46 protein-coding genes and 1 pseudogene (1 of these 47 only partly in view) are annotated in these 57,671 nt (G+C 39.4%); 22 read left to right on the top strand and 25 right to left on the bottom strand.

The annotated features are described in order from the left end of the window. Positions 1–112: 112 nt before the first annotated feature. Positions 113–199 (top strand): hypothetical protein, encoded by an 87-nt coding sequence (locus ACSZOX_RS00250; protein WP_437918291.1) that lies wholly within the window; start codon positions 113–115, stop codon positions 197–199. Positions 200–218: 19 nt separating this feature from the next. On the opposite strand, the pseudogene ACSZOX_RS00255 reads toward ACSZOX_RS00250, so the two are convergent. The 5 genes and pseudogenes from ACSZOX_RS00255 to ACSZOX_RS00275 all read right to left on the bottom strand — a co-directional run. After that, a pseudogene (locus ACSZOX_RS00255) lies at positions 219–320 on the bottom strand (DUF6922 domain-containing protein); the annotation flags it as partial. Between the two features lie 64 nt (positions 321–384). After that, positions 385–2,106 carry a hypothetical protein gene (locus ACSZOX_RS00260; protein WP_437917691.1) on the bottom strand — a complete coding sequence of 574 codons (1,722 nt, stop codon included), beginning with the start codon at positions 2,104–2,106 and terminating at the stop codon, positions 385–387. A 3-nt stretch (positions 2,107–2,109) separates the two neighbouring features. Further along, positions 2,110–3,378, bottom strand: a complete 1,269-nt coding sequence (locus tag ACSZOX_RS00265) for a hypothetical protein (protein ID WP_437917692.1) — start codon at positions 3,376–3,378, stop codon at positions 2,110–2,112. A gap of 4 nt (positions 3,379–3,382) precedes the next feature. Next, positions 3,383–4,018 carry a GIN domain-containing protein gene (locus tag ACSZOX_RS00270; RefSeq protein WP_437917693.1) on the bottom strand — a complete coding sequence of 212 codons (636 nt, stop codon included), beginning with the start codon at positions 4,016–4,018 and terminating at the stop codon, positions 3,383–3,385. A gap of 10 nt (positions 4,019–4,028) precedes the next feature. Further along, on the bottom strand, positions 4,029–4,499 hold the full coding sequence (locus tag ACSZOX_RS00275; RefSeq protein ID WP_437917694.1) for a hypothetical protein: 471 nt from the start codon (positions 4,497–4,499) through the stop codon (positions 4,029–4,031). 167 nt (positions 4,500–4,666) lie between these two features. Between ACSZOX_RS00275 and ACSZOX_RS00280 the strand changes: the two genes are divergently transcribed. Further along, positions 4,667–5,080 (top strand): helix-turn-helix domain-containing protein, encoded by a 414-nt coding sequence (locus ACSZOX_RS00280; protein ID WP_437917695.1) that lies wholly within the window; start codon positions 4,667–4,669, stop codon positions 5,078–5,080. Between the two features lie 25 nt (positions 5,081–5,105). After that, positions 5,106–7,058: an ATP-binding protein gene (locus tag ACSZOX_RS00285; RefSeq protein ID WP_437917696.1), complete on the top strand. Its 1,953-nt coding sequence runs from the start codon at positions 5,106–5,108 to the stop codon at positions 7,056–7,058. On the opposite strand, the gene ACSZOX_RS00290 is transcribed toward ACSZOX_RS00285, so the two are convergent. The 7 genes from ACSZOX_RS00290 to ACSZOX_RS00320 form a co-directional block, all read right to left on the bottom strand. Then, on the bottom strand, positions 7,055–7,705 hold the full coding sequence (locus ACSZOX_RS00290; RefSeq protein ID WP_437917697.1) for a DUF4391 domain-containing protein: 651 nt from the start codon (positions 7,703–7,705) through the stop codon (positions 7,055–7,057). The genes ACSZOX_RS00285 and ACSZOX_RS00290 overlap by 4 nt on opposite strands. After that, a complete protein-coding gene (locus ACSZOX_RS00295) occupies positions 7,698–10,940 on the bottom strand; it encodes a helicase-related protein (RefSeq protein WP_437917698.1) in 3,243 nt (1,080 codons plus the stop codon). Before ACSZOX_RS00295 ends, ACSZOX_RS00290 begins: the two co-directional genes overlap by 8 nt. Positions 10,941–10,943: 3 nt before the next feature. After that, positions 10,944–14,105, bottom strand: a complete 3,162-nt coding sequence (locus ACSZOX_RS00300) for a type III restriction-modification system endonuclease (protein ID WP_437917699.1) — start codon at positions 14,103–14,105, stop codon at positions 10,944–10,946. Further along, complete coding sequence (locus ACSZOX_RS00305) at positions 14,105–15,001, bottom strand: Abi family protein (RefSeq protein ID WP_437917700.1); 897 nt, start codon at positions 14,999–15,001, stop codon at positions 14,105–14,107. Before ACSZOX_RS00305 ends, ACSZOX_RS00300 begins: the two co-directional genes overlap by 1 nt. 167 nt (positions 15,002–15,168) lie before the next feature. Beyond that, the gene (locus ACSZOX_RS00310; RefSeq protein WP_437917701.1) at positions 15,169–17,130 is read right to left on the bottom strand and encodes an ATP-binding protein; all 1,962 of its coding nucleotides are present in this window, start codon (positions 17,128–17,130) and stop codon (positions 15,169–15,171) included. Beyond that, positions 17,130–19,124: a site-specific DNA-methyltransferase gene (locus ACSZOX_RS00315; protein WP_437917702.1), complete on the bottom strand. Its 1,995-nt coding sequence runs from the start codon at positions 19,122–19,124 to the stop codon at positions 17,130–17,132. The genes ACSZOX_RS00310 and ACSZOX_RS00315 overlap by 1 nt, the downstream gene beginning before the upstream one ends. 18 nt (positions 19,125–19,142) lie before the next feature. Beyond that, positions 19,143–19,418 carry a helix-turn-helix domain-containing protein gene (locus tag ACSZOX_RS00320; protein WP_437917703.1) on the bottom strand — a complete coding sequence of 92 codons (276 nt, stop codon included), beginning with the start codon at positions 19,416–19,418 and terminating at the stop codon, positions 19,143–19,145. 104 nt (positions 19,419–19,522) lie between these two features. On the opposite strand from ACSZOX_RS00320, the gene ACSZOX_RS00325 reads away from it, so the two are divergent. Both ACSZOX_RS00325 and ACSZOX_RS00330 read left to right on the top strand, forming a co-directional pair. Then, positions 19,523–19,882, top strand: coding sequence for a hypothetical protein (locus ACSZOX_RS00325; RefSeq protein WP_437917704.1), 360 nt, complete (start codon positions 19,523–19,525; stop codon positions 19,880–19,882). Continuing rightward, a complete protein-coding gene (locus tag ACSZOX_RS00330) occupies positions 19,882–21,354 on the top strand; it encodes a caspase family protein (RefSeq protein WP_437917705.1) in 1,473 nt (490 codons plus the stop codon). Before ACSZOX_RS00325 ends, ACSZOX_RS00330 begins: the two co-directional genes overlap by 1 nt. Before the next feature lie 858 nt (positions 21,355–22,212). Here ACSZOX_RS00330 and ACSZOX_RS00335 read toward each other — a convergent pair. Next, on the bottom strand, positions 22,213–22,821 hold the full coding sequence (locus tag ACSZOX_RS00335) for a hypothetical protein (RefSeq protein ID WP_437917706.1): 609 nt from the start codon (positions 22,819–22,821) through the stop codon (positions 22,213–22,215). 264 nt (positions 22,822–23,085) lie between these two features. After that, complete coding sequence (locus ACSZOX_RS00340) at positions 23,086–23,328, bottom strand: hypothetical protein (protein WP_437917707.1); 243 nt, start codon at positions 23,326–23,328, stop codon at positions 23,086–23,088. A 200-nt stretch (positions 23,329–23,528) separates the two neighbouring features. Between ACSZOX_RS00340 and ACSZOX_RS00345 the strand changes: the two genes are divergently transcribed. From ACSZOX_RS00345 to ACSZOX_RS00375, 7 genes are all read left to right on the top strand, one after another. Further along, a complete protein-coding gene (locus ACSZOX_RS00345; protein ID WP_437917708.1) occupies positions 23,529–23,711 on the top strand; it encodes a hypothetical protein in 183 nt (60 codons plus the stop codon). 360 nt (positions 23,712–24,071) lie between these two features. Continuing rightward, positions 24,072–24,689: an RNA polymerase sigma-70 factor gene (locus tag ACSZOX_RS00350; RefSeq protein ID WP_437917709.1), complete on the top strand. Its 618-nt coding sequence runs from the start codon at positions 24,072–24,074 to the stop codon at positions 24,687–24,689. Positions 24,690–24,800: 111 nt separating this feature from the next. Next, on the top strand, positions 24,801–25,802 hold the full coding sequence (locus ACSZOX_RS00355) for a FecR family protein (RefSeq protein WP_437917710.1): 1,002 nt from the start codon (positions 24,801–24,803) through the stop codon (positions 25,800–25,802). Positions 25,803–25,944: 142 nt separating this feature from the next. Next, positions 25,945–29,481, top strand: a complete 3,537-nt coding sequence (locus tag ACSZOX_RS00360) for a TonB-dependent receptor (RefSeq protein WP_437917711.1) — start codon at positions 25,945–25,947, stop codon at positions 29,479–29,481. Positions 29,482–29,497: 16 nt separating this feature from the next. Continuing rightward, positions 29,498–30,988, top strand: coding sequence for a RagB/SusD family nutrient uptake outer membrane protein (locus ACSZOX_RS00365; RefSeq protein ID WP_437917712.1), 1,491 nt, complete (start codon positions 29,498–29,500; stop codon positions 30,986–30,988). Positions 30,989–31,006: 18 nt separating this feature from the next. Then, a complete protein-coding gene (locus ACSZOX_RS00370) occupies positions 31,007–32,404 on the top strand; it encodes a sulfatase-like hydrolase/transferase (RefSeq protein WP_437917713.1) in 1,398 nt (465 codons plus the stop codon). A gap of 118 nt (positions 32,405–32,522) precedes the next feature. Next, a complete protein-coding gene (locus ACSZOX_RS00375) occupies positions 32,523–33,131 on the top strand; it encodes a hypothetical protein (RefSeq protein ID WP_437917714.1) in 609 nt (202 codons plus the stop codon). A gap of 227 nt (positions 33,132–33,358) precedes the next feature. Here ACSZOX_RS00375 and ACSZOX_RS00380 read toward each other — a convergent pair whose 3' ends face one another. Continuing rightward, positions 33,359–33,781 carry an NUDIX hydrolase gene (locus ACSZOX_RS00380; RefSeq protein ID WP_437917715.1) on the bottom strand — a complete coding sequence of 141 codons (423 nt, stop codon included), beginning with the start codon at positions 33,779–33,781 and terminating at the stop codon, positions 33,359–33,361. 111 nt (positions 33,782–33,892) lie between these two features. Here ACSZOX_RS00380 and ACSZOX_RS00385 point away from each other — a divergent pair, with 111 nt between their 5' ends. Further along, entirely contained in the window at positions 33,893–34,231 is a 339-nt protein-coding gene (locus tag ACSZOX_RS00385; protein WP_437917716.1) for a n-acetylglutamate synthase, read from the top strand. 150 nt (positions 34,232–34,381) lie between these two features. Further along, a complete protein-coding gene (locus ACSZOX_RS00390) occupies positions 34,382–34,618 on the top strand; it encodes a VF530 family DNA-binding protein (RefSeq protein ID WP_437917717.1) in 237 nt (78 codons plus the stop codon). A gap of 46 nt (positions 34,619–34,664) precedes the next feature. Here the strand turns inward: ACSZOX_RS00390 and ACSZOX_RS00395 are convergent, their stop codons facing one another. The 4 genes from ACSZOX_RS00395 to ACSZOX_RS00410 all read right to left on the bottom strand — a co-directional run bounded on the left by ACSZOX_RS00395 (position 34,665) and on the right by ACSZOX_RS00410 (position 39,328). Then, positions 34,665–35,630, bottom strand: coding sequence for a helix-turn-helix transcriptional regulator (locus ACSZOX_RS00395; protein WP_437917718.1), 966 nt, complete (start codon positions 35,628–35,630; stop codon positions 34,665–34,667). A 65-nt stretch (positions 35,631–35,695) separates the two neighbouring features. Then, positions 35,696–37,393, bottom strand: coding sequence for a heme ABC transporter ATP-binding protein (locus ACSZOX_RS00400; RefSeq protein ID WP_437917719.1), 1,698 nt, complete (start codon positions 37,391–37,393; stop codon positions 35,696–35,698). Positions 37,394–37,432: 39 nt separating this feature from the next. Beyond that, complete coding sequence (locus ACSZOX_RS00405) at positions 37,433–38,461, bottom strand: FecCD family ABC transporter permease (RefSeq protein ID WP_437917720.1); 1,029 nt, start codon at positions 38,459–38,461, stop codon at positions 37,433–37,435. A gap of 12 nt (positions 38,462–38,473) precedes the next feature. Continuing rightward, a complete protein-coding gene (locus ACSZOX_RS00410; RefSeq protein ID WP_437917721.1) occupies positions 38,474–39,328 on the bottom strand; it encodes a heme/hemin ABC transporter substrate-binding protein in 855 nt (284 codons plus the stop codon). A 349-nt stretch (positions 39,329–39,677) separates the two neighbouring features. Between ACSZOX_RS00410 and ACSZOX_RS00415 the strand changes: the two genes are divergently transcribed. The 4 genes from ACSZOX_RS00415 to ACSZOX_RS00430 all read left to right on the top strand — a co-directional run bounded on the left by ACSZOX_RS00415 (position 39,678) and on the right by ACSZOX_RS00430 (position 44,462). Then, positions 39,678–42,038: a TonB-dependent receptor gene (locus ACSZOX_RS00415; protein ID WP_437917722.1), complete on the top strand. Its 2,361-nt coding sequence runs from the start codon at positions 39,678–39,680 to the stop codon at positions 42,036–42,038. A 60-nt stretch (positions 42,039–42,098) separates the two neighbouring features. Beyond that, a complete protein-coding gene (locus ACSZOX_RS00420) occupies positions 42,099–42,839 on the top strand; it encodes an HmuY family protein (RefSeq protein ID WP_437917723.1) in 741 nt (246 codons plus the stop codon). 36 nt (positions 42,840–42,875) lie between these two features. Then, a complete protein-coding gene (locus ACSZOX_RS00425) occupies positions 42,876–43,547 on the top strand; it encodes a hypothetical protein (RefSeq protein ID WP_437917724.1) in 672 nt (223 codons plus the stop codon). A gap of 120 nt (positions 43,548–43,667) precedes the next feature. Further along, positions 43,668–44,462, top strand: a complete 795-nt coding sequence (locus ACSZOX_RS00430) for an HmuY family protein (protein ID WP_437917725.1) — start codon at positions 43,668–43,670, stop codon at positions 44,460–44,462. 86 nt (positions 44,463–44,548) lie between these two features. On the opposite strand, the gene ACSZOX_RS00435 is transcribed toward ACSZOX_RS00430, so the two are convergent. Beyond that, on the bottom strand, positions 44,549–44,686 hold the full coding sequence (locus tag ACSZOX_RS00435) for a hypothetical protein (protein WP_437917726.1): 138 nt from the start codon (positions 44,684–44,686) through the stop codon (positions 44,549–44,551). Positions 44,687–44,878: 192 nt separating this feature from the next. Here ACSZOX_RS00435 and ACSZOX_RS00440 point away from each other — a divergent pair, with 192 nt between their 5' ends. From ACSZOX_RS00440 to ACSZOX_RS00450, 3 genes are all read left to right on the top strand, one after another. Beyond that, on the top strand, positions 44,879–45,160 hold the full coding sequence (locus ACSZOX_RS00440) for a hypothetical protein (RefSeq protein WP_437917727.1): 282 nt from the start codon (positions 44,879–44,881) through the stop codon (positions 45,158–45,160). Positions 45,161–45,336: 176 nt separating this feature from the next. After that, complete coding sequence (locus ACSZOX_RS00445; RefSeq protein WP_437917728.1) at positions 45,337–45,903, top strand: biliverdin-producing heme oxygenase; 567 nt, start codon at positions 45,337–45,339, stop codon at positions 45,901–45,903. Between the two features lie 370 nt (positions 45,904–46,273). Then, positions 46,274–48,892, top strand: coding sequence for a DUF3857 domain-containing protein (locus ACSZOX_RS00450; protein ID WP_437917729.1), 2,619 nt, complete (start codon positions 46,274–46,276; stop codon positions 48,890–48,892). Between the two features lie 483 nt (positions 48,893–49,375). On the opposite strand, the gene ACSZOX_RS00455 is transcribed toward ACSZOX_RS00450, so the two are convergent. Further along, positions 49,376–50,218 (bottom strand): aldo/keto reductase, encoded by an 843-nt coding sequence (locus ACSZOX_RS00455; RefSeq protein ID WP_437917730.1) that lies wholly within the window; start codon positions 50,216–50,218, stop codon positions 49,376–49,378. A gap of 214 nt (positions 50,219–50,432) precedes the next feature. On the opposite strand from ACSZOX_RS00455, the gene ACSZOX_RS00460 reads away from it, so the two are divergent. Beyond that, entirely contained in the window at positions 50,433–53,774 is a 3,342-nt protein-coding gene (locus ACSZOX_RS00460) for a DEAD/DEAH box helicase (RefSeq protein ID WP_437917731.1), read from the top strand. Positions 53,775–53,803: 29 nt separating this feature from the next. Here the strand turns inward: ACSZOX_RS00460 and ACSZOX_RS00465 are convergent, their stop codons facing one another. From ACSZOX_RS00465 to ACSZOX_RS00480, 4 genes are all read right to left on the bottom strand, one after another. Then, positions 53,804–54,277: a hypothetical protein gene (locus ACSZOX_RS00465; protein WP_437917732.1), complete on the bottom strand. Its 474-nt coding sequence runs from the start codon at positions 54,275–54,277 to the stop codon at positions 53,804–53,806. 138 nt (positions 54,278–54,415) lie between these two features. Next, the gene (locus ACSZOX_RS00470; protein ID WP_437917733.1) at positions 54,416–54,964 is read right to left on the bottom strand and encodes an AAA family ATPase; all 549 of its coding nucleotides are present in this window, start codon (positions 54,962–54,964) and stop codon (positions 54,416–54,418) included. Between the two features lie 144 nt (positions 54,965–55,108). Further along, complete coding sequence (locus tag ACSZOX_RS00475; RefSeq protein ID WP_437917734.1) at positions 55,109–56,743, bottom strand: ABC-F family ATP-binding cassette domain-containing protein; 1,635 nt, start codon at positions 56,741–56,743, stop codon at positions 55,109–55,111. A 171-nt stretch (positions 56,744–56,914) separates the two neighbouring features. Further along, a protein-coding gene (locus ACSZOX_RS00480) for a M14 family zinc carboxypeptidase (RefSeq protein ID WP_437917735.1) crosses the window boundary here: on the bottom strand, positions 56,915–57,671 show its 3' portion. 740 nt of this gene lie beyond the right edge of the window; only the last 757 of its 1,497 coding nucleotides appear in the window; its start codon lies beyond the right edge, outside the window; its stop codon occupies positions 56,915–56,917.

Genomic DNA, 57,671 nt, shown 5'->3' on the forward strand with positions numbered 1-57,671 from the left:
AATCGACGAACTAAAAACCTTCTTCAAGGATAAGATCTTTACCCCTCTAATATAAATAAGCGAAGATCAGATAGTTTCTGATCCTGTACAGTTTCTAAAAACGCAATTCATAATAGTCGGCCAATGGCCTGAAAAGAAACCTTTAGATAGATGTGCTGCTTATTTACGATTGATGAAGTTTTATGAGGCGGTAAAATAGAAGCAATTAACGCCCTAGGGATAATAAAATCACTATCATCCTGAATATCTAAAATCTTTGGATCCACATCCCAAAATAAGTGCTTGGGAAAGATTTGCGATATATCCTTTATGGTGTTCATTTATACAAATTACCAGCATATTAGAAATAAAATAAATTTGGATATAAAACATCTAAACAAATCTTTATCCGCGAACCAAGTTACTACATTGTTCCAAAAACCGCTCACATCGTTCGTCGTAACGATAAGCTTCATCCCAACCAACCGTAGACCAGCCCTGATACCGGATATCTTTTACAGTTTGTGCAAATTCATCAAACAGCGATTTTTCCTCCTCAGTATTCCGAGGAAAGATATCATTTGGAAATTGCCATAAACCAGCACACAGACTGAATAAATGTTTTAGATTGTATTGGTATGGCGTATAGTCATAAAAATATTCTAGTAGACCCAAACATGCTTGTTCAATAGCTTGATTATAAAGAAGGACTTTAATTTCAAGCTCTTCAGAATGATCGATCGCCTTCCCTCCATTGTAGAAACCCATCGCATTATTTTCTCTTTGGTACCATTTTGTTGTCGCCTCGTTCATTTCATCTTTGGTGCGCTCTCCATTGCATTCATGAAATTCCCAGTTCAATAAATTGCTTCCCACAATATGCAGCGGATCTATATATTGCAACACCCCATGAAAGAATGGACTGTTTTTGTCCAACTGCTTTTGTATTTGGCTTCGAGTGAAAGATAGCAATAGAACGGATACTTCCAACTCCTTGTTTATTGACGCTTGAATATTACCTATTGTCTCCCGAACATCGATCTCGCTGACAATTAACAAATCGAAGCAGTAATCATAAATAGCAGTATTTGACAGTTTATTAATACCATTGGTAACAAATGACCTAGTTCGCTGACCAACGAGATAAATACCCTGTATGTCAACAATATGCTGCAAACGATTAATAATTAATTCCAACTTTTTATTAGCGGCGCTTTTGTTGCCATCGTATGCCGCCTTTATAGAATCATCAGTAGCAATGTCCTGTAGCAACTTAATTTGACTTTCGACACGATCTTCTATGTTCTCTTTAGAACGATCGACCTCAAAGTCGTAATCTCTAAAATCCGTCACGGAACCCTTAAATATTGCGTCGGTAATCTGCATGAAGTTTTCCATCCGTTCTTCCAATTTCAGCAGAAAATCAAGATCGACGTCAAAATCATCTTCATAGCGTGCTGCCCGATACACCTCATCTAAAAATTGAAGCAGAATTTCATCATCTGGTCTGCCCTCTTTAAATATAGTTAATGATGGAGCCATGCCAACCAGATAACGATGATGAGATCGTACGGAGTGCGTTGCGCGCTCCTTCCCCACCACCATAATCTCCATACATCTATACCTCAACTCAAATACCTGCTGTAGCATAAATCCCGCATGCAACAGCGAATTCCGCCCCTTGAAATAATAGTAACCTTCTTTAAACTCATTTACTTTATGATTTTCGCGGTCAAATAATTCGTTAACCGACTTCAATGTACTTTCTCGGGAATATCCTTCAGGGTATAAGTCGAATGTTGACAATGGGTTTTGATAAATAAGTTTTTCCGGATGGCAGTTCATATGTAAATATAAGTTCCCATTAACAAGCTTGCTTTTGACCTGAAACGCTACGAAAGTAACATGATGGAATTGTGGATAGTCCTTCAAGGACATTCTAATCTGTGGATCAAGCTCACCGACAGATTTATGTTCCTTGTTGGATAAAAGGATAACCAACTCATAAAAAGGAACATCAACCGCATCGTAATTATTCAGAAATATCCGATCGATATTGTACTTGTTAGTTAGATTCAGAATGATGTTCTTCAAATCAGTCTGATCATTTTTATTTGTAATTTCCATAACTCATCTATTTTTGGTTTTATTTTCTACTTTTTGGTTATCTACGATCTCTTGGGCAGGGATGCCTTTGGGGTATTTGATTCCATCAGTTCTTGTTCGTCGCTGGCAAAAGTCAATTAAAATCACGGTTACGACATCTAGGATTTTCAGCAGCCGATCGCGAGTCTTCAAGTTTTCAATATCCAAGCAAGCCCTATCCTTTTCGTTCATATAACAGATCAGTCGGTTTTCTACTGCACACAACAGATCATGGACTTCTACATCAAAATACACTTTTGATAAGGTTTTCGCCAATTTTTCACGTTGCTTTACACTTAGGTTCTTAGGCCGCCAGTACTTGATTTCGCTTTCGGGGATTGGGCATATTAACCAATTAAAACGATCAGGCGATAACCAATCCTCCGGGAAATAATTTGTTTGAAGTAATAACCAGCCCGTTTGTATTAGCCAGCGCAGATTAAATCTTAAGTCATTTGGTTTCATTGTAAAACCTTGCTGCGGCTCGTGACATCCCGCATAAAGCTCCAAAATATCCCTTCGAAGTTCATCGTAGCTCACGTCAAAAAAGAGCATACTACACATTTCAATTGGGTTTGCATCACGGTAAGACTCGTAGGTCATGTTAAAAAAAGAAAGGTATAAATGCGCATTTGGCGGAGGATAATCAATATCAGCCCAATGAACGGCAATAATGCAAGCCTCTATCAACTTCAATAACTGCGCATAGGTTTTCAGTGGAGTATCGTCTACCGACCATTCAAATAGGCTTTCATTTTCGAATAGGCATTGTTTGTAGTCGTCAAAAAGATTTAACCACGAGGATAAATCCATTAAAGAAAAAAAGCTCTTAAAGGCTTCGGTGAAATTTTGCACCTCCGCTCGGCTCAACTGCGTAAAGCCATAATCGAAATGTGCCAGATGATGATTGAGTTTTTCATCATCACGATGTCGATATTTTTTTAAACAGCGGTAAGGATTTTTCAGCCATTTGACGTCTATCCATTCTTCCTCATAGTTCAACCGCTTTTTATGGTGCAGAAAGTAATGACATCCCTTCACCATCAGAATAAGCTTATCTAATGTTATTTGCAATTGACGCTGCTCCTCATCCGTTGTTTGAGATCTGGATGTCAGGGCCATAAATAACTTCCAGAGCCTTTCACGAAACGAATCAAAGCTTTCACATTCAAAAGCTTGATAAATCCCCCCTTCTAAAAGATAGCACTGAGGTTCTGATTCGAATTGAGGATTTTTGATATATACGTTTTCCATAGCATTATATTTCTATTTTATCGGCACCAGTGATTTGCTTCATGGCACAGCCTTCATCTAATCGTATTATTTTCATCCTAGGGCTTTCGCGATATTCTATTTTACTACGTCCGAACAGCCCAAGCTCAAGTTCATCTTCGAACCATACAGACGCCTTAGCCTCGTCGTGGACATGCACATTACCTTCCGACGCTTCCAGTTCCGACCCATCATAAACACTTCGCTGATGCGCCAAGACACGTGAGAAAATTGTTCTACCGGACAATTTTGCATAGGCATTTTTTATCACGGTACAGTCGAGAGAAAAAGCGTCTACGGTTATATCTAGATTTCCTTCTCTTACGATTATCCCCATTTTTTGTAGTGTGAGTTTCTCTGAGGATCTAACAAAGCATTTATCCAGCATCTGCAATCCTGTCAAGATTTTATAGGTAATCGTTATCTGCGGATAATAATCGTGTAGCAACAGGTAACCGTAATATTCGGGCTTGGTGTATACGACTAATTGATCGTTGAGGATAGATACATTTACCCAATTTGCTTTTTCTCCATTTTCGTCGATAGAGAAAGATGGTTGGTCGCCATGTGATAGTGTAATCTTACAGCGAGTTTGTACAATTAAGTTGTTAAAATCATTCATGCTTTTTCATTTAGTGTTCTTCCAGTATAGAAATATCCCCCTTATGCCTATTCTTTTCAAACCAACGTTTGAACCAATGCTGCACATACATGTGGTTGCTTTTCCAAAAGAGCTTCATGTCCTCATGATCCATACCATCAATCGTTTTACGTATTTTTCGGTCAGCTTTTAGTTCGTCAAACATCTGCTTGATCTGCTTTTTAGTGTACAGAGGCTGGCCATATTTGCAGGCTAAAAAGAACTTCTTTGCTATTTTTCGTTGTTTAGGTGTAGCTGAATTATGATGGGAGTAGCTTAACATCCACATAAAATCGTTTAACAGTTTTTCGACCTTGATATCTAATATGGCACACAGCATTCTGAGATTTGATGGAATGTCCAGGTTTACCTCTCTAACTTTACTGGAATACATTTCATCGATTTCAGCATACTTGTGATACATATCTACTGTTACGATTTTGGTCTTCTTTTTCTTCTTCATATCAAATTTATTTTGGTTCACACAAATGAACACTACGACATCCAGGTACCGAACCAAAACGGATTGTATAAAACAAATAGCCTTTGTATTGCACAAGCAATATCTTGTTTTGTACCATCTCAAGATATTTCGTATCTTGAACCCTGAATATTTGTTAACTTTGGAATATGAGCACAACCAACACAACCAACCATATAGGAAGAAAAATCAGCCGCATCCGTGAACTGCGCGGCATGAAGCAGGATGCTTTAGCCATTGAATTGGGTGTCAGTCAGCAGACGGTATCCAATATCGAAAAAAGTGCTGCTATCGAAGCGGATCTATTGGCACAGGTAGCCGAAATATTAGGTGTTACGCCAGAAGCTATTGAGAATTTTAGTGAGGAGGCTGTGTTTAACTTCTTTAACAGTTTTCACGACAGCAGTTCTAATAATGGTGCTATTTATGCGACTGGTTGTACTTTCAATCCTCTTGATAAACTTATTGAAGCGCACGAAGAAAACAAAAAGCTTTACGAACGCCTTTTGGAAGCCGAAAAATCTAAGGTAGAGTATTTGGAGAACCTTCTAAGAGAAAGATAGTTTTCTCTCCAGCTTTTGATTACCTATGAGCAAAAATAGCCCAACTTCAATATTTCAAGGCTCTTTATTTGAAGAAGATTACCTTGTTAGAACTCTAGGACCTTTGGTACATTCCTCTGAGATTGCACTTACGGAACTTGTGGCAAACGCGTGGGACGCAGGTGCTACTCTAGTTGATATATTTATTCCTGAAGAATACAATCAAAAATTAATTGTAGAAGATAATGGTACAGGCTTAACCAAAGAGCAGTTCGAACAACGTTGGATGCGATTAGGATATAATCGAATTAAACATCAAGGGAAAAATGTCACCTTTCCGGCAAATGTTGAAGGAAAACGGATGGCTTACGGGCGTAATGGTATCGGGCGTCACGGTCTGCTTTGCTTCAGCAATGAATACACAGTCATCACAAACAGTGAAGGAAAAAAATCTACATTCACAATCACAACTCAAGACGAAACACATCCTTTCGTTATTAAGAATGCAAAATTTGAAGTATCTTCTACCAATGGGACACGACTTGAGGTTATAGTCAATAAGAACCTACCTAATCCTCAAAAAATTCTACAAATAATTTCCGCAAGATTTCTTCACGATCCCAAATTTATTGTTTCAATCAATAGACAAACTGTTCAACTGGAACAGCATTCAGGTTTAGTTGACACAACTATATTGCAGATCGGCGACATCAAATTAATAGCTCATTTTATTGACTCTCAAAAATCGGCCAGATCTACATTATACCAAGGGATAGCTTTTTGGCAAAGTAATCGATTAGTAGGCGAACCTTCATGGATTCTAAACAACGAGGTGGTCATTGATGGAAGAACTAAATTTGCCAGAAGATATACTGTAGTTGTTGAAACGAGTGATTTAGCAGATTATATCGTCGAAGATTGGACTGGCTTTAAGAAAAGCGAAACAATGAACAATGTCTATAAAAAGGTCATTGGATATGTCCACGAAAAGTTTTCTGAAATTGCTAAAGATTCTGTTGAAGAGACAAGATTGCAGATAAAAAATGATTTCCATTCTGAAATATCAAAATTACCTCCTCTAGCCAAATTTGAAGTTAATCAGGCAATAGAAAATATTACGGTCAATTATCCTACAGTAAAAATAGAAAGTATTTCGATAGCGGTCGAGGCGATCATTAATTTAGAAAAGACTCGTTCCGGAAAAGAATTGCTCACAAAACTTGCCAAGCTAAATGATGATGATATTAACGGCTTAAATGCTTTGCTAGATAACTGGTCAGTTAGAGATGCTCTTAGTGTATTAGATGAAATCGATAGTCGAATATCTGTTATCGAAGCCATCCGTAAACTTTCTGGTGATAAAGATGTTGATGAACTACACGTGCTACATCCTTTAGTTACTAGTGCTAGATGGTTATTCGGACCGGAGTTTGAATCTGCTGAGTACTCCTCAAACCGTCAACTTCAAACTGCTGTTGAAACAGTTTTTAAAAAGAAAATTGGAAAAGAAGTTTTTAACAACCATCGGAAGAGACCGGACATCGTTGTTCTAAATAATTCAACGGCTTCTGTGACCGGGATAGAATCTTTTGACAATGATTCCAATTTATCTACATTGAGCAAAATTCTCATTATCGAACTTAAAAGAGGTGGCTTTAATTTAACTAGAGAAGAGAGAAACCAAGCTCAAGGATATGTCGAGGATTTTATGGGATGTGGTAACATTATCGGAAATCCTTATATCGAAGCATTTGTTGTAGGCGAATCCTTCAGTGAAAAGATCCAGCCAATCAGTACCGTTATCAACGAGAATAAAGTGGAAATGGGTAAAATCAGGATTGCTACATTTGGGCAGCTTGTGGATACTGCAGAAAAAAGACTTTTTGGCTTACGTCAAAAGCTAAGTGATCGTTACGATGATATCCCAGGTATGGATTTATTTATCCAACAGAATAAACAGTTAACTGTCGAGTTTATAAAAAATGGAACCGACAATTAAATTAAGCTACTGACTTGTTTCTCTAACTTCTTAAGCTCAAGATTCAAATCCACTCTCTTATTAAACTGCTTGCAGGAAGATATAGCCGACCGTAGTTTGTTGATTTCCTTTCGAAGTTGAAAGAGTTTCGAACTCTTTTCGATAAGTTCAGCCATAGAATCCACTTCTTTCGATGCAAAAGCAGATAGCTGTTTACACAAATCAAAAAATACAGCATCTAGGCTTTCCTTCAAATTCAGCCGAAACGTGTTGTCTGCTGCCACGAACCATTCTGAAGCAAATTCCCAATCTACAACAGAAGTATCAGCGAGTGTTGGATGAGGATGTTTAGCGGAGACGGATAAATAAAATCGGTCACCAAATTGCATGACAAATATAACGCCGTATGGAACACTTTTATTGATAGCAGTGAGCAATTCTGATATTCGCTCCTCCCGTTTTAGTTCAATATGGATGATCTGGATTTCCGTAAAATACTTCCCGGACAGGTTTATTGTTGCCGGCGCCAATTTATGCGTCCAGGTCATTTTACTGATCAACTCCGTAAATAGCCGTTTCTGCTTATTCGATATTAAGCCGTCAAAAGAATTCTTTGGGATAACTTTCCCGTAAGATGTACTTATAGGTAAATTAAAAAGATCAACCATTAGCGCGCACGATTAGAAAAGTGATTAATTGAAAATCTTCTAATCCCTTAATTTTATCGGTTAAAGCGGTGGTGCCACCTGATCGGAACAGACTATGTATTTCTTTTTCCTCTTCTGCTTGGATGATGGAGCTGATACTATCCTTTAATAAACTTGAATAGTCATCCATCTGGTGATATTCATCTGTCTCTTTACTCAATGCTTTACAGAGATCGGTTAGCGGCTCCGTTTTACCTTTGCATAGCTTGCGCATGGCATCGAGTATCTTTTTAGATTCTACGTGTTTCAGGTGAAGAAGTCCATCCGAACTGATATATACCAGATAGTATGGATGTAAACGATTGGTTTTATTGATGTTGACGGACGAGTTTATATTCTTTAGGACAAATATAGTACCTGCAGGTAACATATCATCAGCAGGAACAACAGCATGTAGTCCTTCAGGAATATGATCCAGTGTTCCATACAGTTTAAAATAATTGGAAAGATCGACTCGAAAATCATTTAATCCAAGATCTGTAATGTCCACGCCCTCTCGAAGATCTTCTAGGTCAATTACTTCATCCTTCAGCTTTTGGAGCTGTATCTTTCTGTACTCCAAATCTTGCTCTCTAGCATTCAAGATATTGTCATCTCCCGTACTGGCCATATTCGAAATCAACATACGGCTCTCTACTTTCTGCTTGAGATTGATATAAGCGTCCAGCGTCACATCTGGCCAAAAATTGACGAGCGTTATTGTATCATTTTTGGAGCCAATACGATCGATACGACCAAATCGTTGAATGATACGTACCGGATTCCAGTGAATGTCATAATTGACCAGATAATCACAGTCCTGAAGATTTTGTCCCTCCGAAATACAATCTGTGGCAATCAGAATATCAATCTCCTCATTTATCTGCGGATATAGCTGAGATTTTCCTTTTGACAGCGGAGAAAAACAAGTGAGTAACGGGTTTAGATCCGAAGGTATACTTTTCGCTGAGCTGATTTTTCTGGATCCGGTAATCAGCGCTGTATGAATACCGTACTTATTCTTGAAATGAGTGTGAATATGCTCGTACAGATAATTTGCCGTATCCGCAAAAGCGGTAAAGACAATTGCTTTCTTATTCTGGCTATTAAACGGACGATTGATTTTTCCTTCTAACAGCGCAAGAAGCTGACGAAGTTTATAATCTTCATGTCCGCGAACGTGCTCAATGCTATCCCAAATTCCACGTAGTAATTTTAAATCGTCCTGCAAATCTTCTTGCCATTGGTAAACATCCATGTCGGCGATATGCACTTTGATCTTTTTACCAATAAAGTGTTCCTCATCCCCCCAGTCGGACTCCCAGTCAAAATTTTCGTCTTCAATTCGTGCCTGTATCCCTTCGTAATCTGATTTTACACCATCTCTAATAGTCTGTAGTGTTTTCTCAATTAAACCGATAATACCTTCAAGCGTGATACGGAATGAATCAACGGAACTCTCTAACCGCTTTAAAAGATTAATACGCAAGAGAATACGTAAGCTGTTGTCACGGTCGATTTGAGACAATCTGCCAGCACCGGCTCGCACATCTTTCTCGTAGAGGTCTCGATACAATTCTAGTTTACTGGGTAGAATATAATTTAATGGCGTATAGACCGAAAGATTTAATAAGGTGAGACTTTCTGCTATTTGCACGTAGGTGACACGCCCATCCTCCGTTAACGGACTTTGGATAGCGAGCGGTTCATTCCGCTTCGGGAACTTACCAATAGCACTGGTATCGTAGTACGTGGTGATATGCTTTCTTGATCGTGCGATGGTTAACGAATCTAATATCTCGAAAAAATCAAAGTCAAGCATCTCCAATAAGCGTTCGGTAGTCCGATATCCCGTATCATATTTACTCCAGGTATTGAACGCTTGTTGTGCTTTTCTGAAAACCTGCTCAATGGAGCTTTTAGTGTCCAGCTTTTGATCTATAATGGCCGCTTCACCCTCATAGGCCAATGCTAATTGATTCCGTAAATCCGCAAAGCGATTATTGACTGGCGTTGCAGACAACATCAATACTTTTGTCTCGATACCTTCCTTGATCACTTTACGCAATAGCTTCTGATACCTGTTTTCCCGGTCTGAATATGGATTGTTATTTCTGAAATTATGAGATTCGTCAATGACCACGAGACCATAATTCCCCCAATTGACATTTTCCAAACTTCGACCGTTGCTCATACCCCGGTCGCGACTGAGATCTGTATGAAACAATACATCATACCGAAAGCGGTCCGCTGCCAAAAAATTGTTCTTGTCATTATGACGGTAAGCGTTCCAGTTTGCTTCTAATTTTTTCGGACACAATACCAGAACATCCTTATTCCGCATCTCGTAGTATTTGATCACCCCTAAAGCAGAGAAGGTCTTACCCAAGCCTACACTATCCGCTAAAATGCAGCCGCTATATTTTTCAAGTTTGTTAATGGCACCTATGACGGCGTCTCGTTGAAAGTTGTAGAGTTTGCTCCAGACCAACGTATCTTTAAAACCAATTTGGTCATTAGGCAAAGTATCTAAGGAAAGGTCTTCAAGAAAATCATTAAAAATATTGTATAACGTAATAAAGTAGATAAACTCCGGGCTATTTTCTTTATAAGCGGTCTCGAAATAGCTTTGCACCTGCTCGGTTACTTCCTTGAGGTCTTCTTCATTTTTCCAGACCTGATCAAACCATTCCAGATATGCTTCGCTATCGGGATAGTTGGTTTTTTGAATTAGTGTAGGGAATCCTCTCTTATGTGTAAAGCCTAAATCGGCCGTCGTAAAGCTTCCAATGTGCGCATAATTGACGGAATCATCTGCACTGTTCTTCACATGTATCATTCCATGTAAGGGTTGATGAAAATGCCGATTCGATTTAAAGCGAACCTTGTCTTTTACCCATTTTGAACATTCTCTGGCAATCGCACGTTGATTAAGCTGATTCTTGAGCCGAAGTTCAAATTCTCCGCCGCATAGATCCGCCTCCTTGTACAGGTGGGAGATGAAAAACTTGGGAACTTCTTTCTTTAAGTTTTCTTCTACGAATGTAGGCGAACTGAATATAAAGCGAAGCTCATCGATTTTGCCCAGCTCCTTGCGCAACGCTTCAAAGGCATAAATCGAAAAAGAAGAAGCGGCTATGCTCAACTTGCTTCCTCGTTGAATATGTTGCCTTAGATCATCGCCAAGGCGTTTGTTGATGTTATCGATGAGTTGCATAGCCTACATTACCTGAACAATATCCAACAATTTACCATAGTTACTGACCGTATCGAATTTCACGACACCGCCACTGATCTCCTTGAAGTGTTCCTGAGCGCAATGAATCTTAAGTTTTTCGATTTCGCGCAAATCCATCTCCGAATCAGAACCTTTTGTTTCGGCGACAAAATAGATATGGCGTACTTTGTCTTTGTCAAATACGATAGCCCAGTCCGGACTGTAATTAGCTACTGGCGTCGAGATATAAAAACTCTTAGGCAATTTAGCATACACAACTACTTCTACACTATTCTCCAAAGCTTCTGCAAAATCAGCTTCTATTTTAGAGTCCGAAGTCAAGTAATCATAAATGTGTTTCTTCAAAAGATCCGAATTACGCAAAGCAGATTTATCATTGGTAAATACCGTCTTGGCATCGTGCCTATCTTCCAGCTTGTGGTATACTATATTATTGATAATGAGTTTGGCTTTTGCCTCATTGATCAATTTACTGCATTTCGCAATGAATTCTTCCGGGTTTCGGCGTAGCATCAGAAACTTTTCCTCGTGGATAGATTTTAGGGTATCCACGATGGTCCGCCGCGTTAGATTTGTTTTTTGCTCGATCTCGCCAACAATGTCATACAATGTGTTTGTATAAAGGTCATTGTCCAGCTTCATATATTGCCGCTTTGATTCACGGATTAATGCCCCTTGCTGCATTTGTTCTTTTGTACCATCTTCCAATTCTCCGGTTTTCACTTCATACATCCGGGTACTGATGTGCAGGTTGGCATTGATCAGCGTTTTACTTTCGTAAACTAATTTCTCCGTATCAAAGCGAACTTCATAGACAGTTTTGAGATTAATTTTATCCCAAAGTGCCTGAAACTCTTTCTTCTTGAAATTCGGGTTAGTCTGCAAGACGATAGTCTGTCTTTCGTCTTCAGGTTTGAACGGTTCTCCGGTATAGATAGACTGGAGCAATTGGGTAATCGATGCTCGATAAGGCTCCAGTTGCTCTGGCAACGGTACCTTATTCTGTTCAATCAGTTCCCGTCCTTCAGCTGTAAGCTTATCATCCTCATCAATCACATCGTGCTTATAAAGTAGCTTATTGAGCTTTTTACCGTCATCGTCTGTCAATCGCCGTGATTCACCTTGTTCATTGGAGACCAGTTTGCCAACGAAATATTCTATTTCAGCTTTTTGTGGGCGATCAGCCAGCGTAGCTGCGATCTCCGTTTGCAACCCTTTGGCAAAGGCTTCGTAGCTTTCCGAAGCAATGACGGTCAGCTTGTTGATCTCATGTACCTGCTCACCAATGAGTTCAAAGTCCTGGCGCACCCCACCTTTATCCACACACAAACGCATACCCCGTCCTACTTCTTGTCTACGCCTGGTTTGGCTTCCGGTTTCTGCACTCTTTAGAGCGCATATCTGGAATACATTGGGATTGTCCCAACCTTCCTTTAGGGCAGAGTGGGAAAAAATAAAACGCGTGGGTTCCTCAAAACTCAGTAAACGTTCTTTGTCCTTCATGATCAGGTCGTAGGCTGATATATCGTCAGAATCTTCTTTGCCACGTTTTAGTGAAGGATCTATAGATTTTCCCTTCTTATCTATGGAGAAATAGCCCTCATGTATCTTGCCTGCGTCATCACGCTGTAGATAATCAAAATAGCTGGTGGGCATATAGCCTTTATGTACCTGACTTGGATCGGTATCTTTTAGGTAGTCGTTATAATCCTGCTGAAATAAGTCCAAAAAGTCATTACGTACTTTATTGTACTCTTCTTCGAATAGCTTCGCATACTCACCCAGCGCTTTTTCACCAGATTCATCGTATACACGGTATTTTTCCACCGAGTCGATAAAGAATAAGCTCAATACTTTAATTCCCTTGTCGAATAGTTGCTTTTCTTTCTGTAAGTGAGACAGGATAGTTTCGCGAATCTGCACCCGCCGAAAAGCCAATTCGTCTTTGTCGTTCACGATATCTCCCGGATAAATATCCTCGCCATTGACGACTATTTTATTGAGATAGCCGTTGATCTCAGTAATCGTGTGATTCTTATAGACAGGAAGACTCCCAGATAGTTCGTAAAGATTAGCGCCCTCGGCCAATTTTCTGCGAGTTTTTTTCACTCCATCTCCCGAACGCTCTTCAAACTCGACCACCGCAAATGGAGGTTTCGTTGTACTCAAGCTAATTTGTTCAAGATAAAGATATCCCGTAGTCCCGGTCGATCCTTTGAGGTTAATACCTTTGACCTGAATCTTCTTAACCAATTTTTGGTGATAAGCATCCAGCGCATCCAGACGAAATACCTTATTGTATTCAACCTTGTGTGTAGCCGAATAGCGTAAGGTAAATAGCGGATTGAAATCCTGCATGCTTTTCAGTGTTTTCTCACCATCTACGGATTGAGGTTCGTCGATGATCAGGATTGGATTGGTCTGCGCAAGAATTTCTATGGGCCGCCTAGTGCCGAATTGATCTAACTCTCTATAAATTCTATTACCAACATTTTCTTTTAGATTGCCATGAGCATCGTACTGTGGAGAAGAAAAGGCCTGCGTATTGATGATCATAACCGATATACGATTATTTGATGCAAAACTTTCTATATCTTCAGGTATACCGGATTTATAGATAAACGGATTGATCTTATGTCCGTACAGTTCCTGGAAGTGATCTTTTGTCACTTGGAATGATTTATAAACACCTTCCCGAATGGCAATGCTGGGGACGATGACGATAAATTTACTCCAACCGTAATGTTTATGGAGCTCATACATGGTACGGATATACGTATAAGTTTTACCCGTACCCGTTTCCATTTCTATGGTCAGATTATAGCCCAATTTAACACCTTTTGGACGCTCTATAGTTTGGCTTTCGTTCAGTCCCTGTCCCCGTTGAACTTCCTGTATATTCTCAAGAATCTGACTGTCTACTAGCTGAATGCTACTATTTCTATAACCAATATCTTCCAGGACTTCATGATCAAAGGCCGAGGTTTGTATAGCACCACTGGCAGCCTGCTTTGCTTTTCTGATAAGTTCACGGCTCCGCTCTAACGTGAATCGATTTGTTTTCAGCGGTTGCCCTTGAAAACAATCGACCACCGCTTTGACCGCCTGAATCTGAAAGTCCTGTTCTTTAAATTGTAATTTCATCACTGCCAAAAGTTTTCATTTTTCCAGTCTTCGGGAACTCCCATTTCTTTTTCCTGTGCTAATGGACAGGTAGCCATAAGTGTCTTTAGTCTTTCTTTAAAAGAATTTTTCGGACTTATAATATCCAAAATATACTTCATACAACATAGTGAAGCGTATATTTTATAAGGCAGCACTTTCTTATTATGGATGAATGGATTTAAAGGACGATTCGGTAATTTTATATGTGCCGTTAATCTTCGATTCCATAGCCTTCCATGGTGTGCACAAACATTGCGTATATTACTGAACGAGTGCATCCAGCTCTCTAATAATGCGACGTCAGGTAATCCGTAATATTTCGTGATAGCCTTCTTTTCACTTCCAAATTTTAAGTTTCGAAATATTAAGGACAACAAACCAAAGCTACTCACCTCCAGACTCATCCAACATGGCGGTTCTGGTGGATTTGAATATTTATTTTTATAATGTTCAATAAATGTTTCAACACTACGATCCACTTCGTGTTGCAACCGGGTGAAGTCCTTTGCAAATTGTACAGAGTTTCTAAAAATAGAACCATCCAAATGCCAATGACTCCCGTGGCTTATTGCCCACTGATAAATAATCTGCGTACGCATAGATATTTCGATTTTTTCGATGGCGTCTAAAACAAAAAGTCTAAACTGCCGATCAAAAACGTACAGATTGATAATATCTTCAAAACAAACTTCTTGGATAAAAGGATGGTTCGGATCAGTATTATCTTGAAAGGGGAAAGTGTATGCACGAAGTCTATAATAACTGATATTGGATAAATATGAGGCTGCTTTCGCTTCATCTTTAATGATTAATCCTCTATTTTTCAACGTAGTGATTTGATCCAAGACAGGAACAGCTGGTTTAGTATAGTTCATGAATGGAAAGGATTTAGATAAAAAGAGTGGTTATAAAAAGCGAAAACCTGCCCAGGTGCGCTAATCTTACGGGAAGCGTGGCAGGTATTATTACTTGCAAAGGTAAGATTATTTATAATCTTAACAAATAAATTAAAATAAATTTTATTAAAAATTCTTTCCATGGCTTATCCTTTATCAGTCTTAGCGGTAATATAAGCCTGTTCGGGATGATTGATCATATCCGGATATTTATAGATCAGATCCTTATTGGCTATCATACTGGTTAGATATTTACGTTTGAAATAATCCTCTTGTCTATTAAAAAGTCTGGCAATTTCAGTAGCCTTGAATGGTTGTATTGCACACAGCTCTAAAATTATTTCTCTAACCCTTTCAATGTCGTTAACGCGAGCGCCTAGTCGAGCAATTTGCGAAATAATATCATCTACTTCAGTACTACCTCTCTGAATAGGTGGTGTCTTAAGATCATTAACTGGTGTGTTAATGGTTTGGGGTGGTGTCTTAAGACCATCAACTGGTGTGTTAACGATTTGAGATGGTGTCCTAAGACCTTGAGGTGGTGTCCTAAGATCATCAACTGGTCCACTATCTCCTTGAGGTGGTGCACTAACGCTCACAGGTGGTTTACTATCTTCGGTTGCATCTCCGATAATAAAGTTTTTCCCGACAACATAATAGGTAGCTCTACCTTTACCTTTTTGATTTAGTAATTCCTTCAGTCGCATATCTCTAAGATCACCACTGGCTTTGAGAATATCTACACCATTAAGCTGTCGATACGAAGAATTATCTATAGCACCCACTTCTCGGGTGAAGATCAAAGCACGTTTCTGATCTTCATTCAGATAATAGACTTCAAAGGTGGATAACCATTGTACATCATCAACACCTAAGAAATGATGAAGAAGCAAACGTACGGTAAATTGGTTTCGGCCGTGATCACTTTCAAATGTCGGCGGTAACAGATTAGCTTTTTCCATCAAAGCCCTCATCGTACGTATACCCGAACCTTTGGTCTCTGCCAAGTTAGTTTCATGGAATACAGCTGCAATAAAAGGGTTACGACTCTTCGAACCTGGTTCTCCCAAATGATCTTCCGGTTTCAAGGAAAAGCCCGGGTTCTTAATCTCGATGCGGTTGCCATAACGAATAATCTGAATAGGTTGATTCTCACGGTAAGTTCTATGGATTAACGCATTAACAATAGCCTCACGAAGAACACGAGTAGGTAAGCCGATACTTTCGGCTTGCAGTTCCCCCTCTGGTAACACAAAACCTTTAGGCAGGTCATCCGTAATCTGACTAAACACACGTTGTACCATTTCCAATAAGGAACCCCGCATATCAATTGTCGTAAACCTATTCTCAGGATCTTCCATCCATTCATTACCTGGAACTCGTACATAATCCACACGCACCATAGGCAACAGCCGACGATGTGCTATGCGTTTTCCAAAAAGCAATAAACCTGCGTAGGTCAATTGGATTTCTCCTTTTTCTTTTCGGATACACCCCAATGAATAGAGTAAATCTTCGTCATTGTACTGCAGCTCTTCAGCAAAGGCATTTACCTTGCCACGTAACTGCCGATATAAAGCAAGAGCTTCTTCACTGATATCATCCAGAGAAGAACCGCTTACCAAGGCACTATCAAAACTATCTTCTTTATTAAAGAATACAAACAGATCATCATCTGTACAGCGTTGATCTGAAGAACCTATACGACGGTAAGCTCCCTGCGGCAGATTCTCATTTCGAAAATAAGCAGGTTTTTGTCCATCTGGAAGTTCAGGTACGTACGCAACGATGACGTTTTTTCCATTTACGGATTCGACCTGTATAATGGGACGAATAGGTTGATTGAACATCGATGCACACTGGGTGCCTAAATCCAGCTGTATTTTATCTGACTGCTCGACACCCGAAGCATAGTAAGTAGGGAATAAGGATAACGCCTCCTGTTCTACACCCAGCAAAATATAACCACCTCCCAAACCTGGTTCGTTGGAAAAGGCACATACGCTTTCCAATATCGAACGATCAATAGCACTTCCACGTTTAGCTTCTATCCAATTACACTCATCCGTATAATTGAGCTGTTGAATTAATTCTGCTGCACTCTTCATTAGATCACTTTCATTTCAGTTTCTGGACTCAATTGCTTCAACAATTGCTTGACATTGACCTTCGCTGTGTCATCTTTAAATCCATTATCCCTAAAGACAACACGTAAAGGTTTATCTTTCGCGATTTCTTTGGCAAAGGCTTCGTCAAGGCCTTTATCGAAACACGCGTACAGTGAATTTTCAGCAACACAAAAGACTTCCTTTCCTACAATTTCTAAGCGTTCAATCTTCAAACTCAATGGAAGTCCCCAGTCGAGCATGACCTGTGCTAAAAGGTCATCAGCTGTCCGGTCAGATTTCACATTATCCGCAAACAGATCCAGATTAGCTTGTGCATATTCCTGTGGTTTATAATACACATCCTGCATATTGCTGTCATCCAACCTGTACACTCGAAAACCGTAGTCAATATCTGCTCCGGTTTCTTCTTTGATCTTTTTGGCAGCACGACGGATACGTTCTTTGCCTATTTCACAGATGTTTTCAGGTTTATTTAGCTCTTTTAGTAATTGAATACTACGAACAACAGTTTTTTTTGCTCCTCCGGCACTAAGCTTAATAGTTTCATTTAGATCCTCAGGAATTTGAACTAAAATAAACCTACAGGAATGTCTATTAATAGAATTTAGTTTGAAAACACATTCCCCCGTTGTTCCTGAACCAGAAAAGAAATCTAAAACTATGTCATTTTCTTTTACCCCAACCGAATTCATCAAATTTGTAAGTATATCGACATTTTTAGGGTTAGTAAACACTTCGTCTCCAAACAGACTCCTTAAAACCTTGGATGCAATCCTACCGTCTTTAAATACTACACTTGAAATACTTTTATATTCCGTGTTGTTTAAATAAGTTTTAAGACAAGGTACAGTAGTTTCATCTTTTCCAAAATGAACTAAATTTTTAGATATTAATTCTTCAAGCTTATACTGAGGGCAAAACCATCCTCTAGAAGGAGATTTTACAATTTTATTTGTCACTGGGTGATATACATCATAAACATATTGTCCAAAATTGGGTCCAGAAATATTATCCGGAAAATAGACCCCATTCTCATCCATCCAGCTGTAATGTTTATTTGAAGATATAGGATTAGATTCAGGGAATTGTTTATACCATTTTAATCCTTCTTTATGAATAGCATCCCAATCATTTCCGTGAATTTTTTGAAAACTATCAAATGCTTTATAAATTTCTTCTAAACCTTCCTTTTTCTCTTTCCAATCTCCTTTATTAACATTCTTATTTTTAACATAACATACTATATATTCATGCTGAACCGATATATAATCTTGATCATTTCTACTACTATTCTTCCAAACAATTTCTCCACTAAAATTATTTTCTCCAAAAATTTCATCACACATCTTCCTAAGATTAGTTTGCTCATTCTCATCTATAGAAATAAAAATTACACCGTCCTCTTTCAGAAGATTTCGAGCCAATTTCAGTCTCGGGTACATCATACTTAGCCAGTCAGAATGGTACCGACCCGCTGTTTCCGGATTAACGACCAAGCGCTGATTGTACTCATCCTTCTGACCACTTTCAAGAAGCTCTTCCTGATTATCTTTCGCAAAATTGTCTTTATAGACAAAGTCTTTGCCTGTATTGTATGGAGGATCAATATAGATCATCTTGATCTTTCCTAGGTAACTTTCTTGTAAAAGTTTAAGCACTTCGAGATTATCGCCCTCTATGTAGATGTTTTCCGTATTATCAAAATCCACTGAATCTTCACGAACAGGCCGAAGTGTCTTCGTTGTGGGCAAGTTTGCGGTTACAATGGCTTCTTTCTTGCCTGGCCATTCCAGTCGATAGCGCTCTTTGTTGCCTTCGACTAAGGCATGGCTTAACTCTTGTCTTAGTAAATCAAAGTCTATAGCCTTACCTGCATCACTCTCCGTCACGCAGTTCGGAAATAATCCAGCCAACTTTTCTATATTTTGATTCACCAAATCCGGTGATTGCATATCCAATTTGTCTACACTCATTTCGCTATTCTATTTAGGTTATTTAATCGTCTTCAATGCCAGTTCCAACGCTTCCTTTTGGTGTGATTCAGCTTCCACTGTTTTAAGAACCCGATCCGCCAGCCACAAGGTCAACAGCTCCCGCTCCGAAACCCGGAAAATATTCGCAATTTTTGTGAGGTCCTCTTTCCTAAAAAAGCGGTCGCCACGCTCCATCTTGCTCAATAAAGCTGTATCGATATCCAACTGAGCAGCAAGCTGTCGGATCAAGATATTGTTCGCTTCACGTAGTTCCCGGATCTTTTCTCCAATCATGATCTTATTGTTTGAAATTTGACTTGACAATTATTGGCCAATATAAGGGTTTTTGCCTATATTTAAAACAAATTTGAAGGTGTATATAGATAAGAATCTAAATTATGGAAGCATTAAAATATGAAAACTTGGCGAGGTCACTATTTCAGACCGGAAGAGGAGATGACCCATTAGGAGTTTTAGCAGAGGCATCAGAATGGGACGACTTACTATCGAAAACATTCTCGCCAAGAAATCAAGCTATGGTTTGGTGCTTATTGTGCCGGTTGAGAAATGCTTACTTAGACGGTAATACTGATCAAAGAGGAAATTTTTTAAAGACCTATAAGCAAGAAGAAAAAATATGGAAAGCCAAATCAAATGACGAACTAATCAAAGTTTTGGAATGGGCAAATTCGATTGCTGAAGAATTGCAAATATCAGAATTCCCTTATATCTCTTACCGGCCTACAAATATAAAATAATGAAAGTTTTAGCCATTTGTATTGGTGTCGATAATGCAGGCAACTTCACTAAGTTAGATAATGCAATCAATGATGCTACTTCCATTAATGAAGTTTTCAAATCATTTGACTATGATACCCGTTTGTATCAAGACATTTCAATGAACGAGTGGATAGCCCTATCACAAGAATTAAATACTAATCTTAAAAATTATGATGCTTTCATTTTTTTTTATGCTGGACATGGTATCGAAGTGGCAGGAGAAAACTACTTAACATTTCAAGAGACGTGTCAAGATCAAGAAGGAAAAGCTTATTATGATAGGTATTCAATTAAATTATCAGAAATTCTAGAGTTAGAAAAAACAAATTTAGGAATCACAAAAATCATTATTGTTGATGCATGTAGAGACAATCCTAGGGGTGTTAGAGGAATCCAAGCTCAAGAGTTTGCTCCAATTGCAACACCAAGAGGAACTCTGATTGCATTTTCTACTACAAGTGGAGAGAAGGCTGCGGATGGTGGATTTGAAAAAAACAGCGCTTATACGGGTACTTTGGTTCAACACCTTAAATCTAATACAAGCATACAGGCGGAATCGTTATTTAAGAAGGTCCGTCAGTCTGTATACTCTTTGACTCAAGGAAAAAAAGTAACATGGGAACACACCTCATTAATAAATGAGTTTTTTTTTCAGAAGCCATTGCCCATAGAAGTTGATTTTGGATATCCAAATATGTATATAAATGATAGCTCTTATGATTATTCAGATCAGCAAATTCAAGATGTAATCATTTTATTTAAAACAGCAGACTGGTATAGTCAAAGAGATGCTATAGAAGCTTTTTTATTAATTCAAGCCCAACGTTTACTCCCGAATGAGAAATTTATTATTGGTCGTTGGCTAGTTCGCGCTTATTCAAACGGTACTTTTAAGGCTAAAAATATTCTTGACGAAAATATAGTAACGTTTCTGGTGTCATATAGAGAGGTAGATAACAAGAATCACCTCCTTAATGGCATGTTATTCGAATTGTATTTCAATGAATTTGGTCAATTCAGGTTTGCTAGTGAAAACATTGATGTTTCAAACATTTTAATTGAGCTACGAAACAACAAACTATTTGATCAGAGTTTCCAATATCTTAATGGACTATTGATGTCTTATAGCGATAAACTTCTTTATTATCCGATTACCAGCAACAACAATCTACCTGTCTCCTTAGATGTCCTTGCTGAAGAAGAGGAACATTGGCTAGAAGGTAAACAACAAATAATTTATTCAATTAACAGTCAAGCCAAGGATATTACTGAAGGAGTTATAGCAATCATTGGAAGTTCTATAGGCTCTAAAATTCAATTTGAAAAATTACTGACCACATTTAATATACCCCAAAACTTAATTATGCTTAACAGCAATATTCCATTACACGAAATTGAAATTAGAAGAAAAGTAGAAGGATTGGATATACAAGATAATTGGGATTTTTAGTCGATTATCTTCTAGGAGTTTAAAAACGATGAAAATTATAGAAGTAAAAGACATATTAACCCCTAGTCAACTAGTCGCTGAAATAAATTACAAATTCATATCTCAATTATATATAGCACTTTAGATTTTATTGTTATAATACAGCAACTCTTTCTATTACGTTTGTTTATGACACAACAGTATGAAGGGAAGGAAATAAGGCATTCGTCGTCCTCCTTCAGCAAGTATGTCGCCCAATCCAAATAGACCCTATCCATGAGTACTCAATTCCAAAAGCATTGGGATAGCGTCTATTTGCCCTTCGGGTGCTGCGCAGATTGTCACCATCCTTGCAGTTCAGTTCGTTCTCCTCATAGGCGGCTACTTTGTCTGGCGTGGAGCTGTATTCCATTGCATTCCATGTAGCACCACGCCATCCACCGCCGCCTCGAGTTTGGCTCGCCTGCAGGTCGCTCGGGCTGCGGTGGCCATAGGCAGCCCAACGCACAAGTCGCAGGCGGCTCGCGAAGCTTGGTAGCTGGTCTGCAATCCGCTACGCTCATTGCAGCCAGCTACCAGCCGTTAGCAGAAGAAATAAGCTCTTTGATAAAAAAGCAGCTAATAAATATTAACGGGCCATAAAAATCAAAAAAGCAAAGTAAGATAATGCAGGATGGCTAAACAGCAGGGTCAAGGATAGCTTTTCGGAGAAATCTCCACCCTCCGCTGTCGGATCGTATTCCCCAGAAAAACCTTGCTTTATTAGGCAGCAAGTCATTGAAAGACCACTTTCTTTTTTTCTCTTTTTTCTTTTGAAAACAATTCAAAATCACTCATATTAGTGAGTAAAAAACAAATTATTTAAACAGGTAAAGTTTTCTATTTCATCGATATTGGCTTATAATGATATGTATCAGACACCTCTGAACCAGCGAATGGCATCACTATGAAAAATGCACCATCTACCGAGCGTTGAACTACAATTAAATCGCCTTTTTCACTTATTGATAAAGCACTAATTTGAGATTCAAAGCCATTCACCACACCGTAATTATTCCAAAGCCAGAATTTAGGTTTAATTTTAAAGAATGAACCTACCTTATTATATTTTTTAGTTCTTTCTTGGATAATTTCTCCAGAAGCATTCAGTAATTTGATATTCATTTTGTTTGCTGAAACTATTTCGATCTTCACTTGATAGTCGATCCAATCGACTCCATCTATTTTGAACTTAGGATCAAAATTTATCCACAGCATATCATAACTAAAAGGGGTATTTTGCGTAGAGTCTATAACTCTATTACCAACATAAAATGCTGGGTTGCTAAAAACGTATTCTCTGTTAGACTGTAAAGTCTTGAGAGGTATTTCTTTTTCAGTATTGTTAAGATCGATGTCAGACAGTGAGGCGCATGATCCACAAAACAATATTATCGCTAAAACAAATGAAAAGCCAATAAAATAATTAAAAAATAGTTTATACATCATGCACTTAAAATGCTTGAATTTAAGATATTGACATCTTAACTTGATCAGTTAAAAAAAGCCCGTCAATCGCCGAACTTTCTAATGAATAAAGCGATCACAACTTTATTTTTTCCTTTTCACCAAATCTGTGAGCAATAAAGATACAAAAAACTAACTGCCGCGTCAACAATCGCCAGTATGACGGTGCTAAAAATATCGCGTATGAGCAATCATCGAAAAATCCCCATCAACAGACCTCCGCAAGTTCCCATACCTACTGCTGATCTATTCATCAGGTGCCCCCTTTGAGCATTCCGGCTTATCTTTGTCATCTACCGTAATCTGGCTAATGGCAGACAACACACCATCTATCACAGTCAAATAACCACCGATGGTTACCACGGCAACTGGAGGCACTACAGGAACTTGTACAATAGCATCACCAACGGCAGCCACGATCAAACCGATACTACGCAGCTCCTTGAAAAATTTGGGTGTAGGCGTTTGAGCTCTTTCCAATACATCCATTCTTTCTCCTTTCTTTCAATAATCAAAACCACTTCCTGTCCCTAATCCAAAGCGGGGTAAACAGCCTTTTCAGCTTTTCGAATGCTTCTATGGATCTTATTCCTTTACCATCCACAGGTCAGCTCGCTAACAGGCTCAATACATCACAGAGCTTTTGTAAGAGAACCTTATGTTTTCCAATAAACTCTTCATATTCCATAATGTTATTTGTATTTTGGGATATGAATGATAATCAATTATGTGGCTTTCTCTTTTCTGCCGTTGCTATAACTATTGGCTTCGTGGGAGACAAATTAAATATGGACAAATATTGGCGATATCGATTTATAGCATTTGGTTTATTTATTGCAGCCTTAGTGTTGTATGATTATTTTATCAATTAGACTAACTATTGGAGAAGTAAGTACCGCCAGCTCCCCCCTACATATTTTTTAAAGACTCTAATTCACGAATAGTCTTTAACACAACAGCAGAAATAGCGGGCACTATTGGTATTGTAAAAATTGCCTAACATGGTAACGACGAGCAACAAGTTTACAAACCTTATTACTCATTCTTTCTTCTGTTTTTGCAATCCTTTAACAATTTGCGTTTTGCAATAAAGCTGTTCGAAGGGTTGTATATCTTTAGCAAACGTTTCTGCAATTGCAGCAAGATCAATTATTGAAGAATACCTAAAAATTTCAAAGCCCAATTCCATTCTTTGTAAAAAAGTCTACTTTTCTTATAGACTATATGTATATTTGGCTCAAAGAAGCCCAAACATTACATTGATTCACGAGAAAAACGACATATCAGTTGACATCGCATTGCTAGACCGTATACGCGAAAACGATACCTCGGCATACACTGCCTTGTTTAAGAAATATTGGAGGCCACTCTATCAAGCGGCTTTCCAGGTGCTACGTGATGAACATCGATGTGAAGATATCATCCAAGAAGTATTTATGCAATTGTGGGATAAGCGTCAAGATCTTCATATAGAAAAATCCTTAAATGCCTACTTATATGCTATCGTAAGGCATAAAGTATTTTTTGAAATCACAAAAAATAAATCCCGAAAAGAAGTTTTTGAAAATCTTCCAGAGAGATTATCGTTAGATACACCAGATCGTAACGTAGAGTACAGCGAGACTGTAGAAACTATAAATGGTCTTATTGCGCAACTACCACAACGCTGCAAGGAAGTCTATATATTGAGCAGAGAAAAGGCTATGAGCCATAAGCAGATAGCCGAGAAATTAGGCATATCCACAAAGACAGTGGAGAATCAATTGACAAAAGCCCTGAAGCCCATCCGGTTCTTGATGAAGAATTTTTTGATTATAGTTCCGGCACTCCTTCTCCAAATCTCCTGTTAGTAGTTCAAAAACGGTAAACGATCCATTTTTATTTTTTACAAAAAAAATCTACTAATACCATAGGGGATATCTTCTATTTTATATACTTATAAGATAACAAACAAAAAGACTGTGGATAAACAAGCGTTCATTTCGCTTTTAAAGAAATATTTGAATAGAGATGCCTCTCCCGAAGAAGAGGAAATCCTCAACCGTTATTACGAGAGTTTTCAGACGGAAGCACCAATATATCACCCGGATATGGAAGTGGAAGAACGTTTATTGAAACGTATCGTACCCTATTCCGGGAGACGCGTAAGCAATATTCTTCGATGGAGAATAGCGGGCGTGGCAGCTTTATTCTTGGCGTTGATCGCGGCAACGATTTATCAATCTGATCGAAAAGTAAAGGAAGTACAGAATGATATCAATTGGACCGAGATCTCTACAAAAGCCGGTCAGCGAAAAAATATCATACTCCCAGATGGCACTCAAATTCAGATGAATGCCGAAAGTAAACTTTATTATCCAACAAATTTCAATCAGATGAAACGCATAGTAAAAATTGAAGGAGAAGTTTTCTTAGATGTAGCACATAATAAAACAAAGCCCTTTTCAGTCGTGACGGAACGTATGACAATCCAAGTTGTAGGTACGAAATTTAATGTAAGAGACTACCAAGAAGAAGGATATACACAGACCACACTGATTGAGGGACGCATTGCCGTAGATATACCTGCCGCAAAACAATCATTGTCACTTTTTCCTAGCCAGAAACTTACTGTTGCAGATACACACAGCAACGCCCAAGAGCCCCCACAAACTACATTCCCACAAGATGCTGTCGTAAGCGGAGGACCGCAAGAGATAATCATGGAAAAGACAGATACGTTTGTAGAAACGTCCTGGGTGAGGAACGTACTTTCTTTCGAGAAAACCACGTTTAGCGAACTGGCCAGAGAACTAGAGCGATGGTATGATGTAGATGTTGTTTTTGATGATCCCATGATGCGCTACTGGCATTTTACAGCAACATTAAAAGCAAACGATGGTATTAACAACGTGCTTAAGGCATTAAGCATGAGCAGAAAGTTTCAGTTTAAGAAAGAAGGGAGGGTAATCAGGATTCAATAGTTATAGGCGATATCATATCGCCAAGAGAAGAGAAGAAGGGCGCTCGTTCCGGGCGCCCGATTAATCGTATTTCAACGGAGACCAGTATCAGGTGGAAGCGAGCCTGGTCATCCATCTTACACTTTTAAATCAATTCAAAAGTATGGAAAAAAAGCGAGGGAGAGGTCCTAATCGACCTACTTTCATTAGCAATCATTATTTTATGGTTATCAAATTAACTTGTACACTGCTTGTTGTTAGCTTATTTCAGGTATCAGCAGCTGTTTATTCACAGAACACCGAGATCAATCTTCGTTTTGAAAAAGCTAAGATCACGACTGTAATTAAAGCAATTGAGCGACAGCTTCATTTTAATTACCGTTTCGTGTACAATGCCGATGAATTTCCATCGGAATATCGTGTCTCTATCAATGCGGTCAATATACCCCTATCAGAAGCCTTGAACGAGTTGTTAAAAGGCACAGGATACCAGCACCGTCTTTCAGGAGATGAACTTATCGTGCTCTCCCCTATCGGCAAGGAAACTCCACAAAATCGTGAGGTTACCGGAAAGGTAACCGATAAAAATGGAGCCCCCTTAGCAGGAGTAAGTGTGCTGGTGAAAGGTACAACAAATGGAACAACCACAGACCCAGAAGGCCATTACCGCTTGGAAGCACTTGAGCACACTACGCTTGAATTCTCTTATTTAGGTTACTTAAGTAAGGAAGTAATTGTTGGTAATCAATCAACAATCGATATTTTCTTGGAAGCTAGCGATAATAGTTTGGATGAGGTCGTTATTGTAGGTTACGGTAGTCAACGTCGAAGAGACATCATCGGCGCAGTATCCTCCATCAACACAGAACAGGTTCAAGAAAAACCAGTCCACCGGGTAGAGCAGGCACTTATTGGACAACTACCTGGGGTACAAGTACGCCAACAAACATCCATTCCGGGGCAAGGACTAAGTATCCTGGTACGAGGCTCAGGCTCTATTAATGCTGGTAACGATCCACTATATGTCATCGACGGTTTTCCTTTGGATGTTGTAGGGCAAAGTGCCAATGGAAGTTACGGCGCACATCCATTAAGTAACCTGAATCCCGCGGATATTGAGAGCATACAGGTATTAAAGGATGCAGCAGCTGGTGCAATCTACGGCTCACGGGCAGCGAATGGCGTAGTCATTGTGACCACCAAAAAGGGAAAAACTGGCACAGCAAGTATTAGCTTGAATGCGAATACAGGCGTAAGTCAGGTAGCCCGAAAATTAGACTTACTCAGTGCAGAAGAATGGGTAGAAGTTGCCAGCGAAATGGCCGATATCAATTGGGTAAGATCAGGCACGGGCAGAACAGCTGACCAGACAAATGATCAGAGACGGAGTATATTGGGACTCGCTGAGGGTGAATATAATATTTCCTATATGGCCGATGAACGATGGTCGCAAGAAGGGCATCCGGGACTTCAATATGTCGATTGGCAGGATGCGGTTTACAGGAATGGTTTGTTTCAAAATTATAGCCTATCTGCTAATGGCGCCAGTCAAAATACCAACTATTTTATTTCCGGTAATTACCTAAACCAACAGGGAACGCTCATCAATACAGATTACAAAAATTACGGACTTCGGGCCAATGTGGAAACAAAAGCCAAAGATCGTTTGAAATTAGGAATCAACCTTGCCCCATCATACTCGGAGAGTAATACCCCAACGCAGGAAGGGAAAGACACCCCTATTATGAATATGGCATTGATGGCCCCTGTTGTAGAGGCGGATGCTGGTCTAAATACGGGCGCCGGAGAATTCAGCACATACAAATGGTCAAGTGATCGTCTAGTTAGTCCTTATGCTGTCCTCAACAACACTATCGGATTAACAAAGAATACACGTATTCTGGGTACTGCTTATGCTGAGTATGAGCTATTCCCTGGTGCTTCTGTCCGTACTTCAGTCAATTACGATGATATCAACGAACAGTATAAATACTATGTTTCCGATTATGTCGCAGTCGGTGGAGCAGCAGCAAGAGAGACTAATCCAGGACTTAATGCCTCTGGATCTTACGAGGGCTTCCGCAAACAGAATTTCGTCAATGAAAACACTTTACGTTACAGCGGAACATTTAAAGAAAAACATACCTTTTCGGCCATCGCCGGACTTTCCTATAATTGGGTACACCTTGATAATTTTGGATTAAACACCGCAGGCGGTTTTAACAACAATATTGTGAATACACTGAACAACGCGATGACCAACAGTTCAGGAATTACAGTAGAAGGATCAACAACAGAAAACACCAATACTTTGTTTTCGTACTACGGACGCGTGCAATACGATTACGATAATCGCTACCTCTTGTCTGGAACATTGAGAAGAGACGGATCTTCCAAATTTGGCGCAAATTACAAGTGGGGTACATTCCCATCCCTATCTGTTGGCTGGCGCATTTCCGACGAGAGCTTTTTAAAAAATGTAAAAGCTATTAACGACCTCAAGCTACGTCTCAGCTGGGGAAAATCAGGAAATGACAACATTGGCAACTATAATTTTATCTCGACCCTCTCCTCTTCCACCTACAGTTTTGGAGGTAATTCACCAGTTTCTGCGGCAGGCCAGGTCGCTTCAGGTATCGCAAATCCAAATCTTAAGTGGGAAACTTCCGACACGTATAATTTAGGCTTAGACGTTTATCTGCTGCAGAATAGACTTAGCCTTGTGGTTGATGCCTACACAAAAACGACGAAGGATCTATTATTGAACCTCCCAGTTGTGGGTACAAGTGGTTTTAGTTCTAGCCTACAGAATATCGGGAGTGTCAAAAACAAAGGATTAGAAATAGCTCTTCAATCGGTCAATATAAAAAAAGGCGATTTTGAATGGTCTACTAAAGCCAATATAGCCTTTAACAAAAATGAAGTGATTTCATTAAATGAAGATGCCAGTGCCATCTATATCCCTTCGGCTTACAGCGGTAGCAATGCGCCTTATGTACTCGCACCTGGACTTCCGCTCTATAGTTACTATGTAACTAAGACTCAGGGAATCTTAACACAAGCTGATATAGACGACCCGAATGTAGCGAAAATATCAGGGCAGACCGTGGGCGATACTAAATATCAAGATACCGATGGAAATGGAACAATCACTGCGGATGACAGAGTCATATACGGGCATCCAAATCCTGATTACACTTGGGGAATTACCAATAGTTTCAGATACAAAAACTGGGATTTAAGCGTGCAAGTGTATGGTCAACAAGGTGGAAAAATATTGTCTTATTTCGGTCGTGCTGTAGATTTTTCAGGAAGTACGAGCGCAAATATCTTGGGGCTCTGGAGAGACCGCTGGACAGAAGAGAACCAAAACTATGATGCAAAAAGAGGTAAGTTGGGCGGAAACTATACCGTTCCGAACGTTACTTCAGACTGGATATATTCGAGCGATTTTTGGCGAATCCAAGATATAACCATAGGATATAATTTTGGAAAAAAATCACAGAAATCCTTTTTAAACAATGCCCGTATTTACATATCCCTACAAAATTGGTTTGGACAGGACAAATATGAAGGAGGGGCTAATCCTGAAGCACAGAATTCCAACGTGAGTGGTGATAGCAGTTATTCGATCCCTGGAGACTATGGATCGTTACCGATCAATAAAACGGCCGCTTTCGGACTTAACTTGTCTTTTTAACGAAATAAACAATCAAATGAAAAAGAGGAAATTTTATATTATTTTCTACATAATACTGGTTCTTGGTACAAGCTCATGTAGCGATAAACTGGATCAGCTTCCGATATCAAGTACAACTACAGAAAACTTTTTTAGTAATGCCAATGACTTCACGCAGGCCGTAAATGGCGTTTACAGTAATCTGAAAAACTACCCAAGCCTGCTTATGTGGATGGGCGAGATGCGCAGTGATAATATAAACGCTTTGCACGACGGCAATCGCGACTGGCAGGGGATAAACGATTTTGACGAATCGATAGCTACTACGGGGTATATCGGCACCGCTTGGAGCAATGATTTTAATGGTGTATTCAACGCAAATACGGTATTGGAAGCATTAGAGGCAAAAGGAGACCTTATTAAAAATGATGAACTAAAATTGCGTTATGAAGCTGAAGTCCGTTTCTTAAGAGCTTTTTTCTATTTCCAGCTTATCCGCACATTTGGGAAAGTGCCTTATGTAGATAAGGTATTAACGGCCGATGAGGCAGCAACGATTCCTCGTAGTGCAGTAGTAGACATCTATGATGGCCTTATTATTCCCGACCTAGAATTCGCTGCCGAAAATCTTCCGGAAAGCTATGATGCCGCGGATGTTGGCAGAGCTACTCAATATGCAGCGAAAGGTATCCTCGCATCCGTTTATTTGACCCGATCGGGAGCTACCTACGGTATAGAAGGGCCAGGCCTCGAATCAAATGAATATGAAAAAGCTTTGCCTTTATTAAATGAGGTATTGAACGGCCCATTTTCTTTTGTAGATGACTATGCCTCTATTTTCTCATACAATAACGAAAACAATGAAGAGGTGGTTTTCGATATCCAGTTTGCTTCTGGCATCAATGGAGCTAGCTTTCCGAGCCACCTTACGCCAGTTGCTTTTTGGACGAGTACCTATGGATCCAATCTCTATGGGAATGGACAGGGACAAAGTAATTTTGATGTTACGGCAGATCTGAAAGCATCTTATGATGCTGCCGCAGCTACAGACATTCGAAAGAGCTTTAATATCCAACTGAGCTATTCCCGTCCATTTATCAAGAAATATATTGACTATACCAATCGTGGTACAAGTCGTAGTGACTGGCCGATCAATTTCATTGTACTTCGATACACCGAACTTCTATTTTTGAAAGCTGAGGCCATATTGTTGGGAAATCTGGGGACACAAGCTGAAGTGGACGAAATCGTGAACAAAGTCAGAGCCCGGGCGGGATTAGAAGCTATCTCGAACGTCAGTTTCGATGAGCTCCTAGAAGAAAAAAGAAGGGAGTTCTTAGGTGAAGGTTTAAGGTGGAATGATTTGGTACGTAGTGGAAAAGCGGTCAGCATCATGAACGAATGGCTCGCGAACGATGGCATTACTACGATCAACCCCATTACCGCTAACCACCTGATTTACCCCATTCCTGCAGACGAACTGAGTGCAAAGCCAGGGCTGTATACACAAAATCCCGGCTATCAATAATTTGTAATACACTGTATAATGAGAAACAAGCAAGGTCTATTGACACAGCGGAAAAAACTATTGTTGGCATGTATGGTCGCCTTTTGTAGCCAAGTCAACTATGCGCAAGTAAAACAGCTTCCCCCGAACGTAATTTTTATCGTAGCCGATGATCTTGGCTACGGCGATCTGGGGGTATATGGCAATACCATTATCAAAACACCTCATATAGACCAATTAGCCGCCGATGGCATTAGGTTTACGCAAGCCTACGCGGGAGCCAGTGTATGTTCGCCTTCGCGGGGCACGCTCCTTACCGGACTTCATACCGGACACGCTCGTATTCGAGGAAACATGACCCGTAAAGGAGGAATAAAAGGCCAGAAAGGAAAAATTGCGGTGAGTAGACCCAATCTCCTAGCACAAGATTCGACCATAGCCAATGTTCTCCGTAATAATGGCTATGAAACCTATCTTGTCAACAAGTGGCATCTAGATGGATTTGATACATCCGCACATCCTTTGAATCGAGGATTTCAGGAATTCCATGGTTGGCTCGTTAAAGAAGATAGCAGCCACAATCACTATCCAACGGTAAGATTCCGAAACAATGAAGCCTATACAATTTCGGAGAATCTGCACGGAAAGCGGGGTAAACATGCGACAGATATGGCTACCGATGAAGCAATAGAGATTATCCAACGTAAAAAAGACAAGCCCTTCTTTTTGCTACTGACTTATAATGCACCACACACACCGTTGGACGTAAAGAAACCGCATCTCTATGAAAACACAGATCTCCCGGAAAACGATAAGGCCTATGCTGCCTTGATCACACAAATGGATGCGGGCATTGGCAGGGTTGTAAAAACGGTTGAAGAACTTGGCATTGCGCACAACACATGGATCTTTTTTGTCTCCGACAATGGAGGTTCCCGCGAGGCAGATGTGCAACTTTTAAAGCAAAATGCACCGCTGCGTGGTGCCAAGACGGACTTATATGAAGGAGGTATACGCGTCCCCTTAATAATCAGAACTGCTGATGAGCAAGACGCAGGCAAACAATCCGACTTTCCGAACTACTTTCCCGATTTATTTGCTACCCTAGTCGATATTACAAAGTCACACACATCCTTGCCTATAGACGGAATAAGCCTTCTTCCTGAATTAAAATCGCCTAATAGCCTAGATCCTAAACAACGCTTTTTATACTGGGAACAGTATCCTAACCTGGGAATTGCACAGGCCGTTCGTTGGGATAACTGGAAACTTATTCGGCAGAATATTGATGACGCTTTCGAGCTCTATAATCTGGAAGAAGATATCGGTGAAGTTCACAATATTGCTGACCAAAAACCGCTAATTGTAGATAAACTTACTAATTTCATGCAAGAGGCACATATACCTTCAGTGCTCTGGCCCGTCAAAGCCGATTGATGCTAGACCTACTTTAGGAATAGCCTTAATTTGCGCAATAGACATATTAGAAAATAGGCAGAAAGAGTTTCAAAAATTGCGAGCAGTTTTTGAAACTCTTTCTTAACCGTCTGCTAAGATGAGAAAACACACCTTTATCAATAAATTACACACTTTATGGGATATTGCCACATTTGATACTGCCTACAACACATCAACAGCGCAGAATCAAAACTCCTGTGATTTGCCTAGAATCACAGCAGTGTCTGACAAAACCACTGCAGCGCAGAACAAAACCTCCTGTGATTTAACGAGAATCACAGGAGTGTCTAGCAAAACCACTGCAGCGCAGAATCAAACCTCCTGTGATTTGCCTAGAACCACAGCAGAGTCTGACAAAACCACTGCAGCGCAGAACAAAACCTCCTGTGATTTGACGAGAATCACAGCAGAGTCTAACAAAATCACTGCAGCGCAGAATCAAACCTCCTGTGATTTGCCTAGAACCACAGCAGTGTCTAGCAAAACCACTGCAGCGCAGAATCAAACCTCCTGTGATTTGACGAGAATCACAGCAGAGTCTGACAAAATCACAGCAGCGCGGAACAAAACCTCCTGTGATTTAACGAGAATCACAGCAGAGTCTGACAAAACCACTGCAGCGCAGAACAAAACCTCCTGTGATTTGACGAGAATCACAGGAGGTTTTACCAAAATCACAGGAGTTGCACTTTTACATAAAAACTAAATCCATTAGCCAAAAAAGTGCACTCAAAAAGCCCAAAGCAACTTTTTCCTCATAAAAACATTACTTTACTACCTAAAAAAACAGGAAATCTGTGCCAAAAAAAATTGGGGCTACCCCTTGATTCTGGCACAAATTTCCTGTTTTGCACGAGAGCGGCTTTTGCATTTCGATTCTCCAAATACACCGATTCCGCCCTAATTATAGCACGAAATGATCTAAATAAGCAACTAGCGGATCAATCCGTCCGCTTGCAACTGACGGAACACGTCTATCACACCGACCACCTGAGCAGCTTCCTCCCGGTAGCTATCAAGGTCAAAAAACTTCACCCCTCCTATTTCATTCGCAGGAGTTATATCTTCGACCAATTCGTATAGAAAACAATCCTGCTCCATAATAACATGTGCTTCTTCTCCATAAGCAGGCGCAGTAACATGGCAATAGTATCGTAATGCGCTCTCTTCGACCTTAAGCGTGAGCTCTTCCCAGATTTCGCGTTGTAAAGATTGCAAGGAGGTTTCTCCATCATCTACTTTGCCACCTGGCAAATACCAGGCTTTTTTATTATTGCTATACGCTAACAGCAATTTATTATCCTCAATAACCACCAAACCAGCCGTATGAATGTATTTTTTATTCTCCTTATCCATTCTTATATTTTCGCCAAAAACCTTTCAATTTGGCATAAAGTAACATATAATATTTATTTTTACAACAGGTGCGGTACATACACGACAGGGAAATAAACAGCGATTAACAAAATGATCAATTACAATAACAAGACTTTTGCTCCGGTGCAAAATAGCCACAACGGTGAAACATCATCGCAAACTCGCTTTCATTACAAACAAACGGGTAATATCCTAACTGCTTACTATGAAGGGGGCAAAATTAGTGCTGGTCATTTAATTGGTTTGGTTGGTGAAGAAGGAGAAATTGATATGCGTTATCATCAAGTCAATACTGAAGGGCAGATCATGACCGGTATCTGCCAATCAAAACCTGAAATATTAGAAAATGGCAAAATCAGATTGCATGAGCAGTGGCAATGGACTTCTGGCGATCTCTCTCAAGGCCAATCCATTATTGAAGAACTTTAAAGATAATGCAGCTTGACTGATAGTCAATTGCAACTTGCATATAGGGCAACGTAATACGAATCTTTACCAGTGACTCAACGATTAGTCGTACAGCTCGCTAAAATATTTTTTGTAAAAACTCCCTATATAGTCCTAACTTTGTTAAAATTTATGGAACAATCTAAAGACCCCTTACACGGCAAACGACTAGATACCATTCTAGAAGAATTGATAGCATATTATGAAGGCTTTGAAAGACTTGGAGAAGAAATCAAGATTAAATGCTTTACCGATAATCCCAGCATAAATTCTTCGTTAAAATTCTTGCGTAAAACACCTTGGGCGCGAGCAAAAGTAGAAAGCTTATACCTGTACGTATTGCGGCAAAAAAAGAGGGATGCGCAATAGCTCCATCTGTCTATTTTTCATCCTAAATAGGAAAGGATATGAGGTATTAAAGCTTCAGCTCACCTGGCGAAACACCGTAATATTTCTTAAAAGCACTGCTAAAGTTGTTTTGATGTCCGAATCCCGTCAATAAAGCGACTTCGTAGACCGACATCTTCTCTTCCAACAAATAGGAACGCGCCTTTTCCATTCTCACCCTCGTGAGGTAATCGTGGATGGTGACAGAAAAGTATTCCTTAAAGTCTTTACGTAGCTTACTTTCACTCATCAAAACTTCCATAGCCAACTCCTTTTGCGTAGGGGGATTTGCTAATCGTTGTTCCAATATCTGGCGGGCATGTTCCAAACGCGCAATATCCTCTTCATTAAAAAGCGGAGCATCGTGCTGCTGCATCTTGTCGTTATATTGTTCAAATTGATACATCAGCAGTTCTACCACACGGGATTCCGTATGTAGACGTCGAATTTCACCTGTTTTTTTCGACTCCACCAGTTCGGCAATAGTATGCTGCATTTCATACGTAGCCATGAGGTCTTCTTCTGAAAAGGAAGCATAGATTCCTTTTTCGATATCATCCACAAAATGTTTGTGCAAAAGAGAATCCCGTTTGATGAGATTTAGGTAATAATCTTTGGAAATGACGGCAATAAAATAACTGTACTCTACGCCTTCTTTCACTTCATGTGTTGTTTGTACGGAAGGAATATATCGAATGTTATGCCGACTCATACCATAGGGTAGTTTACTATCCGCTGTTTTGTAAAAGATAAATTGACTCGTTATAGCTTCTCCCTCGATTTCGGTATGGATATGAACCGGCTGATCAAAAGACATTTGTGTATACAAAACGAACAAACCACTGGTAGAAAGCTGAAAGTTGGTCATGTGGACAGGGGCACGTTTGATTACAACGCGATTTTCCACGAGGGGCTTATCAGGAACATAGCTATCGGGAATCTCCTCTATAAAAAGCCACTCATCCAACTCTACTATTTTACTTTTTACCAACATACAGATAAGATATAAGCAATGACGTCCTTAAATATACATATTTTACCCAACTGTTTATATCTATTCTAAATAATTACCTGAGCGGCAAGTAGATCTCTCCATTCTTTTAAGCAAATACCTACCCCTTTTTCGAATTCAAGCACTAGTTTCTCTTGATCATCGAAAAAAGAGATGCTTATTTCTTCATCTTGACCACAATTACGTTCTTCTAACAGCATTTTACTTATCATCGGCAGACGAAGCTCTAATTCAAAGCTTTCTTCTTTGATGATATAACGATTTCCCTGATCGATGAGATTACTGATTTTTCCATGGTAGCACTGTTTAGAAGAATCATTTACGGTCGTAATTTTCAAATCCAAACGATGACTTGCACATCGGGATAACATGCGTTTGACCGTATCCATGTCTAATTCTTTACAAGAGGCCTGCGTTGTCCCGATTTTTCCTTCGTGCAAGCTCGTATCAAATTGAAGCTGATCTTCCTTTGCAGGGGAAAGCTGGTTTGCAACACGTTGAAACACATCTTTATTGCTCACTCCTTCAATGAGTTGTACACCATGCACAAGATTTCCGCTCTTATCAAAAAAGTGAATTCCTTCATTGCCTTCTTCTTCGACCAAAAAGGCCGACCGCCATTCATCTGGTGAAACCACTAAATCCACTTCCGAGACATCATCTGTTTTGTATCGAAAATCGTATTTCTTTGCTTGCTTCTGTAGACAAGTGGAATTTAGGGTAAACACGTTCACTTTGCCCATTTCCGTGATCTGGGAAAAAAGATCTTTATTTTGGAAATCGAATTTCTTTAGATAACGTCCCTTTTCTAATAGGAGTAATGCAGCATCACAGATCCCCATTACTTTTGCTAGCTCCCGACCTTCAAGATAAGGGTCTTTCGATAGAATACGTTCTCTTTTTTGCTTCAACGTCAGTTCCTCTACTTGTTCTCCTGGCAATTTTGAATTTACAGCGTAAGCATCGAGCGACATCTCTTCCAATCGCACATACGGGCGTAAGGTCCTTGGATTGATTTCCACCGCAGCCTCAACAGAGAACACCGTATAAATATTATTGGTATTAAGCACTTCAATAGGCGTTCCATCGAAAAGTTTCCTACCATGCTTTAGCATAATAATGCGATCTGCATATGTTGCAGCAAAATTAACGTCGTGGACAACAAGAACAACGATAAATCCCCGTTTAGCTAATGCCTTAGCAATAGCAAGAACTTTTTGTTGATAATGCATATCAAGAGCCGATATGGGTTCATCAAGAAGAAGAAGACTATTTGGATTATCCCAAACTTGAGCCAATGAACGCGCAAGTTGTACCCGCTGCTGTTCTCCGCCAGACAAACTCATAAAAACACGATCAGCAAAAACATCTACCCCACATAATACCATCACCTCTTGAACAATCTCAATATCAATAGCAGAAGGTCTGGACTTAAAATGCGGGTATCTCCCCATCATGACTATTTCATCAACTTTAAATGCCAAAGAAACTTGTTGCTGTTGGCTTAACATTGCTCTACTACGTGCCAAGTCACGCGTATCGTAACTATCCAGGGCATTTCCATACAAACTGATAATGCCTGTTGTCGGTCGGTGTTCTCCACATAAAAGTTTCAATAGCGTAGATTTACCCGCACCATTAGCTCCTAAAATAGCGAGCACCTCCCCTTTTCTTATCTGAAAAGAAATATCCCGAAGTAATTTTCGTCCCTTGATCTCGTAGTTCAGTTTCTCGACCCTTAACATCTTAGATTCTTGTAAATGCTATAACCTGCTCTAAAAGCATTATTTCTCTTTTATTAAAATATATAAAAAAACGGGCGTTCCAAGCAAGGCTGTAATAACCCCAATTGGTAGCTCAATAGGTGCAACAGCTGTACGTGAAAGCACATCAGCTAACGTAAGCACCAAAGCGCCCATCAATAGTGATCCAGCTAAAACATATCGGTTGTCTGCCCCACCCAATAACCGCACAGTATGTGGCACCAGCAGTCCAACAAATCCGATGATTCCTGAAACCGCAACAGATGCACCTACAGCCATTGTCGACAAAACCACGACCCAAAGTTTCACTTTATCGGTACGCATTCCCAATAGATCTGCTTGCATCTCTCCCAAAGCAAAAGCATTCAATGCCTTTCCGAAACACAATAAAAAACTGATAGAAACTAGAATAAATGGTGCAATAACGGTAATATTATCCCAAGTTGCTCCTCCCAGACTTCCTAACATCCAAAAGGTGATGGTTCGCAATTGTTGTTCTGTCGCCATATAGGTCATAAGTCCTGTAAGGGCTCCTGCAAACCCATTAATGGCGATACCGGCCAATAACATCGTGGTAACTTGCGGACGTCCATCCTTTACCGCAATACGATAAACGATAAACGCAGTTAATCCAGCCCCCAAAAAGGCTCCAAATACCAACAGATAATAACCTAACCACTCGGATAGCTCTACAAAAAGTAAAGCCTCAAAAGCGATAATAAGTACAGCGAATAAGGATGCCCCAGAGGAAATACCGATAAGTCCGGGTTCAGCTAAAGGATTTCTAAAAATCCCTTGAATTGCAGCTCCCGAAACGCCTAATGCGGCGCCCACAAGAAGGCCCAATAAAACCCGTGGCATACGGACGACGAAAAGCACATCGACTTTCAGAGGGTCTGGAGAAACGGAAGACAATCCTAATTTAGCGAGGAGAACTTGCCAAACCTCTCCAGGAAGAATAAAGAATGCCCCCAGTCCGAGCGAAAATAGAAAAGTGAAAATTAAGCAAATAGACAATGCTATTAAAATGATACGTTGCTTTGCTGACACTGATCCTCCCGATTAGTTTTTTGTAATTTCCACCAGTCCTTGATGCAATGCCATAACTCCTTCGGGCAAACGCGTACTAAAATTAACCAGCAACGAAGGATTCATACTTAAAATGCGTTCTTTCTTGCCTGCTTCGGTCAGCTTAACGCCTGGCATTTTTAAGATTGCCTCTTTTCCCCCCAAACTGCTGACACCGAAATCAAACATTAAAATAACATCTGGATTTGCTTTCACCAATGCCTCCGTGGTATAGGGTTTAAATTCGGCAAATTCCTGTACGGCATTTTTTCCTCCAGCCATTTCAATGAGCGCATCTAAGCTACTACCTTTGCCCGAAACACTCATCGTTCCCGCTCCTCTTGCATAAATAAATAAAACACGAGGTTTTTTCTTACCTGCGGTCTCTTGCGCAATCATTTCCATAATTTTACCCATCGTTACCTTCGTTCTATTGACCACTGATTTTCCCGTTGCCGAAACCTGTAAACAGTCTGCAATTTCTTGTATAAACCGGTAAGCCCCTTTTTCGGTAAATTCTTGTTTTAACGTGACAACCTCTATGTTAGATTCGCGCAGATGTTTAAGCACAGCAGAACTGATATCTCCTTCGGGAGCCAATACAATAGTTGGACGAAAAGCCATAATTCCTTCCGCCGATAAGGATCTATTTTTACTTACGCGAGGCAACGCAGCTGCTGCTTTTGGTGATACACTTGTCACATCTGTGGCAACAATAGCATCGCCTAACCCCAGTCCATAAACGGTCTCTGTAATTGCGCTACTTAATGTTATAATACGTCGATCTTTTGCTTGAAGCAGCTGAACCACAAGTAGTGTCACTATTACCGCTATTAATTTCTTCATCATACCAATCTCTATTAAACGACATATACACCTGATATCAACGTGCTTCTTTTCTTATACAACAAAAGATACATCCCATGCTATGCCATCGATTTTATTCCACAAAAAAAATCAATAATCAATCTAAATACAAATAAATTAAAAAGAAAGGTTTATTATACCAGATCGAAAATAATGAAACAAAACACTGTAATTCAACACAATAACAACAACAATACGTATCAAAAAATTTTATGAAAAACGAATTGAAGACAAGATTTGACAGTTTTCATATACAAAAACTCGATTTGATTCCTTTTTTTTGTGACATTATTTAGATTGAATAAAAATAAATTAACGATATAGCTGCAGCATGACTCTAAGACTTCTACTTACTTCACTTGTTTTAATCCCCTTATTTACGCTGGGACAAAACCGAAGTAAACTGACAGGCTATGTTCTTGATTCACTCAAACAACCGATTGAAGACGCTCTCGTAACACTCCTACCTGACAATAATGTTTACCGTACAGATGCAAAAGGTTACTTCAGCTTTCCGCGACTTTATAACGGAATTTACCAATTGGACGTCAATCAAATGGGATTTGAACGTCAACGATTTGATGTCGAGATATTGGATGAAGATCGTTTATTGACGGTAACCATGCAACGAAGTAGTCACAAAATTGATAACGTCCTTGTCAACGGGAAAATCACCGCTACAGATAACCTTATCGAGGCAACACAATCTGCTATGCCTGTAAAAGTCATTACCCGCCGCGAAATCGAACTTATGGGGAGCCGCAGACTGGACGAAGTCATGAAGGAACAAACGGGGATAGCGGTAGTCAATGATATCTCAAGTGGATCGCGCGCTATTGGTGTACAAGTGCAGGGATTCAGCAGCAACTATGTAATGGTACTCATAGATGGTCAGCCCATGTTGGGACGTAATAGCGGCAACTTTGATCTATCTCGAATTTCGGTGACGAATATTGAGCGTATAGAAATTATAAAGGGAGCAACATCATGTCTCTATGGTAGCGATGCACTGGGAGGAGCCATCAATATTATTACAAGACATGGTGCCGTCGTACCACAGGCACAAGCCTCTTTATTATACGGAACGTTGAATACTGTAGATGCCACATTGGAGGCGGAAACGCCTTTCGCGAACCAAAGTGGATCGGTGGTATTATCGGGAAATTATTACAGAACAGACGGTTTCAATACAGATTCCCGTTATTTGAGTAGTGAAAGTACAACGATTCCCCCTTATGAAAACCTTAGTTTTCAGGGAAGAGCTCGTTATCGGCTGAGCAAGGACGGAACATTGGGTATTACCGGGCGCTATGCGTCAAGGAATTCAACGATGCTTAATGCTTGGTCTGAAAGCCTCGCCTTAGAGGATAAGCAAAAAGATCAAGACATCAACTTGGGAGCGAGCTATGATCATCATTTTTCCTCTGGCCTACGCAGTATGACCCGCTATTATTATAGCCGCTTTCATACGGAAATGCAGGCCGAATGGTTACAGCAAAGTGTCTTGGCCAGCTCAGGAGAGTTTGGACAGCAGATGCACCGTCTGGAACAACAATTTGCTTATAGTCCCATCAACACCCTGAAATTTACAGGAGGGATCGGCGGTACTATTGAGGTCATGGATGACCAAGAACTGGATAGTAGAAAAGCGCTGTACACTGGATTCGCTTACCTACAATCTGAATGGAAGCCGAGTGAGAGAATACAAACTAGTCTGGGAATACGATACGATTATACAAATGCCTACAGTGGCAGCATTAGCCCTAGTCTGGGACTACAGTACCATATCAGTCCAACGCTTACTGCAAAAGCCGGTGTAGGTGCGGGCTTCAAAGCTCCTGATTATAAGATGCGCTATCAGGTGTTTTACAATCCGTCCGCCAATTACATGGTCGTAGGAAGCGACCGCATTGCAGAGGTTATCCAAAGTATGGATGCCAGTGGCGAACTAAGTTATAAAAACAGTTACATGCTCAATCTGGTTTCCGGTAACCTAAAAGCAGAAAAAAGCTTATCAAATAATATTGGCCTGCTTTGGAATCCTAACGCAAAATGGCAATCTGATTTCTCGGTATTTTATCATTATATACAAAATCAGATTAATACCGTCAGTGTAGGGAACGGAACGGCCATCGCTCAAATTTATAGTTACCGAAATTTACCCAAAGCAGTCAATAAGGGTTTTGAAATATCAACAAGTTACCAAGCGTTCAGCAATCTTCAACTTGCTATTGGCTACCAATATTTAATTGCAAAAGACTTAGCAGTATTAGACAGTATCCGCGCAGGAAACTATCCTTACAATCAATACAACAATGCATCTACGGGGGAATATAGGGAAAGTAAAACGAGTGATTACTGGGGAATTGAAGAGCGATCGCGCCACATGTTTAATTTTAAGGCTTTGTATAGCTACAGACCTTGGGATCTTAATTTCAATTTTCGCCTAAACGTTCGCGGAAAATATCCATTCCAAGATAAAAATGGCAACCAGTTTATCGATGACGCCGATGCTTTTGTACCATCCCATACCCTGCTGAATCTAACAGTGGAAAAAAGTTTCTTCGCTAGAAAATTGACGGTAAGATTAATTGGAGACAATCTTTTAAATTTTACAAACCGCAATATGCTTGGACAGCCTGGAAGAATTATCATGGGAGGTTTGAGTTACCGCTGGATAAAAGACAACTAAAAATAAGATGGCAGCTTCACTTGCTGACATACAATACAACAACTGAAAACAACGGAACAGATGAAAACAATACAAATAATTATCAACGAATGCCGGAACTTTATTTTTCTAGGCAAGAGCTGTTTACTCCTGTTATTCATGATCACGATTGCGTCTTGCGGAAAAGACGATGATACCCAGCCATCATACGAAGATGGAAAAAGTACAGTCATATATGATCTTGCTGGCGATACCGAGGCTTCGGTTGGCGATGGAGTAGATGGAAAAGAACAACGTTCATTCTACACGTTTCTGTATCGGTTTAGCGACCAAAGACAGATTTGGATCAAAACCAAGGCAGACTCCCTTCAATACTTGAAAACAGACGATTGGGATATTGCTTTTACGGCACAATACAATTCTGAGATTTATGTAAACAATGCCAATAATCAGTTCAACCCAGGCTACCAAGGAGAAGCTACGAATACGGCTGTTGTCCTCATCAAAGACAGCTATGCGAATGTAACCACGGCTCCTAGTGATGAAGAATTTGATAACAGCACTATAGAAAAGATTGGCGTAGCGTCATCCACCAACTCCAACGGTTGGTTTCAGTATGACAGCAACACACATATTATGCTGGCATTACCAAACCGTACGTATGCCATTCGACTTCCCGACGGGAAATATGCAAAGCTACAGATCATCAACGCCTACAAGGGTAACCCTACAACAGTGACAAACTTGAACTGGCCTGCGCCTTATTATACCTTCCGCTATTTTGTACAAGAAGACGGAAGCAAAAACTTGAATACGAATTAATTTAAAAATTATACACTTTATTTTTTACTTACAGATATGAATAAGTTATTTAAAATCGCAGCATTGGCTTGCGCACTAACCGTTGGTTTTACTTCTTGTAGCAAAGATGATGATGTGGAAGACACCACGACTCCAGAGTATGAGGCAAAAGTTATGGTAAAGGATGGTGAAACAGTAGATTTAGCAACGGTATCCACGACAGCAAACACGCAAGGTACCTTAAAAAGAACAGGTGATGTGTATTCGCTGCGTAATTTTAGACAGTTTACAATCGGTGAAGATGGAGCAGCCACAACAACGGCGGCTAGCACGTTCTTCTTCGATTTCAAAGAAAATGATGCAACGGATGATGAAGGCCCTATTGGCTTTGCAAATACGTTAAGCTCTGCGATAGCCGTAAATGTTGAATCTGGATATTCACTTTATTACATAGACAAAGCCTTTGATGAAGTTACTTCAACAGATACTTTTATAGAAGTAGAAGGAGGTTCTTTTGGTTTGAACTACTCTGCACTTGGTTGGTTAAACTACGACCGTTCAACACATGTGATTACACCTGTTGCTGATAGAACACTCGTCGTATTCAAAGATGGTAAAGCCTACTTCAAGTTTCGTGTAAACAGTGTCTATTCTGACGAAACTGCAGCATCGGATTATGCTCCGACCAACTACTTTTATTATTCTATAGACTACCAAGAGTTCAAATAGTCGACAAATTGAGGAGAGCCATTGATTGAAATGTCTCTCCTCTTTTCCTTCTAATGAGATAGGAAGAAATCTCATCACTTAAACGCGTAAATTTGAAAACAAACGTAAAACAAGACACGCATGAAATATTATAATATCAATTTTGGAAAAAGACTCTCCCTATTCTTTATTGGATTTATCCTTCTGGGCAGTATCAGCTCCTGTAGCAAGAGTAATTCAGACGATGATCAACCTACCGAGGAAGTTCCTGAGGAAGAAGCGAGTAATCCGGAGTTATTTAATACATTGGTTCGTGTTAACAATTTACAAGCATCACAAGAGAGTAGTTCTGAAACCGATGCTAGCCCTATATACTTCAGTTTGGAAACAAACAAGGAATTGACCTCGGAACACCGTCAAACGCGCAATTGGGATATCGCTTTCAGTGGTATGTTCACCAGTTTTATGGCGGGAAACAACGGCACAAATAGTGGTAACCTTGGCTATGGCAATAAGGCTACAGGAGGAATACTGGTGCTCGAACAAGCTTTCGATGAGGTAACAAATGTGCCTGCAGATAGCGAATTCAAAACCACAGGTGATGTAGTTGGCACAGATAACTATGGCGATTTTGGTGAAGGTATAGGTTGGTATTTATACGATTTCGACGGCACAATCGTTCGCGACGGCGCTACAGAAAACCAACACATAGCTTATGCTTTGGCCTCCTCTCTAACCTTGCAAAATGGAACTGTCGTAAAACCGCGAACTATCGTCGTACGCACAGCAAAAGGAAACTATGCGAAAATCAAAATGATTTCTTGCTACAAAGATCTTCTTACGGCCGACCTTTGGAAAAAAGACAGCGAGAAAATGTATTTTACATTCGAATATGTACTTGTTCCTGCAGGAAGTACAACTTTTGAAATAAAATAGCAATATAAGATGTGGCGATTTTTAAGTTGAATAAAGGGCAGAATTACATTCCGCCCTTCTTCGATTTATCGTTGGTTATTACTTTTTTAGTATATGCGATATAAACGACCTTCATCAGTGACCGCATATAATGCCCCATCGACACCTTGCGTAATATCCCGAAAACACCATCCCTCTCCGTTCAAAAAAATATAGGATTCCTTCCCCACTTTCAAGAATAACATGAAGTATTCGTCAGTTAATCGTTATCTACAAATTGTCATTTTATACAGAAAAAAAACACATTTCATAGGCGAATCACCAATTTTAATACACTGGCTTTAAGTGTAATAGTCTACTTTTGTAGGTATATAAATAGAATTTAAACAAGACTGTGCTAAACAAGATTTGCAGTTACAGCTATAAAAAATAAGCCTATGAAATCAATAGATGATAAAAAATTGTATCAATGGGTAGACCAACTTAGGGAAAGAGGCCACACCGCAAGCAAACAGCGCATTCTTATCATGCAAGCATTATTTGCACATCCGATTATCGAAGATATAGAGACATTTTGGATTACGCTACGCCAAGAGCATCGTATTTCATGGGCAACATTTTATAGCTTTATACGTTTAGCTGTAAAAGAAAAATGGCTGGCCAAACAAGGGCCGAGCTCTACTTATGCACGTTATCATTTACTGATCGATACACAGTAAATGTATTGTATCTGCCACATGAAAACAGACGTTATTTAAGAAATGTTAAAAAAATCGCTGTTGTTATGGATAAACCAATGAAAATAGCGATTTTCATAGATGATTAAGCAGAAAGAAGCATACAACATAGGAAAGAAATCTGAATATTTGTATGGAATCGTTTTAAATAAAGAACTATGATATTAAGTCAAAATATTAAAGAAAACACTACAGCTTCCCATCAGAAATTAGAAGGAATCGTTGTTCGTCAATTAAAAGCCGTTCGTTCGAATGCGGACTATGCCGATGTTTTGAAGAATTTCTATGCTTATTTCAGTAGTGTGGAAAAAGCTATTGCTCCCTTTATTACAACAGAGGTATTGGCAGATTATGCAGAAAGAAGAGATTCTTCTTACATCAAACAGGACATCGAAGAATTAGGTAGCACAATCGATGATCTACCTGTAGCTACTGCGCCAAAAGTAACCAATACTTTGGAAGCTTTGTCTGCATTGTATGTATTGGAAGGTTCTATTATGGGCGGTCCTTACATTGTACAGATGCTGAATAAATACGGTATCACAAGTGGCACATCCTTTTTCTCTGGATATGGTGAGGATACGGGAAAAATGTGGGCAGCTTTTACAAGTGTGTTGAATAAATATGGGGAAGATCCTGCGACGCATGAGCATGCTGTGGCAATAGCAAATGAAACATTTTCCAAATTTGGCGATGTTTTTGCAGCTTCCTTATTGGAAAAATAAAAAGAGTTGACTCTTTGAAAATAATTATGCCTGAAAAAAAAGGTAACAAATCAAAATTATGGCTTAAACGCGCTGGTCTTGGCGCGTTTATGTTTTTTCTTCTAAAAGGTATCGCTTGGCTTTTTATTTTTGCTTTCGCCGCTAAATCTTGTACATAAGCCCACTTCTTTTCTACTTTCTTTTCATTGACTAATTTGGAGACTTTCGTTATATAAAGCCAAAAGTCACAGCCTCTCTGTTGTAAATTATACGTTCTGTTATCTCTAATCTATAGATTGCATTTATTTACAATCTACAAATCTATCTTTGATGAAATTTAGATAGCTTATTTTTCAACTTATTATTATATTCGGCAAAGATTATTAACTAAATGAGATTAAGAATATATTTTGTGAGTGTACTACTCGTGCTACTCGGACAGTTTTCAGGATATGCAGCCTTACCAAAGTTGACCACTGCCAGCGTTCCGGAGTGGATCAGCGTATCAAAGAAACAGCCTGTAACGCCTAACTTAGAAGATATTAGTGATGGTTATTACTTTGAACGCATTGAATATCAGGTTAATTTAGCGACGCAAACGCGCTTTCATCGAGATATTAAAGTTCTTACTGAAAATGCGGGAGCCGAAAATGCGGGACAAGTAAACATTAGTTTTGAACCACAATACCAAAAGCTTGTTTTACACGAACTGTATGTTCTTCGTAATGGACAGAAGATCGATCAGTTGGATATTCAAAAGTTCGAACTCATGGCCTATGAAAGTGAGCTTTCTAGGTCCATTTACAATGGAACATATTCCGCTTATTTGTTGCTTAACGATTTAAGGAAGGACGATAAGATTGTCTTATCTTATTCTCTGCAAGGATTTAATCCAGTTTTCGGCGGTAAATTTTTTGATTCTTATTCCCTACAAGGATACGAACCCTTTGGCTTACTACATGTAAATTTCGTAGTCCCTAAATCCCGCCAACTGCAGTTTAAGACATTCTTGAATGCACCTAAAGCAAGCCAGCAGGATCTGGGATCGTCCATCTCTTATTATTGGGACATTGCAGGAACTGAACAGGCCCCTGCCTACGAGTCCTATACTCCGTTTTGGCACAGTACAAGGCAAAGGATTGAATGTTCTGAATTCAAAAACTGGTCCGACGTTGCAAAATGGGCAGCAGCTGTCAATCCTATTCCTCATCTATCAAAAACGGGAAAACTAGGACAGTTTACCGAACAGTTGTGGAAGGATGCTAAAGGTGATTCTCTCGCCTATTTTAAGGAAGTCACTGATTTTGTACAAAATCACATCCGGTATATGGGGGTGGAAGTCGGCGAATATTCTCACCGCGCCAACGATCCGGAGAAGGTTTTCGCACAGCGGTATGGCGATTGTAAAGATAAATCTGTGCTCTTGGCAACCATGCTCAAAAGTCGTGGAATAGCAGCAAATCTCGTTCTTGCAAATACTATGGAGGAATATAAGCTGGAAGAATATTTACCTGCTCCTTCGGCCTTTAACCACATGGTTGTTCACGCGACAATTGACGAACGCGGTCAATATATTGATCCCACAATAACCAATCAAGGCGGTGCAATACGCGATCGTTACTTTCCATTTTATGGTAAGGTTTTATGGGCAAATACCGCTGGAGGACTGCTCAGAGACACGGAAAAGAACGTTGTTGGAAACATGCGCATCGAAGAGTCTTTTAAATTACAAAAGGATGGTAAAGCGGATCTCGACGTGTTAACGATTTATCAAGGCGCTAATGCAGACCACATACGCAGTTATTTCAAAGAAACCGCTAAGAATCAAATAGAAAAATCGTACCTCGATTATTACAAACGGTTTTATAAGAAGCTGTCCAAAAAATCGCCATTGGTTTATGAAGACGACATATCCAATAATGTTTTTCGTGTGCATGAGCACTATACGATACCGGAGATTTCAGAAATTGACCCCTCGACAAATAGGCGTATCGTATCCGTTTACACGACGAATTTAAGTAGCCAGCTCCCAGAAATTACGGAAGAAAGATCGACACCTATTTCGTTGGACTATCCAACCTCTTTTGAGCATGATATCTACATCATCAATCCCGATGGTGTCCGTATTCCGTCGATGAAAGAAAGTAAATTTGTCGACCGGGAAAGTTATTATTTCGCAAAAAATATCATGACTGTGGATGATACCTTAAAAATAGCATTTCGTCTCGGTTTTCACGAAACTTACGTTAAAGCAGATAAAGTCCAAGAATATATTTCTGATTTCATAGATAAAGATTCATTCTTCTCGGCAGGTTTGTTTATTGATGATGATGGTTTTGCAACTGGATCAAATACGCAACACCAGATCAACTTTTGGGCTGTTTTCGCGTTTATTGGTTTGTTGGGTTTATTCACCTGGATTACTTTAAAATTTTATCATCAACGAAAGGCTTCAACAATTATTCCATTATACGATGAAGTACAACATAATGAATTAGGAGGATGGTTAATTTTCTTAGGGCTAGCATTAATCACTACTTCTATACGTGTGTTTTACAACGGAATGATAGAATTGTTTTTCACACAACAAACTTGGAATTTATTGCAGTATAATGTAGGTTACTCACCTTCGTTATATCATGGTCTACTCCTATTTGAATTCATTGGCAACACATTTACTATTTTTCTTTCGTCTTATTGTTTTTATTTGATGATTAAACGGCGGGATATATTTCCCCAGACACTACTCGTATTGTTAGTGCACCAGCTGCTCGTTGTTCTCCTTGACACTTATTTTGTATGGACTATAGCCAAAAGTAATGTCTTGATAGAAACTGGCTCGGAAATATTTCGCGCAGTTGTATTTGCTATTATTTGGACACTTTACATTGTGAAGTCTACGCGCGTAAAGGGTACATTTTTAGTCTTGAGTTCTTCACAGGCTGCTCTTTATCCGCCTGAGCCGAATTTACCTCCGCTTCCGCCAGTAGTAGGCCGTGACGATCAGTAAAACTTCAGTTTACAACTCAGAAAGGAGCTCTACGTTAATTTGACTTCATGAACAAAATCTTTAACCTCAGCATTCCATGGCTGAGTTTTTTTTATTACTTCGACAAATCGTAAGTGAACTCGGTTTTACATTTGACGACAAATTCGAATATCTTTTCGGCAAAAGGCAAACATCCAAAATAAAAAGTCCACCAATCTTAGATATGAAATGTCCATGATTGGCAAAACACAAACACGAATGAAAATAACCCCGAAGGGCTCATCGAAGATAACCGAACGAAGTGAGCTCTCCAAAGGAAATCTGGACATTCCATATGGCCATTAAAAAAACAGATAATTTACATATGAAATAATTTTTCAAAAAAATTATTCAAATTTTGGTGAACTCAAAAAAAATATCTAGCTTTAGAGTGCGTCAAATGATCCACTCAAGTGGACGAAATCTAGTAGGAAATTCCCCGTCGTGAGATAGGGAATTTTTTTTTTACACTCTATCTGGCCATTCATTTGGCAATTCACCACTGAAACCCATTTCCGGCAGGCTGTCTATAGCGTGCATATCTTGTTCGGATAAATTGAAATCAAAGATTAATAAGTTTTCTTGGATACGCGCCAATGTAGTAGACTTAGGTATAACAATAGCATCGTGTTGAAGCACCCAGCGCAAACATACTTGGGATACTGTTTTTCCATGCTTCAGCGCAATTGATTCTAACACTGGATTTCCAAAAACCTTACCTCGTGCCAAAGGCGACCATGATTGAATAGCTATACCATGCGAACGGCAAAAGGACACGACTTCCGGTTGCCAATAGCCTGGATGGAATTCAATCTGATTGATAGCTGGAACTACTCGAGTAGTCTGTAATAGTGCTTCTAAATGCTCTGGCCAAAAATTACTTACACCAATTGACTTGATTTTACCTTGCGCCTGTAGGTCTTCCATCACACGCCAAGCGTCTGCATTTGCTTGTTGCCAATTTGCATAGTTCTTTGCATTTGCTGGCCAATGTATCAGATACAAATCAATGTAATCGACAGCCAATTTTTTCAAGGATTTTTCAAAAGCCATTTTTGTTTCCTCATACCCTAAATTTTCTCGCCAAAGCTTTGTTGTGATGATAACTTCTTCGCGAGGAATCCCACTTTTCTGAATGCCTTTCCCTACATGCTCTTCATTTTCGTATTTGGCTGCTGTGTCCAATAACCGATATCCGGCCTGTAATGCTTCCTGAACAGCCACAATGCCTTCTTCTTCCTTTGCTTTATAAGTACCGAATCCTAATACAGGAATTTCGTGCCCGTCATTTAATTTAATATAATGCATAATGAAAAAACTACTTTTGTTCTTATTTTTAGATCCGGAAAAAATTCCAATCTTTTACAAGTTACTAGAAAAAGGTTTTATCTGACTTATCTAAAATGTAAAATTTTATCTCACCATCTGAATATGATGCAATTAAAGATGTTATAAAATTGAATCATGGCAGCAGTTGCAATGGAAGCTGTAGCTTACACAACAAAATAAAAATCATCGTAATATGAGATCATCGTCCGGTATATACGCACTATCTGTTATTGATTTCCATAAATTATCAGAAGTGGATTTATTGGCTCATTATCCTTCAGGAGAAATTCCAAAAAGATCAGACTACGTGCGCCTTCGTATCGTCGAATTGCGCGTCAATAACGTATTGTTTGCTATGAGCGATGTGCTACCTCCCTTGATGATTTCAATACGATATGATAACAATAGTTTATTCTTAACATGTGACTGTCACTTCTCCGGTCATCATCTCTGTTCGCACGAAATGCTAGCCCTAAGTGCGCTGTTACACGTAAACGCGTATAGGCCTTTCTTCGATATCATGGCTCGAAAAGAAGCTTTAGTTAATACCGCTAGAGCTTTTGGTCTAGAGCATGAGCAGGATTTAGATCTTTACTTTGATTTACGGTATAACAACGAAGGAGTTGTAGCTGTCGCCAAAAATGACCAAATATTAGCTATTGACGAGAAAAAAAACGAAATTCCGTTGGTGAATGCCAGTTTAGTTCGCAAGGAAAATCGCGACAAAGAAAATAAATCGCCTCAATTACCCATCTTAGTAATAACGCGTCACCGTTTTTACAATCAACTCCGTTTCGAATTGATAAAAGCGGAACTATCTCGCACAGGAACATTGAAAGGTTCTGTAAACTATTTAAATCCCGCATCGTTACTTTGGAAAGCGAAGGATGCTACGGAAGCCAAATTTTATGCCGCAATAGGAAGTTTCCAACAAAGCTATAACGAGGATGAACAGATCGATTTGGAGGCTTTGTCTGCAATCGTTGAAAACCCATTGGGATTGCCTGTATACTATCACGATCGCCTTATTTCTGAAAAAATCAGCAGCAAATCGATCAAACCAACAACAATAGCATTATTCCAGGCTAAAATAGAGTTATCAGTATTCAAACGTCTCCCATTCTATGAAATAAAAGCATTCTGCATCTGGGATCAGCAAAAGATTGTCCTGAGAAATTTGGATCTGCAGCATCAGAGTTTCGTTAGGAAGGACAACACCTTCTTCTTGATACAGGACAGCAACATATTGAATTTGATTCATTTTTTTAAGAACAAAGCTGAAATTTTGCTCATTCACCATAGCAAATATGACAGTTTTGTAAAAAATACCCTCGGTCCGCTTGAAGAGATTGTCCGGGTGAATTACACCTATATTCGACAAGCTACTGAATTGGAGACAAAATCAATCCGATCAGATCAAGAACGGATAATCTATTTTAGCCAAGAAGGAAGTTATGTCAATATTACACCAGTTGTACGATATGGGCATATTGAAGTGCCTATTTCTTCACAAAAACAAATTCGCGTGCAAGATGAAAACGGGAACTTATTTACATTGGAACGCCAATCGGATTTTGAAGACAAATTTGTTAATTTAATTCTTCTTCAACATCAGGATTTTCGAGAGCAGTTGACAGAACCTGATTACTTTTACCTACATCATCATCAATTTTTAGATGATGATTGGTTTATGAAAGCTTTCGAAGCTTGGCGCAACGAAGGGATTACCTTATTGGGTTTCCAAGAGCTCGGTTTAACAAAGCTAAATCCATACCGTGCAAAAATTGACATTAAAATTGTCAGTGGTACGGATTGGTTTAACACGAAAATCAATGTTTCTTTTGCTGATCAACAGGCATCGATCAAACAAATACACAGGGCAATTCGCTACAAAAGTAAATACATTCAGCTTGATGATGGTACACTAGGCATCTTGCCAGAAGATTGGCTACAAAAAATTACAGCGTTCTTCCAGTTTAGTATTCTAGAAGGTGACCTATTGAAAACACCAAAAATTTGTATTTCAGCTATCGAATCGCTTTTCGAGAAAGAAATTGTTCCTTATGAAATAGAAGAGGAAATTAAAACGATTAGACAAACGTTAGCTAAAATAAAGGTTCTAAAAAATACAGCGGTTCCCAAAGGTCTAACCACGCGTTTACGATCTTATCAAATAGAGGGGCTACAATGGTTAAATCAGTTAGACGATCTGAATTTCGGCGGTTGCCTTGCCGACGACATGGGACTAGGAAAAACGATACAGATGATTGCTTATCTTCTTTCTCAACGTGAAAAAAGAGGGAAATGCATTGATTTGATCGTAGTACCGACATCTTTAGTCTTCAATTGGCAAAATGAAATCAAAAGCTTTGCACCAGCCTTAAATGTGTTGCTCTGGACGGGTATGGAAAGGAAGAAGAAAATGGAAGAATTAATGCCCTATGACATTATTCTCACCAGCTATGGAACGTTGCTATCGGATATCGCCTTGCTCAAAAAAATAGACTTCAATAGTATTATCCTTGATGAATCTCAGGCCATAAAAAACCCCAATTCGGAGCGCTATAAAGCAAGTCGTTTACTTCAATCGCGTGTTCGATTTGTGCTTACTGGTACCCCGGTCGAAAATAGTACTTTCGACTTATATGGCCAATTGTCATTTGCTTGCCCCGGCCTTCTTGGCAGTCGACAATTTTTTAAGGATACGTATGCCACGCCTATTGATAGATTCCAAGATCGTCAACGCGCGAAAAGTCTGCAGAAAACAATTGCTCCTTTTGTACTTCGTAGAACAAAACAACAGGTTGCTAGCGAATTACCTGAAAAAACAGAAATGTTGATTTATTGTGAGATGGGGTCTGAACAAAGAAAGATCTACGACGTACATGAAGCCGAACTACGTGCTTATTTAACAAATACGAATGAAGAAGAGATTAATCGAAACAATATGCATGTATTATCGGCCCTTACCCGATTACGCCAAATCTGTAATGCGCCGTTTTTATTGAAAGAGGGATATGATGCTCATATATCTACAAAAATAGACACCTTGCTCGAACATTTAGATGGGTTAATAAGCGATCATAAAATATTAATTTTTTCACAATTTGTATCGATGCTCGACCTTATTAAACAGGCTTTGGTTAAACGAAATATACCTTTTTGTTTGCTTACGGGTGATACAAAAGACCGAGAGAGCGTTGTTCAAGAATTTCAAGAGGACAGCAGTAAACATGTTTTTTTGATTAGCCTAAAAGCCGGAGGGGTTGGACTAAATCTTACAGCTGCAGATTATGTTTTTTTGGTAGACCCTTGGTGGAACCCCGCTATAGAAAACCAAGCGATCGACCGCTGTTATAGGATAGGACAGGATAAACATGTTGTGGCTGTTCGGCTTATCACACCAAATACCGTAGAGGAAAAAATCAGGGATTTACAGGAGAAGAAAAAGGAACTTGCTTACGACATGGTGAAAACCGACACCGATGTGATGAGCAAGTTTTCGAAAAGAGATTGGCTTGATTTGCTTTCCTAGCATAATCAAGCCAACTTTTCAAGAAAGATCTACTGTTTTGTCAAAACCATACCGGTTTCAAAACGAAGCGAATCGATATTCTTGAAAATTAATTTACCATCTTTCTCTTCCATATAACCATATCCCTCGGTAGCTGTCTTTCCATTGAGGACAAAAGCAACTTGACGAATGGAAGATTGTCCTTCCGAATCAAATGTATAATCTGCAATTAAAAGGCTATCTTTTAATTGCCCTTCAATGGTTCCTGCATTTCTATCTTTTTCTTTCCAGGCATAAGTCAAGTGCCCCATTGCTTTATCTCCTTGTATTGTCAAATGTAGCGAAACGGTATCTCCTGACGCTTCATAAGCGTAAGATCCAACCAAATCTTCGGTATTGATTGCTTTGTTACTTTCGGAATTTACTGACGCGCTATCTGTATCTGTACTTTTTGAAGCTTGACCACAAGCTGTAAATAACCCTATTGCAAGCAGCAAACAGCCTATTGTTTTCCTATTTTTCATATGTAAATAATTATTTATAAGTATTAGATTTTATTGGAATAATAAACCAACATATTTTACGCTACCCATCAAAATACATCTATTGCATTTGGCTCGAAAATATTCGTTTTAAATAACAAAATACGTACCAACATGCCCTCATAGGCTCTTTGTTATAAAAGCAGCTCTCTTTCGCCTATTCCCTTTTGGTACTTCAATAACTTCGTAATTAAAATCCTTGTAGGCATCTCGAAGCACATCAAACGTGCGCTCGGCCTCGTCCCAGGTTTGGCGGCGTTCATCATCTTGCTCATAAATGTCCTTCCAAGGCGGGAATATAAATACTTTTTTATTATATCGATAGGCTAAACAGGCCTCTATTTGCAATGCACTGAGTTCTAAATTTTCCAAACGAGCGTATCCCACGCAGTCTAAAAGACCGCGATCGAAAAAAACAGGTTGATTTCCAGCGTCTATCGCTTGAGGTTTTAAATTTTCAAGTGATGCGGCAAACATCTTGTTTAAATATTCTTTTTTATTGCCCCAAGGTAAAGCATTACCTCCAGAGGCGATCTGCTGTTGTATAATCTGTCTGGCATTTTCTTCTATACAGCGATAGCCTTGTGCAAATAGACTAGCCAATAATGTTGTCTTACCTACTCCAGGTCCACCAGTCAATACGTAATAAGAGTCGTTTTGGTAAAGCATGATAAAGATTTAAAGATAAAGGAATAAATAACAATCGGTGGCTTATCAGAGGTCGAACACAAATATAAGTTATAATTTAATACCTCTCCTACAAAAAAAGGATCCGCGTTGGGATCCTTCTATCTTTTTACACGAAAGTGTATATTATTTCTTTTTTCTATACAATTCTTCGCGTTGTGCTTTTACCACATCGGAATTGATATACTCATCGTAACTCATTAATTTATCTATAATACCGTTAGGTGTTAATTCGATAATACGATTTGCTACAGTTTCTGTCAACTCGTGGTCACGTGAGGTAAACAACATCGAACCTCTAAAATCTTTCATGCCGTTGTTTAAAGCAGTAATTGATTCAAGATCCAAATGGTTCGTTGGCTCATCAAAAAGTAGAAAATTTGCACCTTGAAGCATCATTTTAGAAAACATACAGCGCATTTTCTCTCCTCCAGAAAGGACTGAAACTTTTTTCATAACCTCTTCACCGGAGAACAGCATCTTTCCTAGAAATCCACGAATAAACTGCTCATCAGCATCAGGCTTGGTTGTGTAATTACGTAACCAGTCTACCAAATTTTCACTGACCCCATCGAAATATTCTGCATTTTCAATAGGCATATCGGTTGGAGTGATCGTGATTCCCCATTTAAATTCACCTTTAAAATCAGTATCTCTTCCAGAAAGAATTTCATAGAAAGCGGAAGTCACCAAGGAATTTTCAGATAGAACCGCGATCTTATCGCCTTTGTTGATCATAAAGGTGATATCTTTAAAATATACTTCACCATTTACGGTCTTGCTTAAACCATCTACCTGTAAAATTTGATCACCTGGCTCACGATCCATTTGGTTAAACATAATTGCTGGATATTTTCTATTCGAAGGTTTAATATCCTCAACATTAAGTTTGTCCAAGGCTTTCTTCCGTGAGGTAGCTTGCTTAGATTTGGAAGCATTCGCCGAGAATCTACGGATAAACTCCTGAAGCTCTTTGATCTTATCTTCCATCTTTTTATTTTGATCCGAACGTTGTTTCAACGCAAGTTGGGATGATTCGTACCAGAAGGTATAATTTCCGGTATAGATAGTCATTTTTCCAAAATCAATATCGACGATATGTGTACAAACGTGATCCAGGAAGTGACGATCGTGGGATACAACCAATACAATAGCTTCATAAGCTGCTAGAAAATCTTCTAACCAAGCAATCGTATTGATATCCAAATCATTCGTTGGCTCATCTAGAATTAAGATATCTGGTTTTCCGAAAAGGGCTTGCGCTAGGAGAACACGAACTTTCTCATTACCATCAAGTTCTTTCAGAAGTTTATAATGAAGCTCCTCTTTGATACCTAGGTTACTTAAAAGCGTTGCTGCGTTACTTTCCGCATTCCATCCGTCCATCTCTGCAAAAAGGCTCTCCAATTCACCAGCACGCTCCCCATCAGCATCAGAAAAGTCCTCCTTCATATAGATGGCGTCCTTTTCTTTCATCACTTTATAGAGCTCCTGATTTCCTATCATAACGGTTTCGAGCACGGAAAATTCGTCGAATTGGTAGTGATTCTGGTTCAAAACCGACATACGCTCACCTGGCGTAAATGCGACTGATCCACTAGTAGGATCTACCTCTCCTGAAATAATCTTTAGAAAGGTTGACTTACCTGCACCATTCGCTCCTATAATTCCGTAACAGTTTCCTGGAGTAAATTTTAAATTGACATCTTCGAATAGCACACGTTTGCCAAAGCGAAGACTAAGGTTCGAGACGTTAATCATGCGGCAAAGATACGCTTTTATTCTTGGATTTTTTAGTCTAAAAACGAGCTGTTTACAAAGGAACAACACGAAAAAAAACAGGACAAATGCGCTTAACGTACAGTGAGGCATTTAGCACCTTTTTCACCAACCTGGCAAACGAAGATCGCCAAACAAGCCCTTTCAAAGGCATCAATTGATGCGATTCTTATAGTACTTCTCTAAAGGTTTATTTTTCAAATCGATAAGATAACCATTCACAATAGCATACCTTAGCTCTTGGCCATTTCCAAGGAAAAAATTGCTACTCCCTAATAAGCTTATATGCTGGGTTGGCGTGATGTTAGATTGCGTGAAAAGAACCAACGGTAAATCATGCAAAGTCCCTGCTACATTTCCTTTTATTTTGACAGCGATATAACCTTCTTTTAGAAGTTGCCAGGCTTTTTCCATAGAAATACCCCCCATACTTTCGAAAGATTCAGGGTAAACCTTGCCCTGGACAAAGTTCAGTCCTTGCGCATCGATCTCTTCATATCCTGCTAGATCTTCCAAATCTCCCAAATCCTCAATATGCCCACGTACAAAGAAATCTCTATCAACGGTTATTTCTGTTCGACGAATAGCAACATCTGTTTTCAGCGGTACAGATTCGTTGGTAAGCTGAACATTACGCAACAGCACATCATTCAATTGCATCGCATTGAATGGTATCTTGTCGTAATCTGTTTGTTCATATTTTTTGTAAGAATCTTGCGCGATTTCTAGCAGTGCATTTAAAATAATGGCAAAATTTAGCCTTCTAATTTCCTGCTTTTCAGGGTCTCCTTTTTTACCTCCTGATTCGATAAGAACGGTGCTCGCTCCCCAGCTCTGAAAATTATCGCCAAACCCTCTAGGAGAATAGGTATCATCATATTTCGCTACAGCATTTGGTACATATTGTTGC

Origin of the sequence: Sphingobacterium sp. LRF_L2, assembly GCF_965644235.1 — a bacterium.
Classification (GTDB): domain Bacteria; phylum Bacteroidota; class Bacteroidia; order Sphingobacteriales; family Sphingobacteriaceae; genus Sphingobacterium.

What these genes read in the sequence shown, in the direction of transcription:
- ACSZOX_RS00260 (WP_437917691.1), bottom strand. Translation starts at nt 2,106, where the DNA reads ATGGAAATTACAAATAAAAATGATCAGACTGATTTGAAGAACATCATT.
- ACSZOX_RS00265 (WP_437917692.1), bottom strand. Translation starts at nt 3,378, where the DNA reads ATGGAAAACGTATATATCAAAAATCCTCAATTCGAATCAGAACCTCAG.
- ACSZOX_RS00270 (WP_437917693.1), bottom strand. Translation starts at nt 4,018, where the DNA reads ATGAATGATTTTAACAACTTAATTGTACAAACTCGCTGTAAGATTACA.
- ACSZOX_RS00275 (WP_437917694.1), bottom strand. Translation starts at nt 4,499, where the DNA reads ATGAAGAAGAAAAAGAAGACCAAAATCGTAACAGTAGATATGTATCAC.
- ACSZOX_RS00280 (WP_437917695.1), top strand. Translation starts at nt 4,667, where the DNA reads ATGAGCACAACCAACACAACCAACCATATAGGAAGAAAAATCAGCCGC.
- ACSZOX_RS00285 (WP_437917696.1), top strand. Translation starts at nt 5,106, where the DNA reads ATGAGCAAAAATAGCCCAACTTCAATATTTCAAGGCTCTTTATTTGAA.
- ACSZOX_RS00290 (WP_437917697.1), bottom strand. Translation starts at nt 7,705, where the DNA reads ATGGTTGATCTTTTTAATTTACCTATAAGTACATCTTACGGGAAAGTT.
- ACSZOX_RS00295 (WP_437917698.1), bottom strand. Translation starts at nt 10,940, where the DNA reads ATGCAACTCATCGATAACATCAACAAACGCCTTGGCGATGATCTAAGG.
- ACSZOX_RS00300 (WP_437917699.1), bottom strand. Translation starts at nt 14,105, where the DNA reads ATGAAATTACAATTTAAAGAACAGGACTTTCAGATTCAGGCGGTCAAA.
- ACSZOX_RS00305 (WP_437917700.1), bottom strand. Translation starts at nt 15,001, where the DNA reads ATGAACTATACTAAACCAGCTGTTCCTGTCTTGGATCAAATCACTACG.
- ACSZOX_RS00310 (WP_437917701.1), bottom strand. Translation starts at nt 17,130, where the DNA reads ATGAAGAGTGCAGCAGAATTAATTCAACAGCTCAATTATACGGATGAG.
- ACSZOX_RS00315 (WP_437917702.1), bottom strand. Translation starts at nt 19,124, where the DNA reads ATGAGTGTAGACAAATTGGATATGCAATCACCGGATTTGGTGAATCAA.
- ACSZOX_RS00320 (WP_437917703.1), bottom strand. Translation starts at nt 19,418, where the DNA reads ATGATTGGAGAAAAGATCCGGGAACTACGTGAAGCGAACAATATCTTG.
- ACSZOX_RS00325 (WP_437917704.1), top strand. Translation starts at nt 19,523, where the DNA reads ATGGAAGCATTAAAATATGAAAACTTGGCGAGGTCACTATTTCAGACC.
- ACSZOX_RS00330 (WP_437917705.1), top strand. Translation starts at nt 19,882, where the DNA reads ATGAAAGTTTTAGCCATTTGTATTGGTGTCGATAATGCAGGCAACTTC.
- ACSZOX_RS00335 (WP_437917706.1), bottom strand. Translation starts at nt 22,821, where the DNA reads ATGATGTATAAACTATTTTTTAATTATTTTATTGGCTTTTCATTTGTT.
- ACSZOX_RS00340 (WP_437917707.1), bottom strand. Translation starts at nt 23,328, where the DNA reads ATGGATGTATTGGAAAGAGCTCAAACGCCTACACCCAAATTTTTCAAG.
- ACSZOX_RS00345 (WP_437917708.1), top strand. Translation starts at nt 23,529, where the DNA reads ATGTTATTTGTATTTTGGGATATGAATGATAATCAATTATGTGGCTTT.
- ACSZOX_RS00360 (WP_437917711.1), top strand. Translation starts at nt 25,945, where the DNA reads ATGGAAAAAAAGCGAGGGAGAGGTCCTAATCGACCTACTTTCATTAGC.
- ACSZOX_RS00365 (WP_437917712.1), top strand. Translation starts at nt 29,498, where the DNA reads ATGAAAAAGAGGAAATTTTATATTATTTTCTACATAATACTGGTTCTT.
- ACSZOX_RS00370 (WP_437917713.1), top strand. Translation starts at nt 31,007, where the DNA reads ATGAGAAACAAGCAAGGTCTATTGACACAGCGGAAAAAACTATTGTTG.
- ACSZOX_RS00375 (WP_437917714.1), top strand. Translation starts at nt 32,523, where the DNA reads ATGAGAAAACACACCTTTATCAATAAATTACACACTTTATGGGATATT.
- ACSZOX_RS00380 (WP_437917715.1), bottom strand. Translation starts at nt 33,781, where the DNA reads ATGGATAAGGAGAATAAAAAATACATTCATACGGCTGGTTTGGTGGTT.
- ACSZOX_RS00385 (WP_437917716.1), top strand. Translation starts at nt 33,893, where the DNA reads ATGATCAATTACAATAACAAGACTTTTGCTCCGGTGCAAAATAGCCAC.
- ACSZOX_RS00390 (WP_437917717.1), top strand. Translation starts at nt 34,382, where the DNA reads ATGGAACAATCTAAAGACCCCTTACACGGCAAACGACTAGATACCATT.
- ACSZOX_RS00395 (WP_437917718.1), bottom strand. Translation starts at nt 35,630, where the DNA reads ATGTTGGTAAAAAGTAAAATAGTAGAGTTGGATGAGTGGCTTTTTATA.
- ACSZOX_RS00400 (WP_437917719.1), bottom strand. Translation starts at nt 37,393, where the DNA reads ATGTTAAGGGTCGAGAAACTGAACTACGAGATCAAGGGACGAAAATTA.
- ACSZOX_RS00410 (WP_437917721.1), bottom strand. Translation starts at nt 39,328, where the DNA reads ATGATGAAGAAATTAATAGCGGTAATAGTGACACTACTTGTGGTTCAG.
- ACSZOX_RS00415 (WP_437917722.1), top strand. Translation starts at nt 39,678, where the DNA reads ATGACTCTAAGACTTCTACTTACTTCACTTGTTTTAATCCCCTTATTT.
- ACSZOX_RS00420 (WP_437917723.1), top strand. Translation starts at nt 42,099, where the DNA reads ATGAAAACAATACAAATAATTATCAACGAATGCCGGAACTTTATTTTT.
- ACSZOX_RS00425 (WP_437917724.1), top strand. Translation starts at nt 42,876, where the DNA reads ATGAATAAGTTATTTAAAATCGCAGCATTGGCTTGCGCACTAACCGTT.
- ACSZOX_RS00430 (WP_437917725.1), top strand. Translation starts at nt 43,668, where the DNA reads ATGAAATATTATAATATCAATTTTGGAAAAAGACTCTCCCTATTCTTT.
- ACSZOX_RS00435 (WP_437917726.1), bottom strand. Translation starts at nt 44,686, where the DNA reads ATGTTATTCTTGAAAGTGGGGAAGGAATCCTATATTTTTTTGAACGGA.
- ACSZOX_RS00440 (WP_437917727.1), top strand. Translation starts at nt 44,879, where the DNA reads ATGAAATCAATAGATGATAAAAAATTGTATCAATGGGTAGACCAACTT.
- ACSZOX_RS00445 (WP_437917728.1), top strand. Translation starts at nt 45,337, where the DNA reads ATGATATTAAGTCAAAATATTAAAGAAAACACTACAGCTTCCCATCAG.
- ACSZOX_RS00450 (WP_437917729.1), top strand. Translation starts at nt 46,274, where the DNA reads ATGAGATTAAGAATATATTTTGTGAGTGTACTACTCGTGCTACTCGGA.
- ACSZOX_RS00455 (WP_437917730.1), bottom strand. Translation starts at nt 50,218, where the DNA reads ATGCATTATATTAAATTAAATGACGGGCACGAAATTCCTGTATTAGGA.
- ACSZOX_RS00460 (WP_437917731.1), top strand. Translation starts at nt 50,433, where the DNA reads ATGAGATCATCGTCCGGTATATACGCACTATCTGTTATTGATTTCCAT.
- ACSZOX_RS00465 (WP_437917732.1), bottom strand. Translation starts at nt 54,277, where the DNA reads ATGAAAAATAGGAAAACAATAGGCTGTTTGCTGCTTGCAATAGGGTTA.
- ACSZOX_RS00470 (WP_437917733.1), bottom strand. Translation starts at nt 54,964, where the DNA reads ATGCTTTACCAAAACGACTCTTATTACGTATTGACTGGTGGACCTGGA.
- ACSZOX_RS00475 (WP_437917734.1), bottom strand. Translation starts at nt 56,743, where the DNA reads ATGATTAACGTCTCGAACCTTAGTCTTCGCTTTGGCAAACGTGTGCTA.